Source organism: Methylobacterium sp. ME121, from assembly GCF_000974725.1.
GTDB lineage: Bacteria > Pseudomonadota > Alphaproteobacteria > Rhizobiales > Beijerinckiaceae > Methylobacterium > Methylobacterium radiotolerans.
In genome coordinates, this window is the sequence record NZ_BBUX01000019.1 from 1 (window position 1) to 54,128 (window position 54,128).

A 54,128-nucleotide genomic window follows, 5' to 3' on the forward strand; every position below is an offset into this window, starting at 1 on the left:
AATACCCCATCTACGCTCTGGGCAGATCGCCCGGCCAGCGGGCGGAGGCGCCGGGGCGCTCGCGGCACGGGGCCTGCTAGCCGCGATCGATGCGACCCGTGCGGTCGGCTTGAGGAACGCCATGCCCGAGACATCCCCCCCGTACGAACCCGAGAGCTACGCCGCGGCCGCGGCGGCCCTTCTCGGCCTCACCCTCGATCCGGCGTGGATCGCGCCGGTGACCGCGAACCTGCGCGTCCTGGCCGCCGCGGCCGAGTTGGTGGAGGCCTTCCCGCTCGCCGACGAGATCGACGCGGCGCCGAGGTTCGAAGCGTGAGCGCGAGCAGCCCCGCGACGGCCGCCACGATCGCCGCAGCGGTCGCGGAGGGTCGAACCACCGCGCGCCAGGTCGTCGCGGCGGCGCTCGACCGGATCGGCCGATTGGACGGCCGGGTCGGCGCCTTCACCGACGTGCTGTCCGCCCGCGCCCTGGCCCGGGCCGACGCGCAGGACGCGGCGCTGCGGAACGGGTCGCCGCCGGGCCCGCTGGCCGGCGTGCCCTTCGCGGTGAAGAATCTGATCGACATCGACGGCCTGCCCACCCGCGCCGGATCGAAGATCAACCGGGAGCGGCCGCCGGCCGAGCGGGACGGCGCCCTGGTCCGGCGCCTGGAGGCCGCGGGGGCGATCCTCGTGGGCGCCCTCAACATGGGCGAGTACGCCTACGACTTCACCGGCGAGAACATCCACGACGGCGACGCCCACAACCCGCACGCCCTGGATCACATGACCGGCGGCTCGTCGGGCGGCTCGGGCGCGGCCCTCGCCGCCGGGATGGTGCCCCTGACCCTGGGCTCCGACACGAACGGCTCGATCCGCGTCCCGGCCGCCTTCTGCGGCTGCTTCGGCCTCAAGCCGACCTACGGCCGCCTGTCGCGGGCCGGGAGCTTCCCGTTCGTGGGCAGCCTCGATCATCTCGGGCCGATGGCGCGGAGCGTGACCGACCTCGCGCTCGCCTACGACGCCATGCAGGGTCCCGATCCGGACGATCCGGTGGCGACGCTCCGCCCGGCCGAGCCGGTCCTGCCCGGGCTCGACGCGGGCCTGGACGGGCTGCGCGTCGCGGTGGCCGGCGGCTATTTCGCCCGCGGCGGCGATCCGGAGGCCTTCGCGGCGGTGGCGCGCGCGGCCGAGGCCCTGGGCGCGCGGCGCACGGTCGAGCTGCCGGAGGCGCACCGCGCCCGCGCGGCCGCGTACCTGATCACCGCGGCCGAGGGCGCGACGCTACACCTCGACCGTCTCCGCACCCGGCCGCAGGATTTCGACCCGGCGGTGCGCGACCGGCTGATCGCCGGGGCGATGATCCCGGCGCCCCACGTGGAGCGGGCGCAGCGCTTCCGCCGCTGGTACCGGGCGCGGGTGCTCGCTCTGTTCGAGACCGTCGACGTGATCCTGGCCCCGGCCACGCCCTGCCGCGCCCCGCGGGGCGGCCAGACCCACTTCGTCCTCGACGGCGTGACGCTGCCGGTGCGCGCCAATATCGGGGTCTTCACGCAGCCGATCTCCTTCATCGGCCTCCCGGTCGTGGCGGCGCCGATCCGGCTCGACGCCGGGTTGCCGCTGGGGGTCCAAGTCATCGCCGCTCCCTGGCGCGAGGATCTCGCCTTGCGCGTGGCGCACCACCTCGAACGAATGGGCGTCAGCGCGTCGCCCGTCGCGGAGCTTGCCCGATGATCATCGACGATCCCGCCGTGAAGGCCGAAGTCGAGGCCGCGTTCCGGGCCTACGAGACGGCGCTGACCACCAACGACGTCCCCACCCTGGAGGCGCTGTTCCGGGACGATCCGCTGACCATCCGCTACGGGATCGGCGAGAACCTCTACGGCATGGACGCGATCCGCGCCTTCCGCCGGGCCCGCTCCCCGGTGGGCCTGGAGAGGACCCTGGCGCAGACGCAGATCACCACCTACGGGCGCGACTTCGCCACCGCGATGACGCTGTTCACCCGCGCCAGCGCGCCGGGCAAGATCGGCCGCCAGAGCCAGACCTGGGCGCGCTTCCCGGAGGGCTGGCGGGTGGTCGCCGCCCACGTGAGCCTGATCGACGCCGCGTAGGCGCAACCGGCCCGCGCCCCCGCGGCGGGGCGTGTGGCCGCGGGCTTGCATAAGGTCGAGCGTATTCCGTGCCGTCTGGCGCGGACCAACGCGAGTACCCGACCCAAGATGCTGTCCCGTCTGAGAAAACTCGGCGCCCGTGCGGCGCTGGCCGGCGCCCTGGCGCTCTCCGCGAGCACCGCTGCCCTCGCGCAGGGGACGCTGCGGATCGGCATGACCGCCTCCGACATCCCGCTGACCACCGGCCAGACCGACAACGGCGGCGAGGGCATGCGGTTCATGGGCTACACGGTCTATGACGGGCTCATCAATTGGGACCTGTCGAGCGCCGAGCTGGCCTCCGACCTCGTGCCCGGCCTCGCCACGAGCTGGGGCGTCGACGCCGCCGACAAGACCAAGTGGACCTTCAAGCTCCGGCCGGGCGTGAAATTCCACGACGGCTCGGACTTCACCGCCGACGCGGTGGTCTGGAACCTCGACAAGCTCCTGAAGGCCGACGCGCCGCAATACGACCCGCGCCAGTCCGCGCAGGGCAAGACCCGCATCCCGGCGGTCGCGAGCTACCGCGCGGTCGACCCGCTGACCGTCGAGATCACCACCAAGGCCCCCGACGCGACGCTGCCCTACCAGATCGCCTGGATCATGATGTCGTCGCCGGCCCAGTGGGAGAAGCTCGGCAAGTCCTGGGACGCCTTCGCCAAGCAGCCCTCGGGCACCGGCCCGTGGAAGCTGACCCTGTTCGCCCCGCGCGAGCGCGCCGAGATGGTCCCGTTCAAGGAGTACTGGGACAAGGACCGCGTCCCGAAGCTCGACAAGCTCGTGCTGATCCCGCTGCCGGAGGCCAATGCCCGGACCGCGGCCCTGCGCTCCGGTCAGGTGGACTGGATCGAGGCGCCCGCGCCGGATGCCGTGGCCTCGCTCAAGAGCGCCGGCTTCACCATCGTCACCAACGCCTACCCGCACAACTGGACGTGGCATCTGTCGCGGGTCGAGGGCTCGCCCTGGAACGACATCCGCGTCCGCAAGGCGGCGAACCTCGCCATCGACCGCGAGGGCCTGAAGGAGCTGCTCGGCGGCCTCGCCATCCCCGCCAAGGGCTTCATGCCGCCCGGCCACCAGTGGTTCGGCCACCCGACCTTCGACATCAAGTACGATCCGGAGGCCGCCAAGAAGCTGCTGGCCGAGGCCGGCTACAGCCCGGCCAAGCCCCTGAAGATCAAGGTCGCGATCTCGGCCTCCGGCTCGGGCCAGATGCAGCCGCTTCCGATGAACGAGTTCGTCCAGCAGAACCTCGCGGACGTGGGGATCCAGGTCGACTACGAGGTCGTGGAGTGGAACACCCTCATCAACATCTGGCGGGCCGGCGCCAAGGCCGACATCTCCCGCGGCGTCTCGGCGATCAACTATTCCTACTTCATCCAGGACCCGTTCACCGGCTTCATCCGCCACCTGCAGTGCAATTTCGCTCCGCCGAACGGCACGAACTGGGGCTATTACTGCGACCCGGCGATGGACAAGCTGTTCGATCAGGTCCGCAACACCTTCGACAAGGCCGAGCAGACGAAAGTCCTGGAAAAGGTTCACGAGAAGTACGTCGACGACGCGCTGTTCGTCATGATCACGCACGACGTCAATCCGCGGGCGATGAGCCCCAAGGTGAAGGGCTTCGTCCAGGCGCAGAACTGGTTCCAGGATTTCTCGAAGATCACGATGGCGACCGCGGGGCGGTAGCGAGACGCGGCTCTCCTCCCTCGCGCGGGGAGGAGAGCCCTTACGGTCGGGCGTGACAACAGGGCCTTGAATGCTGCTCTACATCCTCAAACGGCTGGTCTACGTGACGCCCGTGGCGTTCGGGGTCAGCGTCGTCTGCTTCCTCCTCGTCCACCTCGCGCCGGGGGATCCCCTCAGCGCGGTCCTGCCCGCCGACGCCACCCAGGCCACCATCGACGAGATGCGGGCCGCCTACGGCTTCGATAAGCCCCTGCCGGTCCAGTACCTGATCTGGCTCTGGCACGTGCTGCACGGCGATCTCGGCACCTCCATCGCCACCGGCCGGCCGGTGCTCGGCGAGGTCAGCCGCGCCGTGGTGAACTCGCTGATCCTCGCCTCCGTGGCGACCGTGATCGGCTTCACCTTCGGCACCCTGTTCGGCTTCGTGGCGGGCTATCACCGCAACTCGCTGGCCGACCGCGCGGCCTCCGCCGTGTCGGTCTTCGGCGTGAGCGTGCCGCATTACTGGCTCGGCATGGTCCTGGTGATCGTGTTCTCGGCCAATCTCGGCTGGCTGCCGCCCACCGGGGCCGGGCCCGACGGCTCCAGCAACTGGCGCCCCGACTTCGAGCACCTGCGCTACCTGATCCTGCCGGCGATCACGATGTCGGTGATCCCCATGGGCATCATCGCCCGCACGGTCCGGGCGCTCGTGGCCGACATCCTGTCCCAGGACTTCGTCGAGGCCCTGCGCGCCAAGGGCATGGACGAGCGCGGCGTGTTCCGCCACGTCGTGCGCAACGCCGCCCCGACGGCGCTCGCCATCATGGGCCTGCAGCTCGGCTACCTGCTGGGCGGCTCGATCCTGGTCGAGACCGTGTTCGCGTGGCCCGGCACCGGCTTCCTCCTCAACGCCGCGATCTTCCAGCGCGACCTGCCCCTGCTCCAGGGCTCGATCCTCGTGCTGGCGATGTTCTTCGTGGTCCTCAACCTGCTGGTGGACGTGATGCAGACCGCCCTCGACCCGCGCATCGAGCGCGCCTGAGCCGGAGCCCGATGATGACCGCTCCCGTCACCGCGGCCTCCGTCGCCCTCGACGGCGGCGTGCTCGCCGCCGAGGACGTGGCCCACGGGCCCGATGCCGCCTTCGCCCCGTCGCGGGGCTTCTGGGGCCATGTCGGCCACCGGCTCGTGCGCGACCCCGTCGCCATGGGCGCGGGCGCCGTGATCCTGATCGTCGTGCTGATCGCGATCCTGTCGCCCTGGATCACGCCCATGGACCCCTACAAGGGCTCCATGCTGCGCCGCCTCAAGCACGTGGGCGACGCCACCTACTGGCTGGGCTCGGACGAGCTCGGCCGCGACATGATCAGCCGGCTGATGCTGGGCTCGCGGCTGTCGCTGTTCATCGGCGTCACCCCGGTGCTGATCGCCTTCGTGATCGGCTCCGGGATCGGGATCCTCGCCGGCTACGTCGGCGGCTGGACCAACACGATCCTGATGCGCACCATCGACGTGTTCTTCGCCTTCCCGTCGGTGCTGCTGGCGATCGCGCTGTCCGGCGCGCTCGGCGCCGGCATCTTCAACTCGATCGTGTCGCTGACCTGCGTGTTCGTGCCCCAGATCGCCCGCGTCGCCGAGAGCGTCACCACGGGCATCCGCAAGCGCGACTACATCGACGCCGCCAAGCTGTCGGGCGCCTCGGCCCTGACGATCATGCGCGTGCAGGTGCTCGGCAACGTCGTCGGGCCGATCTTCGTCTACGCGACCAGCCTGATCTCGGTGTCGATGATCCTGGCCTCCGGCCTGTCCTTCCTCGGCCTCGGCGTGCGGCCGCCCGAGCCCGAATGGGGCCTGATGCTCAACACCCTGCGCACGGCGATCTACGTCAACCCGGTCGTGGCCGCCCTCCCGGGCGTCTGCATCTTCATCGTCTCGATCGCCTTCAACCTGTTCTCGGACGGCCTCCGGTCCGCCATGGAGATTCGCCAGTGAGCGTCATCCCGGACGCCCCCGACCCGTTCGCCCGCGACCGCGGCGGACCCGCCCAGCCGCTCCTCTCGGTCTCGGGCCTCGTGAAGCACTTCCCGGTCCGCAAGGCCGGCGGCAAGCGCCAGGTGGTCCGCGCGGTCGACGGCGTCGACTTCGACGTCCTGAAGGGCGAGACGCTCGGCATCGTCGGCGAGTCCGGCTGCGGGAAGTCGACCACCGCCAAGCTGCTGATGGGCCTCATCGAGCGCGATTCCGGCACGCTGCTGTACGACGGCCAAGCGGTCGGCGAGCGCGCCATGCCCTGGCGGTCCTACCGCCGCCAGGCCCAGATGGTGTTCCAGGACAGCTACGCGTCGCTCAACCCGCGCATGACCGTCGAGCAGTCGATCGCCTTCGGCCCGAAGGTCAACGGCGTGCCCGCCCGGGAGGCGGTGGAGCGCGCCCGCGGGCTGCTCGCCCGGGTCGGCCTGGAGCCGAAGCGCTTCGCCGGCCGCTACCCGCACGAGATCTCCGGCGGCCAGCGCCAGCGGGTGAACATCGCCCGATCCCTCGCCCTGGAGCCGCGGCTGGTGCTCCTCGACGAGGCGGTCTCGGCGCTGGACAAGTCGGTGGAGGCGCAGGTCCTGAACCTGCTCCTCGACCTCAAGGCCGAGTTCGGCCTGACCTACATCTTCATTAGCCACGACCTCAACGTCGTGCGCTTCATCTCCGACCGGGTCATGGTGATGTATCTCGGCCGGGTCTCCGAGATCGGCCCGTCCGACACGGTGCTGGACGCGCCGGCGCACCCCTACACCGAGGCGCTGCTCGCCTCGATGCCGTCGCTCGATCCCGACAACCGCACCCAGGCGGCGCTGCTCGCGGGCGACCCGCCGAACCCGATCGACCCGCCCGCGGGCTGCCGCTTCCACCCGCGCTGCGCCCTGGCGGAGGACGTCTGCGGCCGGACGGAGCCGCCCCTCGACACGATCCGGCCGCTGCACCGCGTCGCCTGCCTCGCCCGGCAGCCCGGCTCGGGCCACTCCGCGGCCCCCGCGGGCGCGCTGGCAGCATGAGTACCCCGATGTCCGGTTCAGAACCCGCGGTCGCCCTGAAGGACCTGCGCGTCGCCTTCGGCAAGGTCCAGGTCGTCGACGGCGTCGACCTGACCCTGGAGCGCGGCCAGGCGCTGGCGCTCATCGGCGAGTCCGGCTCCGGCAAGAGCGTGACCCTGCGGGCGATCCTGCGGCTGTTCCCGGAGGGGCGCAGCCGGATCGAGGGCGGCATCCGGGCCGCCGGCAAGGACGTGCAGGCGCTGACCCGGCGCCAGCTCGCCGATTTCCGCGGCGGCGACGTCTCGATGATCTTCCAGGAGCCGCTGCTCGCCTTCGACCCGGTCTACACGGTCGGCCGGCAGATCACCGAGGCGATCCTGCGGCACGAGACGATCTCCAGGGACGAGGCCCGCAAGCGGGCGCTCGCCCTGTTCGAGCGGGTGCGGATCCCGAGCCCGGAGCGGCGCCTCGACAACTACCCGCACGAGATGTCGGGCGGGATGCGCCAGCGGGCCATGATCGCGCTCGCGCTGGCCTGCCGGCCGCAGGTGCTGCTCGCCGACGAGCCGACGACGGCGCTCGACGCCACGGTGCAGATCCAGGTGCTGCTGCTCCTGCGCGAGCTGCAGCGCGACCTCGGCCTGTCGATCGTGATCGTCACCCACGACCTCGGCGCGGCCGTGGAGGTCGCCGACCGGATCGCCGTGATGTACGCGGGCAAGATCGTCGAGACCGGCACGGCGCATCAGGTGGTGCTGAACCCGCACCACCCCTACACGATCGGCCTGCTGCGCAGCCGGGCGGAAGGGGCGCTCGCCAAGGGCTCGCGGCTCGAGACCATCCCGGGCAGCCCGCCGGATCTCGCGAACCGCCCGCCGGGCTGCCCGTTCGCGCCGCGCTGCTTCCTGGCCGAGGAGCGCTGCCGCCGCGAGATGCCGCCGGTCGCCGAGATCGCGCCCGGCCACCGGGTCGCCTGCTGGCGGACCGAGGAGGCCTCGGCGGCCTACCGGGCCGGGCCGACCCCGGTGCGCGCCGCCGAGCCGGTCCCGGCCTGACCTCGACGCCCCCGCGCCGAGGCTTTATCCGGCTCGGCGCGGTCCCGCGGCGGCGGACCGCGTCCGAACCGGCCGCGCGGGCGTCACGATGAGCCAAGTCCTATCCGGGCCAGTCCCGTCCGAGATCCTGCTCGTTCCCCGGGGCGAGGCCGGGCACTTCCTGCCGGCGGCCCTCGGCTGGCTGGGCAAGCGGGTCACCGTCACCGCCCAACCCGGCCCGGCGAACCACGTCCTCTGCCTGCCGGTCCTCGATTTCGTGCGCCTCGGCTTCCCGGAGGCGAACGGGCGCCTCGACCTCCTCGAACCGGGGGATGCCGAGAACCTCCGCGCCGGGCGCGCCGCGCTGCTCCTCGACCTCTCGAACGAGGGGCCGGGCCTGCACGCGCCGACCTTCGAGGCACTGCACCGGAACCTCGAAGAACGCGCGATCCCGCGCGAGCGGGTGATCCTGGTCACGCAGAACCGGCTGCTGCGGCTCGACTACGAGCGCCTCTACGGCGAGGGCCTGCGGTTCTGGATCTTCGAGTTCTTCCCGCTCCAGGTCGCCCTCTGGCTGGACGACGCCGCGGGTCCGCGGCTCTTCCCCCAGCATCCCCTCGACCGCACCGGCTACGCGCCCTTCGCCCGCGCCGCCGGCCCGGCCCGGTTCCTCTGCCAGAACGCGGCCCTGCGCTGGCACCGGGTGCTGCTCTACCGCTGGTTCCAGCTCAGCGGGCTGGACCGGGACGGGCTGATCTCCTTCCACGGCATCGGCGAGGACAACCCGAAGGCCGGCGGCATCAACGTCTTCCACGCGCCGCCGGAGATCGAGGCGGCCTTCGGGCCGCTGCTCGCCGATGTCGGCAGCTGGATCCCGCGCCGGGCGCGGCGGATCGATGCCGATCAGGGCACCGACATGGTCATGACCCTGGACACCCGCGCCTACGCGGCGTGCGACCTCACGGTCATCTCGGAGACCGACTTCTTCGAGCCGGGCGTCGAGCGGATCACCGAGAAGTCCCTCAAGGCGGCGGCGACGGGCCTGCCCTTCGTGACGGTGGGCGCGCCGCGCGCCGTGGAGCGGCTGTCCGAGCTGGGCTTCCAGACCTTCGGCGGCCTGATCGACCACCATTACGACCTCGTGCCCGACCCGGCCGAGCGCCTGCCGCTCGTGTTCCGGTCGATCGAGCGCGCCTGGGCCGCGTGCCGGGACGACCGGGCACGCTGGCATCGCCTCGCCCGGGAACAGGCCGAGGCCAACGTGGCCCACGCGCGGCGCGGATTGCTGCCGCAGCTCGAGCGGGTGATGGTCGCGCCGCTGATCGAGCGGCTGAACCGGTTCATGGAGACGGGCGCGATCGTGCACTGAGCGCGTCTCGAGGGTGGCCGTTCGGACGGGGATCCGGCGCACCGCGCAGGGTCTCCGCCAAGCGCCGCACGGCCGGCTCGATCGCCCGCTCCGGCACGGCGGCGTAGCCGAGGAGCAGGCCCGGCTCCGCCGGCCCGGCGTGGTAGGCCGAGAGCGCGACCGCCGAGATCCCCGCGCGCCCGAGCGCCGCCGCGGCGGCCACGTCGCCCAGGGCCGGGCCCCAGGCCGGTCCCGGCCGGGCGATGACGTGCATCCCGCCCTCCATGGCGGCGACCGCCGCGACGTCCCCGGCGTGGCGGCGCGCGGCCTCGATCAGCGCCTCCTGGCGCAGGGCGTAGAGGCGGCGGGTCCGCCGGAGATGACCGGCGAGGTGTCCGTCCTCGATGAAGCGCGCCAGCGCCCACTGGCCGATCCCGGGCGGGGCGGGGCCCGTCTCGGCCAGCGCCTGATTGACGGGTGCCACGAGGCCGCGGGGCAGCACGAGGTAGCTCAGGCCGAGGGCGGGCAGCAGCAGCTTCGAGAAGCTGCCGACGTAGATCACCCGGCCGCCGCGATCGAGGGTGCGCAGGGGTGCGAGCGGGCGCCCGGCATAGCGGTAGGCGCCGTCGTAATCGTCCTCCACGACCCAGCCCGAGACCGCCTCGGCCCAGGCCAGGAGGTCGAGGCGGTTCTCCAGGCTCATGGCGTGCCCGAGGGGGTAATGGTGGGCCGGCGTCACCACCGCGAGCCGCGCGCCGGGCGTCCGCGCGGCGGCCGGGGTCACCGACAGGCCCCCGGGACCGACCGGGACAGGGATCGGGTTCAGGCCCGCGCTGGCGAGGGCCTGCGCGATGCCGGGGAAGCCGGGCTCCTCGACCAGGGCGGCCTCGCCGGGATCCAGGAGCAGCTCGGCGAGCAGGCGCAAGCTCTGGCGGATGCCCGCGGTGACGATGACGTCGTCGGCCTCGCAGGCGACGCCGCGCGCTTGGCCCAGATAGGCGGCGATGGCGCCGCGCAGGGCCGGCGAGCCGCGCGGGTCCGGCCGCTCGGTCGGGCCGTGGCGCCATTCGGCCTGGAGCAGGCGGCCCCAGACCTCGAACGGAAAGGCGTCCTGGGCCGGCCGGCCGAGGGCGAAAGCGTCGGGCACCGCCGGACCCGCCATGTAGCGCCGCGGCGGCGCGGCCACGAGGCGGGTGCCCCGCCGGGACAGCTTCGGGGCCGGCTCGGTGCCCGGCCGCCGGAGCGGACCGGGCGCCGGCAGCGCGTCGTCCGGCAAGGTCGCGGCGACGCGCGTCGCGGAGCCCGGCCGCGCCGTCAGGTAGCCCTCGGCGGTCAGCTGCTCCAGCGCCAGGACGACGGTGCCGCGCGCGCAGCCGAGGTCGGCGGCCAGGACCCGCGAGGCCGGGAGCCGGGCCCCGCGCGGCAGCCGGCGTTCGAGGATCGCCGCGCGCAGAGCCTCCCGGAGCTGGGCGTGCAGTGGCGCCGCGGCCGCGGCGTCGAGGGTCAGCGTCAGGGGCAGGGGAGCCCGGGCCATGCAGCAAATTGGTCCAGTCGCAGTTCGAGAATTGGACCTTTCGCCTGGACCGCCGAACGGTCAAGCACGGGTCCGCACGACCGCCGCAGGACAGGCCCATGTACCAGCCGCCGCATTTCCGGGACGATTCCCGCGCCGCGCAGCACGCGCTGATCCGCGCCAACCCGCTCGGCCTGCTGGTGACCGCCGGGGCGGGTGGCCTGACGGCCAACCCGATCCCGTTCCTGCTGGACGATGCCGGTCCCCACGGGGTGCTGCGGGCGCACCTCGCCCGCGCCAACCCGCAGGGTCAGGATCTCGCCGCGGCGGAAGAGTGCCTGGTCGTGTTCCAGGGGCCTCAGGGCTACGTCACGCCGAGCTGGTACGCGAGCAAGAGCGAGCACGGCCGGGTGGTCCCGACCTGGAACTACGCCACCGTCCACGCCTGGGGCCGGCCGCGGGTGATCGAGGATGCGGACTGGCTCGGGCGCCAGATCGCCGACCTCACCGCTCTGCGTGAGGCGCCCCGGGCCGAGCCGTGGGCGGTCGCGGACGCGCCGGCGCCCTTCGTGGCCGCGCAGGTCCGGGGGATCCTCGGCATCGAGATTCCGATCACGCGGATCGAGGGGAAGTGGAAGATGAGCCAGAACAGGCCCGAGGCCGACCGACACGGGGTCATCGCGGGGCTGCGCGCCGAGGGCGAGGCGGGTCTCGCCGGGCTAGTCGCCGAGCGGAGCGGGCTGTGAGCGCGCGCCTCAACGGCTTCGGCCAGCCCATTGGCCCGGCCTTGCCGGACTGGAGCCCGCGCCCGCGTCCGCCCCGCGCGCTGATGGAGGGCCGGTTCTGCCGGCTGGTACCCCTCGACGCCGCGGCGCACGCGGACGCGCTCTACGCCACCTACAGCGCCGCCCCCGACACGCGCGGCTGGACCTATCTCGGCGACGAGATGCCGGAGAGCGCGGAGGCTTATCGGGCGCGCCTGGCGACGCAGCAGGCGAGCGAGGACCCGCTGTTCCACGCGATCCTGGATCCCGCGAGCGGCGACGCCCTCGGGATCGCCTCGTATCTCCGGATCGATCCCGGCAACGGCGTGATCGAGGTCGGCCACCTCCACTTCGGCCCGCGGCTGCAGCGGGCGCCCGCCGCCACGGAGGCCATGGCGCTGATGATGGCCCGCGCCTTCGACGAGCTCGGCTACCGACGCTACGAGTGGAAATGCGACAGCCTCAACGCCCCGTCCCGGGCGGCGGCGCTGCGGCTCGGCTTCACCTTCGAGGGCATCTTCCGCAACGCCGTGGTGGTGAAGGGCCGCTCCCGCGACACGGCGTGGTTCTCCATCACCGACGCCGAGTGGCCGCGGGTCCGCGCCGGCTTCGCGGCGTGGCTGGACCCGTCGAACTTCGACGGGGCGGGTCGCCAGCGGCGCGGGCTCGCGGACCTGCGCGTCGCCGCGGGCTGAGCCGACTCAGGGGCCGCCGGCCAGGAACGCCTCCGCGCTGCGCAGGCTGAGCGCCATGATGGTCAGGGCCGGGTTCGCCGCGAGCGAACTCGGGAAGGTCGAGCCGTCGCAGATCCACAGGTTGTCGATGTCGAAGCTGCGGCCGTGCGGGTCGACCACGGCGCTCGAGCCGTCGCGGCCCATCCGACAGGTTCCGAGGGTGTGGGCGACGCGCTCCAGCACCCAGATGTCGTCCGCCCCCGCCTCCTCCCAGAGTCCGCGCATGACCTTCGTGGCGTGCGCGTTGAGGCGGTTCTCATTGGTGCTGTAGCCGAAGCTGATCTGGGCCTTGCGCATCCCGTGCGCGTCGGTCTCGTCGGCGAGGGTCAGCACGTTGGCGTCGCAGGGCAGCGTCTCGCCGTTGATGCCGATGCCGGCGAGGTGGTTGTAGCGGTCGAGGTAGTCGAGGAGCGGCTGCCCCCACAGGCCGCGCCCCCGCGCCGCCGAGTTGCCGAAGGTCACCGGCACCACGCCGAGGCTCTGGATCAGGTAGCCGCCCGCGAAGTCGGCGCCGGCGCGGACGAAGTCCTCGGTGATCAGCGAGGACGGGTAGCCCCGGTTCATGCGCACCTCGTGGTCGAAGGTACCCCAGACCTGCGTCGCCACGTGGCCCATGTAGTTGCGCCCGATCTGGCCGCTGGAATTGGCGAGCCCGAGATGGAGCAACAGGCGCGGCGTCTCCACGGCCCCGGCGCAGAGGAAGACCGCGCCGCAGCGCTGCCGCCGCTCCGCGCCGTCCTGCCGGTAGACCACGCCGGTGATCCGGCCGTCGGCGCCGCGCTCCAGGCCGTGGACGAAGGCCTCGGCCCGGATCTCGGCGCCGCGGGCGACCGCGTAGGGCAGGTAGGTCACGTCCATGCTGGCCTTGGCGCCCGTGCGGCAGCCCTGGTGGCAGAAGCCGCAATTGATGCAGGCGTTGCGGCGCGGTCCGTCCTCGGACTGGAAGTCCCGCGAGACCACGGCGGCGGGCGCGTCCGCCCAACGGATGCCGCGGGCCTCGCAGGCCCGGGCCATGATCTGCGCCGGACCGTTGCGCGGGACCGGGGGCAGGGGATAGCGGCGGTCGGCATCCCACGGGTAGCTCTGCGCGCCCGAGACGCCGAGGAACCGCTCGACCCGCTCGTAGAACGGGAGCAGGTCCTCGTAGGTCAGCGGCCAGTCGACACCTTCCCCCGACTCCGTGTGCAGACGCAGGTCGCGGGCGTCGGCCCGGGGCACGAAGGCGCCCCAGTGCAGCGTCGAGCCGCCGACGCCGGTGCCGCTGTTGTTCGCCCCGAAGGCTTCCGGAGTCGAGCCGCCGCTCAGCCGCTCCTCGGTCCAGTAGATCTCGTCCGCGAGCGTCTCGTCGAAGGCGAAGCGCTCCGGCGTGAAGTTCGGTCCGGCCTCCAGGGCCACGACCTTCAGCCCCGAAGCGGCGAGGCGCGCGAGGAGCGGCGCGCCGCCCGCGCCGGTCCCCACCACGACCGCGTCGACGACCTCGTCCGCGCGGTAGGTCCGCATCCCCGCGAGGTTCATCGTCCCGCCTCCGTCCGCAGCGCCCGTGGCTCCCAGGGTTCCGGCGCGTCGAGCCCGACGGCGCGGAAGCCCGGCAGGTCGTCGGCGATCTCGCCCGGCCGGTCGCCGCCGGCACCGATGCCCGAGAAGCCGATCCGCGCCAGCGCTGCCGGGTGGCCGAGCCAGAGACGGACCGCGTCGGCACGGAGATCCTCGAACCAGAACCGCATCCGGTCGGCGTCGAGGCGTCCACCGAGGCTCTCCGGAACCTTCAGCCCCGCGCGCTCGCACAGGGTGAGCAGCCCGTCCTGCTCGGCCGCGTCGAGGGCGACGAAGGGGCGGTCCCGGGCGACGCGGGCGGCGGCGTCGAGGGTGCGCAGGGCGGCGCGGTAGGCCTCCGCGTCCGGCGGCAGCGCCGCGAAGCGCCAGCCATCGCCGTCGCCGGATGCCAGCCGCCGGTCGAGGCGGGCGGCCAGATCGAGGTGCGGAACCGGCATCGCGCGGGCGAGGGCGGCCCGCAGGATCGCGAGCTCCACCGCGTCGAGGGCCGCCGGTTGATAGGCGGGATCGTCCGGCGCGGCGCGCGCCGCCAGGGTGCCGCGCAGGCGGCTGTTCACCCGTTCGGAGGCGATCAGCGCCGCGTAGTCCGGCGGGACCGCCGGGCCGGCCTCCACGGACCGGCGTGGCCGGTCGCCGAGATGGGCGCGCAGGTGGTCGGCCAGGGCGGCGGGTCGCTCTAGCGGCAGGAGGTGGCCGACGCCGTCGACGGTGACGAGGTGATGGTGCGCGAGATGGGGCACCGTGAGGGACCGCTGCGCGTCCGGCCCGAGGTCGGCATCCTCGGAACCGGCCAGGATCAGCGCCGGGGTGCGCAGGATCCCGATGCGGCGGCACCAATCCTCGTTCGCGCCCTCCTCGAGCCACGCCTTCCAGGCGGCGGGCTCGGCCCGCAGGACGTCGGCCACCGCCCGCGCCTCGGTCTCCGGATCCAGGCCGTCGCCCACGTTGGCGCGCACGAAGGCCTCGGCCTCGCGGCGCCGAGTCTCGGGGTCCGCGTCGATCCAGGCGAGCATCTCGGCACGCCGGTCCTCCGGGATCGGCTCCGGGCTCGGCGGCGAGCCGGAGACCAGGATGAGGTCGGTGAGGCCCGTCAGTCCCGCCTCGCCGTCCTCGGCCCGGCGCGCGAGCGCCAGGGCCACCTTGGCCCCCATGCTGTGCCCGGCGATTCCGAACCGCGCCGGTGCCCGCGCGCGGATGGCCTCGGCCACGTGATCGGCCATCGCGGCGACGGAATAGCCCGGCGTGTCCGCGGCGTCGCCGAATCCCGGCAAGTCTACCGGCACGCAAGTCAACGGCATCCCGTCGAGGGCGCGCGCGAGACGCTCCCAACTTCGGGCACTTCCGCCCAGGAAGTGCAGGCAGAACAGGACTTCGGGTTCAGACATCGCCGAGACATCGCGCGGCGCCACAATGCTTCAAGCGTACGCGACGCCGCATGCGCGAAGTCTTGTCCCGGACCCGTTGGCCCAGTCGTGACCGCGTGCGATCAGGAGGGTCGGAGGAGGCGGCGATGGCGGATCTCGAACAGGCCTGGCGCGTGGAGGAGGCCTGCCTCAACGCTTGGCCGAGCCCGCGCGAGCTCCTAGTGCACGGTTATCTGCTGCGCGCCGCCGGAGGCCGCTCGAAGCGGCAGAATTCCGTGAACCCCATGCGCGGCAGCGGCGCGCCCGGACCGGCCGTCGAGGCCGCGCGCGCGATCTACGGACGCCTGGGACAGCGCCCGATCTTCCGCGTGCCGGCGATTGCGCCGCAGATGGAGCCGCTCCTCGCCGGCGGCGATTACACCGTAGTCGACGAGACCTGCACGCTGATCCGCGCCCTCGACGACGTGCCGACCGCGCCCGATCCAACGGTGGCAGTCGCCGCGGCGCCGGGGCCGGACTGGCTGGCCCTGCGCGACGCGGTGAACCGCGCCGATGCCGCGGCCGCGCAGGTGTTCCGCGACACCGTCAACGCCCTGGCCCTGCCGCGGGCCTTCGCGGCCGCCGCGGCCGAGGGCGGCATCGGCGCCATCGCCTTCGGGGTGCTCGATCGCGAGCTGATGGTCATCGAGGCGGTGGCGACGCCCGAACCCCTGCGGGGCCGCGGCCATGCCCGGCGCGCGGTCGGCGCGCTGCTGCGCTGGGGCCGGGCGGAGGGCGCCCGGGCCGCCTGCCTGCAGGTCGTCGCCGCGAACACGCCGGCACGGGCGCTCTACCGCACCCTCGGCTTCGAGCACGAGTTGTACCGCTATCACTATCGGGTCGGCCCGGAGCCTAGCTGAGACGCGGTGGGGGGCTCGGCCCAGTTCCTTCATCCGGCCCCGGCCGTCGTCTCAGGCGTCGAACAGCGATCCCTGCCGCGTCGCGGCAGGGCGCGTGCCGGTCCGCTTGCCCGGCGCCGCCGGTGCGGCCGCGCCGCCGCGACGTCCGGGCTTCGCCGGCCGGGACGGATCGACCGGCAAGGACGGATCGTCCGTCCCGTCGGGCACGGCCGTCACGGTCCCGTCGGCGAATTGCAGGCTGAGACGCTGCGCCGCCGCCGCCGCCGCCGCGCGGCGGACGGGGAGCCCCGCGGCGTCGCGCACCAGCACGTAGCCCCGGTCGAGCACCGCGCGGTAGCTCAGGGAGCCAAGCAGGCCCGCGAGACCGTCGAGCCGGTCGCGGCGCCGCTCGATGCCGCGCGCACCCGCCTGGGCGAGGCGCTCCGACAGCGCGAGCAGCCGGTCGGTTCGGCGCGCCTGCAGCGCCCGGGCCCGTTCCAGGCTGGCCTCGCGCGCGACGACGAGGCGTCGTCCGAGCTGGATCAGGGCCTCGCCCTTGCGCTGGACATCGTTGCGCAGGGCGTGGAGCGGCCGGTGGTCGATCCGCGCCAGCCGCGCGCGTGCGTTGGCGAGGGCCACGTCGGGCGAGCGCCGGGCCATCCGGTCGAGCAGGAGCTGGAGCCGCGCGCGGTGGCGGCTCGCGCCCGCCGCGAGCGCCGGGGCGAGGCGCGCCTCGGCGAGGTCGAGCCGCTGGCGCTTGGCCGCCAGCAGGGCGTCGGCGCTCGGCAAGGCGCGCCCGAGAGCGCGCAGGTCGGAGCGGTCGCGGTCGATCCGGCGCCCGACCGCTCCCCTGCCGCGGGCCGCCAGGTCCGCCACCGTGGCGATCAGGTCGGCGCGGACCGGCACCGCCATCTCGGCGGCGCCCGTCGGGGTCGGCGCGCGGCGATCCGAGACGTAGTCGATCAGCGTGGTGTCGGTCTCGTGCCCCACCGCCGAGATCAGCGGGATCGCGCTCGCGAAGGCGGCGCGGACGACGCACTCCTCGTTGAAGGCCCAGAGATCCTCGATGGAGCCGCCGCCGCGGGCCACGATGAGCACGTCCGGGCGCGGGATCGGGCCCTCGGCCGGGAGGGCGTTGAAGCCGCGGATCGCGGCCGCGACCTCCTCGGCCGCGCCGTCGCCCTGAACCCGCACCGGCCAGACCAGGACCGGCCGGGGGAAGCGGTCCTCCAGCCGGTGGAGGATGTCGCGGATCACCGCGCCGGTCGGCGAGGTGACGACGCCGACCACCCGCGGCAGGTAGGGGATCGGCCGCTTGTGGTCCGGCGCGAAGAGACCCTCGGCGGCGAGCTGCTTCTTGCGCTCCTCCAGGAGCGCCATCCAGGCGCCGAGCCCGGCAGGCTCCAGACTCTCGATGACGATCTGGTACGAGGACTTGCCCGCGAAGGTCGTGATACGGCCGGTGGCGACGACCTCCAGACCCTCCTGAGGTCTCTGGCGAAGTCGTCCGAACACGCCCTTCCAGACCACCGCGTCGATCCGCGCCTGCCCGTCCTTCAGGGAGAAGTAGGCGTGGCCCGAGCCGTGCTGGCCGCGATACCCCGAGATCTCGCCGCGCAGGCGGACGTGCCCGAAGGCGTCCTCGAGGGTGCGCTTCAGGGCGCCCGCGAGCTCGCCCACCGACCATTCCGGCTGGTTCGCGTTGAGCACGCTGGTCGGCGGGATGTCCGCCGCGGGCTGGGCTGCGGGGCGCGGGGGCGGCACGAGGGGCATGGCCGGACGCTAGGGGGCTCCGGCGGGACAGTCAAAGGGCCGCTGTGGAGACGGGCTCGTTCGCGTCCCGAGCCGGGCTGGCCGCGACAGCGGCGCCGTCTGTCCTATCGGAAGGTTCCGCCGCCTACTCCACGGCGAGCTCGCGCGGCCGGTTGGAGATCGCCACCGGCGGGACCAGCAGCGACAGGAGCAGGGTCAGCACCGCCACGGCGAACACCGTCCAGAACGTGCCGTGCAGCGCGTGCTGCAGGCCGCCCCGGATCGCCTCCCCGCCGGCCCCGAGGCTTGCCGGATCGTCGAGCAGGCGGCGGAGCTGATCGGAATTCACCGCCGGGCCGCTCGACGGATTGGCGAGCCGGTAATTCAGCACGGCCCCGAGGACGGTCGCGCCGAGCGTCGAGCCGAGGTTGCGCGAGAAGATGTTCGAGGCCGTCGCCGCCCCGCGCTGCGCCCAGGCGACGCTGTCCTGGATGATCACGATGGCGGCGGTGGACAGGAAGCCCATGCCGAGCCCCATCACGACCGAGCCGCAGGCCGCCACCACCGGGGAGGTGTCCGTTCCGAGCGCCACGAAGGCGACCGCGCCGAGGGGCAGGAGCGTCGCGCCGACCAGCAGGATGGGGCGCAGGCCGAACCGGACGAAGCTGCGCGCCGCCGTGGTGGCGCCGATCGGCCAGCCGAGCACCATCAGGGTCAGGGTCAGGCCGGCGATCAGGGGCGATTGCCGCAGCACGCCCTGCACGTACATCGGCAGGAACGCCGTGAGCCCGATCACCGTCATGCCGGAGAGGAGCGTCGCGGTGTTGGCGGTGGCGATGGGGCGCTGCATCCACAGGCGAATGTCGAGCATCGGGTCCGGCGCGCGCCGCTCCTGGACGACGAACAGGAGCGCGGCCACCACGAAGGCCAGCGCCGGCCACAGGGCGGCCTCGGCCGACTCGCCCGCCTCGGTCAGCGCGATCATCAGCGCCGCGATGGCGGCGGTGAACAGGGCCGCGCCGATCGCGTCGATTTGGCGAGGGCGGCGCTCGACGCCCTCGTGGAGGAAGCGCAGGAACAGGCCGGCCGCGATCACGCCGACCGGCAGGTTGATCCAGAAGATCCAGGGCCAGCTCAGGTGACCGATGATCAGGCCGCCGACCAGCGGGCCGGCCACCGAGGAGATGCCCCAGACGCTGGCGAGATAGCCCTGGACCCGGCCGCGTTCCCGCGCCGCGTACAGGTCGCCGACGACGGTCAGGCTCACCGGCTGGATCGCCCCGGCGCCGACGCCCTGGATGAGGCGGAACAGGATCAGCGAGGGCATCGACCACGCGAGCCCGCACAGGAGTGAGCCCGCCAGGAACACCGCGATGCCGAACAGCAGCACCGGCCGACGCCCGTACAGGTCCGAGAGCTTGCCGAACACCACCGTGGTGGCCGTCTGGGTCAGCAGGAAGGAGGCGAACACCCAGGCGTAGAGGTGGAGGTCGCCGAGCTGGCCGGCGATCTGCGGCATCGCCGTCGAGACGATCGTCGCCTCGATGGCGATCATGAACATCGCCGCCATCACCGCGGCGAGGACCAGCGGGCGGCGCGTCTCTGAGGGCGTGGGCATCGCGCCGGTCTAGGCCCGCCGCGCCTGCCTACCTAGCGTTGAACACGGCATCCGGCTCCTCCGCGGCGAGATCCGTGCGCGAGCGCACATACCCGGGGCGCAGGCTCCGCGTCGGACGCATGGATGGGGCGCCGCGATGCGATTTATGCATACATGATCCGCGATGGCCCGAACCCGCCGATCACGCCTCGGACTCGGCGTCGAGGTCGCGCCCGCGCGTCTCGGGCAGCAGGACAGCCGCGATCGTCCCGACGAGGCTGAACGCGGCGAGGTAGTAGGCCGGCGCGAGCCGGTCGCCGGTCGCGGCGATCAGCCAGTTCACCACGTAGTTGGTGCTGCCGCCGAACACCGAGACGGAGACCGCGTAGACGATCGACAATCCGGCGCTGCGCACCGCCCGAGGCAGGGCCTCGGGGATGCCGACGATCACCGCCGCGGCGTTGATGGACGACAGGGCCGAGAGCAGGAAGGTGACCGCGTAGACGCTGGCGGCGCTCGGCGCCCGCACCACCCAGGCGAAGGCCGGGATCGCCAGGATCAGGATCAGCGCCCGCGGCCAGATCATCACCGGTCGCCGCCCGTACCGGTCGGCCAGCCAGCCGCCGAGCAGCGGGAAGATCACCGAGGCGAGCCCGAGCGCGATCGGCACCGCCGTGGCGGCGGTCTCGCTCAGGCCGAGGGTTGCGCCGGCGAAGACCGGCATGTTGGTGCCGACCGCGTTCGACACGGTCGAGGCCGCGATGACCAGGAAGGTCAGGCCCAGCAGGCGGCCGTGCTCGCGCAGGAGCCGGCCGACCACCGCCGTCGTCGAGGCCGCCGCGTGCGGATCCTCCCCGGCGCCGGCCGTCTCGGGCAGGTGACTGCGGATGACGAGGCCGACTGGCACGACGCACAGGCCGAGGGCGAACATCAGCCGCCAGCCCCACTGCGCCATCGCCTGATCGCCGACCGCGAGCGCCAGGGCGGTCGCGACGATCCCTGCGAACAGGGCCGCGCAGCCCTGGCTCGCGATCTGCCAGCTCGTCACGAAGCCGCGCCGGTCCGAGGGCGCGGCTTCCAGCAGGAAGGCCGTCGAGGGGCCGACCTCGCCGCCGAGGGCGAGACCCTGCACGAGGCGGCCGGCAATGACGATGACCTGCGCCCAGCCGCCGATCGTCGCGTAGGAGGGGCAGGCGGCCAGCAGGACCATGCCGACCGCCATCAGCGCGATGGTGATCAGCATCGCGGGCTTGCGGCCGGCCCGGTCCGCGAAAGCGCCGATCAGCACGCCGCCGATGGGCCGCATGACGTAGCCGATGCCGAACAGGGCGAGCGATGCCAGCAGGCTGTGGGTCGGGTCGTTCGCCGGGAAGAAGGCCTCGCCGATCGGCTTGGCGAAGAAGGCGTAGACGGTGAAATCGTAGAACTCGAGGGCGTTGCCCAGGACGACGGCCCCGACCGACTTGCGGTCGAGGGCGGGATGATGCGCGCCGGGATGCGGTGCGGTCCGGGCGTCCATCAGCGGGACGATCCGTCGACCGGGTGCTTGGCGAGACCGCCGGTGACGGGCGTCTCGCCCTCAGCCAGCGCCTCGTCGTAGCCGGACAACCAGAGCGTGCGCGCCTCCGTCCCCTCCGCGTAGGGGCAGGTTTCCCGGGCCAGCCCCTTGGCGGGCGCGGCCCGGCCGAGGGCGCGGGCATCGAGGTCGTTCGGTGGCGTATCCATGCGGGCGCAGCTCCGTTCCGGTTGGCTGCGGCGCGATGTAGGGCGCGGAACGCGCGCGTCGTCGATCTCAGTGACGCGTCGGGGTCCCGTCCGCGGGCAGCGCCACGGCCTCGCTGAATGGGAATTCCAGCACGACCTCGCCGTCGGCGTCCGTGACCACGAGGCACGCGGTCATCAGCCGGGCTTGATCCTGCGGGTGGCGCAGGGCGGCGCGGATCGTCTCCCGCGCCGCCTCCCAGGCCGCGTCCGGATCCCGCAGCTCGATCCCGGTCGGATCGGAGATGACGTCCTCGCCGATCTGCGTGTGGAAGAAGTAGCGCGGCATGGCCTTCACCGGTTGCAGGGGCGCCACTTGGAGCGGAGCGACCCGCTACAGGTGGTGACGGCCGCGCGCCGGACCAGCCCTCGGCGCAACCCGCCCCGTCGGCCCTCAGCCGTTCGCGGCCCGCGCCTCCGGCGCGGACGGGACCGGGCGGAGCGACCGGACCTGGCCGGTGACGCCGCCCGCGCGATGCTGCTTCTCCATCGCCATCAGCGGCCGCAATTCGGGCTCGGCGAAGTCGAGGAGCTTGGCGTTGCGCCAGCGCGGCTTGCCGGACCCGCGGCCGAACCAGCGAGGGCGCTCCTCCTCGACCAGGAGTACCAGCCGTCCCGTCCAGGTCTTCCGGAACCAGAAACGCCCCGTCAGAGACATCGTCCCATCCTCGCCGTCGAGCCGCCCCCGGTCTGGCCGCCTCAATAGCGAACTTGGCCGTTCACGTACTGATGAAGACGCGGGCGAACCGGCGCACCACCGATATCCACAGCCCCGCGCGAGGGCCACGGCCGTCCTCAGTGCGCGATGTGCCGGACCGACAGCGCCAGCACCACGAGCCAGACGAGGCCCGAGAGACCGAACACGAACCCGCGGAGGATCGCCGTCTCGAGTGCGGCGTGCGCGGAGTGCGTCTCCCGCGCCCGTAGCGCACCGTCTTGCCGCGAAGGCCTCGGACGCGCCCGGACCGGGCGCGGCTTCGGCGCGGCGAGCAGGCGCGTCAGGCTGTCGGGGAGCGGTCTGGGGTCGGGCTGCACGGCAGCCGCGAGCCTAGCGGGTCACGCGCCCGCGCGACAAGCCGCGCGGGGCATGAGCAGGTCCACGACAGCGGACCGATTTCTCGCGTACCGACCCCATGCTACAGCTCGATCCCGGGGCGGCCAGTCAGCCCGTCGGTCCGCGCGCATGTCCCTGCCACCTGTTCTGATCACCGGCGTCGCCGGCTTCATCGGGAACCAGCTCGCCCTGCGCCTCCTCGAGGCCGGGCGGCCGGTGGTCGGCCTGGACAGCGTCAACGCCTACTACGACGTGCGGCTCAAGGAAGCCCGTCTGCAGCGCCTCGCGGGCTTCCCGGGCTACAGCTTCGCGCGCCTCGACCTCGCCGACCGCGACGGGCTCGACGCGCTGTTCCGCCGCCACGCGTTCCGCACGGTGATCCATCTCGCCGCCCAAGCCGGCGTCCGCTACTCGCTCACCGATCCGCACGCCTACGCGGCGAGCAACCTCGTCGGCTTCCTGAACATCCTCGAGGCCTGCCGCCACGGCGGTGTGGGGCACCTGCTCTACGCCTCCTCCAGTTCCGTCTACGGCGGCGTCACGGCGATGCCGTTCTCGGTGCACCAGAACGTCGACCATCCGCTCAGCCTCTACGCCGCGACCAAGAAGGCGAACGAGCTGATGGCGCACAGCTACAGCCACCTCTACGGCCTGCCGACCACGGGTCTGCGCTTCTTCACCGTCTACGGTCCCTGGGGTCGGCCCGACATGGCGCTGTACCTGTTCACCCGCGCCATCCTGGCGGGCGAGCCGATCCGCGTGTTCAACGAGGGGCGGATGCTCCGGGACTTCACCTACATCGACGACATCGTCGCGGGGATCCAGGCGCTGGCGGAACGGCCGGCCGCGCCGGACCCCGCGTGGAGCGGCGCGGCGCCGGATCCCGGGACGAGTTCTGCGCCCTACCGGATCTACAACATCGGCAACAACGAGCCGGTGGCGCTCCTGGAGATGATCACCCTCCTCGAGGACGCGCTGGGCCGCAAAGCAGAGAAGATCCTTCTGCCGATGCAGCCCGGCGACGTTCCAGCGACCTACGCCGACATCGACGATCTCGTGCGGGATGCCGGCTTCCGGCCCGCCACACCGCTGAAGACGGGGATCGGTCACTTCGTCGACTGGTACCGGACCTATCACGGGGCCTGAGAGAGCGGCGCCGCGGCCGTCCCGCGGAGCCAATCCGATCACGCGGTGTTGAGGGAAGCGGCGACCTGGAACGGCCGCAGATCGGCCCGCGGCCGACGGCCATCCCACCTAGGCCGTTGCGCCCGCCGGGCAGATTCATTTAGAGCTGTTCCAGGCAGCCAAGCTCTGCCCGCATCGCTGCCGCAGCGGCGGCCAACAGGAGGAAATCCATGCGTTCACTCGTTTTCGGCGCCGTCCTTGCCGTTGTCATGCCCCTCGCCGCGCAGGCCCAGGAGGCCGGTGACGCCGCCGCCGGCGAGAAGGCGTTCGCCCCCTGCAAGGCGTGCCACAACTTCCAGAAGAACGGCGTGGGTCCCGACCTGAAGGGCGTCGTCGGCCGCAAGGCGGGCACCTACGAGGGCTACAACTACTCGGCCGCCCTGAAGAACTCGGGCATCACCTGGGACGAGGCCAACCTGCACGAGTGGCTGAAGAACCCGAAGGCGAAGGTGCCCGGCACCAAGATGATCTTCCAGGGCTACCCCGACGACAAGAAGATCAACGACGTCATCGCCTACCTCAAGACGCAGTCCTGAGGCGCAGGCCCGCGCGCAGACGGGAGCGGCCACCCGGCCGCTCCCGGCCCAGGCGCGTCGGCCTCAATCAGGCATGAGCCCGGCCTGCAGGCTCAGCCTGAGGGTGACGAGATCGTGAAGCAGATCCTTGCGGCCCTGAATATCGAGGCCGGTCATGCCGCCCGCCTCGTCGGGAAGGCAGGCGAGTTCATCGCGCAAGGCCTCGCCGGCGGCGGTGAGGAAGATACTGACCTGACGCTCGTCGACCCGGTCGCGGGCGCGGCGCACCCGCCCGGAGGCTTCCAGGCGCTTCAGGAGCGGTGTCAGCGTCCCCGAGTCCAGGAATAGGCGGTTCCCGATCTCCTTGACCGACAATCCGTCCTGCTCCCACAAAACCAGCAGGACGAGGTATTGCGGATACGTCAGTTCGTGGCGCCCGAGAAGGTTGCGGTAGGCGCGGCCGAAGGCGTGCGCGGCGGCGTAGACCGCGAAGCACAGCTGGTTGTCGAGGCGCTGCCGCTCCTGCTGGGAAAGCTGGTCGGCACGCGTGTGCCCCGCCCGGTCCGGCTCGATGCCGACCTGCGAGGCCGTGGGGCCTGACATAGGAAAACTCTCTCTGGTAAAGACGGGCTCGCGTACCGGTATGGCGAGGGGCTACTCTTAGGCAGTTCGCTAAACCTATACAATTGGGGCGACCCACCAGGAGTTGCCAGGCGTTCCGCGCAGGACCGCTCAGCGATCCATCAGCGGATGCAGATCGCGGACCATCGCCTTCAGGCGCTCGTCGAGCACGTGCGTGTAGATCTGCGTCGTCGAGATGTCGGCATGGCCGAGAAGCTCTTGGACGATGCGCAGATCGGCGCCGTTCTGCAGGAGGTGACTGGCGAAGGCGTGGCGGAGCACGTGGGGGCTCACGCGGTCCGGGTGGAGACCGGCCGCCGCGGCCAGCACCTTGAGATCGCGGGCGAAGGCCTGCCGGGTGAGGTAGCCGCTGTCGCTGTCGGCGGGAAACAGCCACGGGGAATCCTCCGGCACGGCCGGAAGATGCGCCGCCATGGCGGCGCGGGCCGCCTCGGTCAGGGGCACGAGGCGCTCGCGGCCGCCCTTGCCCCTGACGATCAGGTAGCGCTCGCGACTCGCGCCCGCCGTGCGGGGCAGGGCGACCAGTTCCGAGACGCGCAGGCCCGTGGCGTAGAGCAGCTCGAGCAGGCACACCATCCGGCGCGCCCGGCGGGCCGGGCCCGGGGGCTGGTCGGCGCCGGCGGCGGCCTGCGCCGTGGCGAGCAGCCGGTCGACCTCCGCGATCGACAGCACCTTGGGGAGCGCGCGCCCCCGGCGCGGACCGGACACCGCGACGCTCGGATCGCTCTCGGCACCGCCCTCGGCGTACAGGAACTTGTGGAAACCGCGGACGCAGGACAGGCGCCGCGCCGCCGAGGACGCCTTCAGGCCCCGCGTCTCGAGGTCGATGAGGAAGGCTCGCAGCGTGCCGGCATCCACGTCGCCGAGCGCCGTGCCCGAGCGCGCGAGATAACCGAGGTAGTCGTCGAGGTCCCGCCGGTAGGCGCTCAGGGTGTTGAGGCCGGCCCCGCGCTCGGCGGCCAGCATGTCGAGGTACTCGGCGACCTCGGGACGGGGTGCCCGGGCGGCGTCGCCGCCGCTCTCAGACCCGCTCAACGGTTGCCCGGCTGCAGCTTCGAGGCGGGGATGGTCACGCTCATCTCCCGCGGCGTCGGCTGGACGAAATGCGCGAGCGCGAACATGGCCGCGTAGACCAGACCCGCCAGGATCGCGAGGGTGGCAAAGAAACGGAACAGGGTCGGCACGTCGGTCGAACCTCGGGCAGACGGGCGCTGGCGGCGGAGAGGGGGCGGGCGAAGGCCTTCTGCGAGCCGCCGCCGGTGCCCGGGTTCGACCACGTGAACAAGGCGCTGACAAGGCCCGCGACGACACAGCGATGCGTTTCGCAGGCCGCTTGAATCGCGCTAAGAGCCTGCCGCAGGATGTGAGGCTGCCCGCGCGACAGGCGCGCGGGGGCCGGTGGAGAGGCGGGGACGCCGCACGGATGCGATGCAGGAGCCGATGCAGGAGGCCATGAGCGGGGAGGAGGCGGGGGAACCGATCGAGGCGCGTCTGCGCCGCGCGCTCGGCCTGCGCTCGATCGTGCTCGTCGGCCTCATGGGGGCGGGCAAGAGCACCGTCGGCCGGCGCCTGGCGAGCCGCCTCGGGCTGATCTTCAAGGATGCCGATATCGAGATCGAGGCCGCGGCCGGCCTGACGATCCCCGACATCTTCGCGATCTACGGCGAGCCGAGCTTCCGCGACGGCGAGGAGCGGGTGATCTCGCGCCTGCTGCGGGCCGGCCCGCTGGTCCTGGCGACCGGCGGCGGCGCCTACCTGCGCGAGGCCACCCGCGCGCGCATCGCGGAATCGGCGGTCTCCGTCTGGCTGAAGGCCGATCTGGACGTGCTGATGCGGCGCGTGCGCAAGCGCGGCAACCGTCCGCTGCTGCAGACCGAGGATCCGGAGGCGACGATGCGGGACCTGATGGCCGTGCGGCACCCGGTCTACGCCGCCGCCGACGTGATGGTCATCTCGCGGGAGGTGTCGCACGACCGGGTCGTCCAGGACGTGCTGGAGGCGCTGGACGCCCATCTCAGCGGCGAAGGATCCATCCCCGTAGCCGCCCAGTGAGACCCGAGCGAACCGACCCATGACCGAGCCCCGTCCGGACCTCCTGACCGTCCACGTGCCCCTCGACGCCGGCCGCGCCTACGACATCCAGATCGGGCGGGGGCTGATCGACACGGCCGGCCCCGCCGTCGCCGCGCTCGGGGGCCGCCGGGCGGCGATCGTGACGGACGCGACGGTGGGCGCGCTCTACGCCGCGCGGCTGCGGACGAGCCTGGAGCGCGCCGGCCTTCAGGCGGGCGTGGTGACGGTGGCGCCGGGCGAGGCCTCCAAATCCTACGCGGGCTACGCGGAGGTCTGTGACGGGCTCCTGGCCCTGAAGGTCGAGCGCGGCGACCTCGTCGTGGCGCTGGGCGGCGGCGTGGTCGGCGACCTCGCGGGCTTCGCGGCCGCCACTCTCCGGCGGGGCGTGCGCTTCGTGCAGGTGCCGACGAGCCTGCTCGCACAGGTCGATTCCTCGGTCGGCGGAAAGACCGGGATCAACGCGCCGCTGGGCAAGAACCTGATCGGCGCGTTCCACCAGCCGCGCCTCGTCCTGGCCGACACGGCGGCGCTCGACACGCTGTCCGAGCGCGAGATGCGCGCCGGCTACGCCGAGGTCGCCAAGTACGGGCTGATCGCCGATCCGGGTTTCTTCGACTGGTGCGAGGCGAACTGGCGCGGGATCTTCGCGGGCGGCCCGGAGCGCGAGCAGGCGGTCGCGTCCTGCTGCCGGGCCAAGGCCGCGGTGGTGACCCGGGACGAGCGGGAGGACGGCGAGCGTGCGCTGCTCAATCTCGGGCACACCTTCGGCCACGCCCTGGAGCGCCTGACCGGCTACGATTCTGCCCGATTGGTCCACGGCGAGGGCGTGGCGATCGGGATGGCCCTCGCCTTCCGCTTCTCGGCCCGGCTCGGGCTCTGCGCCGGCCAGGATGCCGGCCGCGTCGCCAATCACCTCGCGCTCGCCGGCCTGCCGACCCGTCTGCAGGCCGTCCCGGGCGGGTGCGGCGACGTCGAGGCGCTCCTCGACGCGATGACCCAGGACAAGAAGGTCCGCGACGGCGCGCTGACCTTCATCCTCGCGCGGGGGATCGGCCAGAGCTTCATCGCCCCCGGCGTGGACCGCGCGGAGGTGGCGGCATTCCTGCGGGACGAATTGGCGGCGGACCGGGCCGTCTGACGCCCGCGAGGGCCGGCTGTGGCCTTGCCTAACGCGGGCCGGGCCGCTATGAGCCTGCCACGTCCGGCGCCGGATACCGCGCGTCGCTGACGGTCCCGTCGGGGCCAGGGCCGCAATAGCTCAGCTGGTAGAGCACCTCATTCGTAATGAGGGGGTCGGGGGTTCGAATCCCTCTTGCGGCACCACTTTCCTCGATAACCGAATCCTCCGCCCTGAAGGTCTGGCGCGGCCGGACCTCCGTTCGACGACCCGCGCCGGCACGAGCCCGCGAAGCCCTGTCGCGGGTCGCCCTCACGCCATGGCCAGCACGGCCGCGATCACCGCCACGCCGACCGCGAGCCACGCCGCGTAGTCGCCGATCAAGCCGCTGTGGAGCACTTCCAGCGCGCGGGTCGGCGCCGATTGCGAGGCGCTGACTGGCCGGATCACCGATGCGGGCAGGTGCCTCCGGAACAGGCCGTAGCCCGCGCCGGCGAGGGCGGCGGCGAGCGAGGCCCAGGGAAGCCAGACCGGCCCCTCCGCCAGCGCGACCACGGCCGGCCGATGCATGAAGGCCGACGCCGCCCGCGGGAGGGCGTGCTCGATAAGGCCAGCCGGCAGACCGATATCGAGGGCGAGGAGGAGGCAGCACGGCGCCAGCATCAGCCAGAGCGGCCGGTTGGCCTTCTCACGCTCGTCCTCGCTCGGGGCCCCGGCCTCGTCACCGGGATCGGGCCCGAGCCCGAGGAAGATCCGGCCCGCGGCCCGCAGCACCGCGGCCCCGGTCAGCGCCGCACCGATGGCGCCGGCCGCGAGGGCGATCCCGTGGCCCTGCTGCGCCAGCGCACCCTGAACGAGGCGCGTGCCCTGGTCGAGCACCCCGAGGGGCAGGCCGCAGAGCAGCAGCCCGGCCAGAGCCATGGCGACCCCGGCGGGCCAGATCCCCCGCCCGAGGCCGCGCAGGGCGATCTCGTCGATGCTGGCCTGGGTGGCGAGCAGGATGCCGGCGATCATGAACAGGGCCCCCTTCACCAGCCCGTGCCCCACCACGTAGACGAGCATCCCGCCGGTCCCGTCCACCGTGAGGGCGCCGAGACCGGTGAGCATGATCCCGGCATGCGAGATCGTCGAGAAGGCGAGCATGCGCTTGAGGTGCCGCTGCAGCAGCGCCATCCAGCCACCCAGGAGGGCAGTGAAGCTGCCGAGGCCGATGAGGAGGGCCGGCAGGGCTTGCTGGACCTGATCGGAGCCGCCGAACACGACGGCGCTCACCTTCGCGAGGCCGAACAGCCCGAGCGAGACCATCGATCCGGAGAAGATCACCGAGACCGGGCTCGGCGCCACCGCGTGGGCGTCGGCGAGCCAGAACTGGAACGGCACGATCGCGCCCTTGATCATCAGGGCGGTCGCCACGAGGCAGAACGCCCCGGCCACCACCGGATCCCGGCCGCCCCGCGCCACCGCGGCCGCGATGCCCTCGAAGTCGAGCGTGCCGGTCTGGGCGTAGATCAGCCCGATGCCGCCGAGCATCAGGAAGCCCGCGAGGCTGTTGACCACCGTGAAGTTGATGGCGCCCGCCAGCGACGATTCCGCCAGATGGTAGGCCGTGAGCGCGAAGGCGGCGACGCTCATCACCTCGAACCACACGAACAGATTGAACATGTCGCGGGTGAAGCAGAACCCGACCATGGCGGCCAGGAACAGCAGCATCAGGATGTGGAAGTGGCCGTGGGTGCGGTCGAAGAAACCCCAGGCGAACACGAAGGTCAGCGCGTAGAGCAGCCCGATGAAGGCCGCGACCCAAGCGCTGGCCTCGTCCACGGAGAAGCCGATGCCGAGATGGACGCCGTCGCGCGGCGCCCAGCCGCCGAACCAGTAGACCAGAGGCTCGCCGGCAGCGTGGGTGCCGATGACACCGCAGAGCGCCGCGACGGTGAGAGCCGACAGCGTCGCCAGGATGTCGGGGAGGCGGCCGGGCAGGAGGTGCGCGGTGGCCAGCATCGCCGCGCAGATCACGAGCGGTATGGCGACGGGCAGGGGCAGGAGGGCGGCCGGGAAGGCGGTCACGGCGCGCTTCGCTCCGCCCCGCGCACCCGGCTCGATTCCGGGTCGCGCCCGGACTTGCCGCCCGCGCGCATCGGCCGGAGCTTCTCCGGGTCCAGGCTGCCGCCGCGCTTGTAGGCCTGGATGGTCAGGACGAGGAGGAGGGCGGTCAGCGTCGCGCCGACCACGATGTCGGTGAGCACCAGCGCCTGCATCACCGGGTCGACGGCGGGCGTTCCCGGCGGGTGATCGTAGAAGATCGGCGCGATGCTGCCCCAGCGATAGCCGAGGCCGAGCAGGAGCACGTAGGTCGCCGACTGGCAGACGCCGAGGCAGCCCACGAGGTGAATGAAGTTGCGGCTCGTGGCGATGCCGTAGAGGCCGATCCCGAACAGCCACGCGGCGACCGCGTAGGGCAGGAAACTGGTGACCGCACTCACGCCGATTCCTCCCCCGGCTCCTCGGGCGCGTCGGCCTCGCGGGTCTCCTCCATGAATTCCAGGAAGAGCTGCGTGAAGCCGCCCGTCACCGCCAGGGCGACGCCGAGGTTCTCGATCAGCATCAGCCCCCCCGAGAACAGGTCGCGGAAGGTGCCGAGCGGCAGGATGTTCTGCATGAAGGCGGCGCCGGTGAGCATCGGCGCCAGCCCGCACAGGGCGAAGAGCAGCGCGCCACCGCCTTCCAGGGCGTCGAGCCAGTGGCTGCGGATGGCGTCGCGCCAGCCGGCATAGCCCTCGCCGAGGTAGATCAGCAGGGTCCCGGAGGCGAGGATGACGCCGCCCTGGAAGCCGCCGCCGGGCGTGACCGTCGCGTGCAGCACGACGTAGAGGCCGAACAGCGCGGTGAGCGGGCCGGCGATGCGGCAAGCGAGCACTACGGCCTCGGAGCGCGGGATCACGGCCCGGCCGGGCCGGCGCATGGCGCGCTCGGTCGTGCCCTCGCCGCGCCGCCCGCGCAGCAGCACCACTGTCCCGGTGATCGCGGCGAGCAGCATGAACTCCTCGCCGAGGGTGTCGAGGCCGCGAAGGTCGAAGTTGATGGCACTGACCATGTTGGCGACGTGCCGGGCTTCCGGCGTGATCGCGTTGATGCGCGCGCCGTACTGGGCGATCGTCGACCCGAAGGGCGGCAGGCCGGCGATCACCTCGGCCGCGCCGGGAAGGAGGACGAGGCCCGCGAGGGCCAGGAGCGCGACGCGGACGCGCGGGTTCACGATTCCTCCTCGGGCGGCTGCGCCCGTACGGCCATCAGAGCCACGAGGAAGAGGAGCGGCACCGCCGCCGAGCCCACCGCCAGCTCCGAGAGCGCGACGTCGGGGGCCTGGAGGGCGTCGAACAGGATCGCCAGGACGAGCCCGTTGACCGCGATGGCGAAGACCTGCCGCGCGGGGTCGCGCACCAGAACCACGGCGGTGCCGGAGATCGCGGTGAACAGGAAGAGCAGCGGCAGGATCACCGTCATGCCGAGCGGCCCTCGCGCATCAGCACGGCCCGGCCGGAGACGTGCGACAGGACCGCCGCCCAGGCGAGGAACACGACCATCATCACCAGGATCTTGAGCGAGCGCCCGGAGACGCCGTCGGCCAGGAAGGCCGCCACCGTCACGAGGATCGAGGCCGCGACGTTCAGGAACGCGAGGGCGTGCATCCGGTCGAGCGCCCGGGGCAGACGCCAGAGGGCGAGGGCCGCGAGCCACGCGGCCGCCACGGCGAGGGCCAGGACGGAGCCGATCACGACGCTCATATCCAGCGCTCCAGGAAGACCGCGAGCAGCATCGTGCCGGGCAGGTTGAGCAGGACCAGGGTGAGGGCCAGATCGGTGATGGACGCTTGATCGGTGGCGAAGGCCATGAGCGTCAGGATCAGCACCGTGACGCTTCCGGCGAGCTGGTAGGCGGCGAAACGCTGGCCGGGCCGGCCCCGCCACGCGAGCGCCGCGGCCACGGCGAGCGGCGGCAGCAGCGCCAGGATGGCGACCGTCCAGACGCTCATCGCGCCTCCTCCAGGCCGTGCGTCACCACTGTTCCGTGCGCGCGGTCGAGGGTGAGCACGTAGCTGTCGGGGGCGAGCGATGCGGCCAGCAGTCCGACGGCCCGCGCGGCCGGCGCCGTTTCACCGTCCGGCGTGGCCCAGGCGATCTCGACGGCGCTCCGCTCCCGTATCGCGCCGCCGCCGGCGCGCCCGACGACGGCGCGGAGGAGGTGAAGCCCGACGCGGGCGGTCCGGCGCGGCACGGCGCGGATGGCCGGACCGAGTGGACGGAGCGACGCAGAGTCGAAACGGAAGCGCAGCCCGCCGCGCCGTGCGACGCCCCACCACCAGAGCGTGCCGAGGCTGGCGCAGCCGACCGCGGCCATCCCTTCGTTCAGGCTCACCGAGCCGGCGAAGACCATGTAGGTGAGGGCGAGCACGATCCAGATCGCGGCGCCGTCGCGCCGTGAGCGCTTCCTGATCCCGCTGATCGGTCCTGCCCGCATCGATCCTGACCGGCGCGCCCCGCGGAAGCGTGACCATGCGCATGTCCGACCAAACGTGGCCGCGGGCTTCGGCGTTCCCGGAACCCGGAGACACGGTTCCGTGTAGGGCGATGAGGGATGGGAGTGCCCATGAAAGCTGAGATCCTCACTGTCCGCTTCGTCCACGAGGGCTGGAGCCGCTTCGGGATCGCGCGGGTGCGCCTCGCCGACGGCGCCGTCGTCGAGCGCGAGATCGAGGACCACGGCAACTCGGTCGGGATCCTGCCCTACGACCCGGAGCGGAAGGTCGCGACCCTCGTGCGCGAGTTGCGGGTGCCGCCGCTGTTCGCGGCCGGCGAGCAGGTCCAGCTGGAGGCCCCGGCCGGACTGATCGACGGCGGCGGTCCGGAGGAGAATGCCCGCCGGGAGGCGATGGAGGAGGTGGGGCTGCGCCTGCAAACGCTCGAGTTCGTCGGCGCCACCTATTCCTGCGCCAGCCTGACGACCGAGAAGATCCACCTCTACCTCGCGCCCTACGGCCGGGCGGATCGCGCGGAGGCGGGCGGCGGGGCCGAGGGCGAGCACGAGAACATCCGGGTGGTCGAGATGCCGCTGGCCGAGCTCGCCGCCCGCGCCGACAGCGCCGAGATCGCCGATCTGAAGACCCTCGCCCTGATCCTGGCGCTTCGCGCGCGCCATCCGGAGCTGTTCGCCCCGTGAGACGCCGCGCGCTCGCCCGCGGGCTGCTGACCGCACTGGTGCTCGTCGGCGTCGCGTGGGTCGCCGTCCACCTGCGCTGAACGGGCGCGGACGCTCCTCGTCCGGACGGGTCCGGCGCGTCGAAGAACCCGCGCATGTCTTGATCGCCGGCCGCGGCGGGCCCATCGTCCGGACCAGACTCGGGAGGTCACCGGATGAAGCGCGCCTGCATCGTGGGCTGGGCCCACACCCCCTTCGGCAAGCTCGAGGAGCCCGACGTCGAGGGGCTGATCGCCCGGGTCTCGGGCGAGGCTCTGGCCCATGCCGGCGTCGAGGAGGCGCAGGTCGACGGCATCTACGTGGGCTCGATGAATACCGGCTTCTCGAAGCAGGGCTTCGAGGGCTCCCTGGTGGCGGTGAGCCGGCCGGGCCTCGCCCACGCTCCGGCGACCCATCTGGAGAACGCCTGCGCCACGGGGTCGGCGGCCCTCTACGCGGCCCTCGACTTCGTCGACAGCGGCCGCGGCCGGATCGCCCTGGTGATCGGGGCCGAGAAGATGACGGCCAAGAGCGTGGCCGAGACCGGCGACATCCTGCTGGGCGCCTCCTACCGCAAGGAGGAGGCCGACATCGAAGGCGGCTTCGCGGGCGTGTTCGGGCGGATCGCGGCGGGCTACTTCCAGCGCTACGGCGACCGCAGCGAGGAGCTGGCCCGCATCGCCGCCAAGAACCACCGCAACGGCGTCGGCAACCCCTACGCGCAGCTGCGCAAGGATCTCGGCTTCGACTTCTGCAACCGGGTCTCAGAGAAGAACCCCTACGTGGCCGCCCCCCTGCGGCGCACGGACTGCTCGCTGATCTCGGACGGGGCGGCGGCCCTGGTCGTGGCCGACGCCGAGACCGCCGAGGGCCTGGAGCGGGCGATCGGCTTCCGCGCCCGGGCCCACGTCAACGACATCCTGCCCCTGTCCCGCCGCGACCCGGCGGAGTTCAAGGGCGCGCGGATGGCCTGGGAGAAGGCGCGGGCCCAGGCCGGAATCGCCAACGAGGACCTCTCCTTCGTGGAGACGCACGACTGCTTCACCATCGCCGAGCTGATCGAGTACGAGGCGATGGGCCTCGCCGCCCCGGGCGAGGGGTTTCGTGTGGTGCGCGAGGGACTCGCCGAGAAGGGGGGCCGGCTGCCGATCAACCCGTCCGGCGGCCTCAAGGCCAAGGGTCACCCCGTGGGGGCGACCGGCGTGTCGATGCACGTCATGGCCTGCCTCCAACTCATGGGCGAGGCCGGCGAGATGCAGGTGCCCGGGGCGGAGCTCGCCGGGATCTTCAACATGGGCGGCGCGGCGGTGGCCAACTACGTGTCGATCCTGGAGCGGCGGCGCTGAGGCCATCCCGGCCGCGACCACTCTCCGCCCGCCGCGGCCGTCCTTGCGAGCGGAGCGGAGCGATTCAGCGGCGCCACAGCGATCGCGATCGCGCGGCTCCGGGTCGCTTCGCCGCGCGCGATGACGGATCAGGGGAGGCGGTCCAGCGCCTGCTTGAGATCCGCGATCAGGTCGGCCTCGTTCTCCAGCCCGATCGACAGCCGCACGGTCTCCGGCCCGACCTGCGCGGCGGCCTTCTCGTGCTCCGGCAGCTGCCGGTGCGTGGTCGAGGACGGGTGGATCGCCAGCGACTTGATCTCGCCGATATTCACCAGATGCGAGATCAGCTCGAGTCCGGCGATGAACCGCAGCGCCGCCGGCTCACCGCCCTTCAGCGCGAAGGTGAAGATCGAGCCCGGCCCGTCCGGGGTATAGCGGCGGGCGAGGTCCTCGCCGGGCTGGCCCGGCAGCATCGGGTAGCTCACCCACGCCACAGCCGGGTGATCCTTCAGGAAGGCCGCCACCGCCCGGGCGTTGGCGCAGTGCCGCTCCATGCGCAGCGGCAGGGTCTCGATCCCCATGAGCGTCAGGAACGCGTTCATCGGCGACAGGCCGGGCCCGAGGTCCCGCAGGCCGAAGAACCGGCACGCCGCCGCGAAGGGGGTCGCCGGGAAGGCCTCGGTGAGCACCAGCCCGTCGTAGTCCGGCCAAGGCTCGGTGATCAGGTTGTAGCCGCCGGCCTTCGCCCAGTCGAAGCGGCCGGCGTCGCAGATCACGCCGCCGATGGTCTGGCCGGAGCCGCTCAGGAACTTGGAGGTGGAGTGCCAGACGATGTCGGCGCCGTGCTCGATCGGCCGGATCAGGGCCGGCGAGGCCAGGGTGTTGTCCACGACGAGCGGCAGATTGTGGCGGCGGGCCACCGCGGCGATCCCGTCGAGGTCCACCACCGACGCGCAGGGATTCACGATCGATTCGCAGAAGATGGCCCGGCAGTCCGGCGTGATGGCCGCCTCGAAGTCCTCGGGGGCCATGCCGCGCGCGAAGCGCGGCTTCAAGTCGTAGCGCCCGTCGAGGCGGCGCATCAGGCCGAGCGAGCCGCCGAACAGACGCGGGGATGCCACATAGGCGTCGCCGCTCTTCATCAGCGTCATGAGGACCAGCTGCATGGCGGACTGCCCGGAGGACACCGCCACCCCCGCCTTCGCGCCCTCCAGGTCGGCGATCCGGCGCTCCAGCGCGGCGACCGTCGGGTTGGAACCGCGCGAGTAGGAGAAGCCGGTCCGGCGGCCGGCGAAGATGTCGGCGGCCTGCTCGGTCGAGTCGAAGACGAAGCCGTTGGTGAAGTAGATCGGCTGGACCCGCGCGCCCGTGGCGGGATCCGGCGCCGCGCCGGCGTGGATCGCCCGGGTCGCGAAGCGGTGCGGTCGGTTCTGGTCCGTCATGGCTCTCGGTCGGGTGTTCGGGGCCCGGACCGGGTGTCAGCCCGGGCGGATCCCCGCGTCAAGCCGCGCGGCGGATGAAGGCCTGCAGGGTCCGGACCAGGGTGGTCGGCTCGTAGGGCTTCGGGATGAACCGGGCGCCCTCCGGCATGTCGTTGGGTCCGGGCGTGCCCATGCCCGATACGACCAGCACGGGAATCGACGGCCAGCGATGCGCGACGAGGCGCGCCAGTGCGAAGCCGTCCATAGACCCCTGCGGCATGTCGACGTCGGTCATCAGGACACCGACGTCGTCGCGGTTCTCCAGGACCTTCAGCGCCTTGTCGGCGTGTGTCGCCTCGACGACGGTGAAGCCCGCATCCGCGAGGGTGTCCGAGGCCTCCATCAGCAGGAGGCCGTCATCTTCCACCAGGAGAACGACGGGTTGGTCGGACGGGCTATCTGACATCAGACCTGCGAAGGTGAGTCTTAATTCCGAAGCCCGCGCCCTATTCCTCCGGGGCTCCCCCCGTCAAGGCGCGGGGCCGGATCCGTCAGGCCGCCTCCTCGCGCTTGCCGAGGCGCTTGTCGAGGTAGGTGTCGACCGTCTGGGTCAGTTCCTCGACCTTCCCGTCGAAGAAATGGTTCGCGCCCTCGACCATCTGGTGCTCGATGATGACGCCCTTCTGGGTCTTCACCTTCTCGATCACCGGCATGACCTCGCGGGCGGGCGCCACCCGGTCCTCGGAGCCGTGCACGAACAGGCCGGAGGAGGGGCAGGGAGCCAGGAAGGTGAAGTCGTAGCGGTTCGCCATGGCGGCGATGGAGATGAAGCCCTCGATCTCGGGGCGGCGCATCAGGAGCTGCATGCCGATCCACGAGCCGAAGGACACGCCCGCGATCCAGCAGGACTTCGCCTCCGGATTGACCGACTGCACCCAGTCGAGGGCGGCCGCGGCGTCCGACAGCTCGCCCGAACCGTGGTCGAACGAGCCCTGGCTGCGCCCGACCCCGCGGAAATTGAAGCGCAGGGCTGCGAAACCGCGGTTGGCGAAGGTGTAGAAAAGGTTGTACACAATTTGATTGTTCATCGTACCCCCGAACTGGGGGTGCGGGTGCAGGATGATGGCGATCGGCGCGCCGCGCTTCTTGGGGGCTTGGTAACGGCCTTCCAGGCGGCCGGCCGGGCCGGTGAAGATCACTTCGGGCATCGCTCGTCTCTCGCTCCGGAGATCGCCCGCCGGGCGATCGACGCGGCGGCGCAGCAGCCTTGACTCGTCGCGCGCGCACCATAAAAGCAGTCTTAGAACAGTTCTAGTCGATTAGAACCGTTCTAAACAAGCCGTCCGAAGCACCGCGTTGGCTACCGCGCCGACCGTGCTGGGTCGGCGGGATCTCATTTTCTCGGCGCGCCTTAGCACGGCGAGCCGGTGCGCGGGCAAGGAATTGTGACGCGCCGCAGCAGAGGGCTTAACGGAACGCGGATGAGCCGGGCACGCGCCTATCTCGACTACAACGCCACCGCCCCGGTCCGGCCGGCCGTCGCGGAGTCGGTCGCGCGCGCGCTCACGCTTCCCGGGAACCCGTCCTCGATCCACGCGGAGGGAAGGGCCGCGCGGGCAGCCCTGGAAGCGGCGCGGACCGAGGTCGCGTCTCTCGTGAACGCCCGACCCGAGCAGGTCGTGTTCACCAGCGGCGGGACGGAGGCGGCGAACGCGGTCCTGTCGGGTGCCCTCCGTCGCCGCGGCGATGCGGCACCGACGCGGCTGCTCCACTCGGCCACGGAGCATCCCTGCGTGGCGGCCGGTCACCGGTTCCCGGACGCGGCCGTGGAGGAAGTGCCGGTCACCGCCGAGGGCGTGGTCGATCTCGCCGCGCTGGAGGCGCGCCTCGCCGCTCTGGCGGACGAGACCCTGCTCCTCTCGGTCCATGCCGCCAACAACGAGACGGGCGCGGTGCAGCCGCTGGCCGAGATCGTCGAGCTGGCGCGGGCGCACGGCCGGACCCTGATCCACAGCGACGCGGTGCAGGCAGCCGGCAAGATCCCCCTCGACATCGCGGCGCTCGGCCTCGACGCGCTGACCCTGTCGGGCCACAAGTTCGCGGCGCCCAAGGGCGTCGGCGCGCTCGTTCTGGCCGAGGGCGTCACCCTGGAGACCGCCTTCCTGCGCGGCGGTGGCCAGGAGCGGCGGCAACGCTGCGGCACCGAGTGCCTGCCGGCCCTCGTCGGCATGGGCGAGGCCGCGCGGATCGCCCGCGAGACGCTCGACGGCGAGGCCGCGCGCCTGGCGGCCCTGCGCGACCGGATCGAGGCCGGCGTGCTGGCCATGGCGCCCGACGCGGTGGTGTTCGCCGCCGGAGCGCGGCGCCTGCCCAACACCCTGAGTTTCTCGGTCCCGGGCCTCGACGCGCCCTCGGCCCTGATCGCCCTCGACCTCGCCGGCGTGGCGGTGTCGTCGGGCTCGGCCTGCTCCTCGGGCAAGGTCGCGCGCTCGGCGACGCTCGCCGCGATGGGCGTCGGTCCTGACCTCGCCGGGGGGGCGCTGCGCGTCAGCCTCGGCTGGAACACGGTGGACGAGGAGGTGGCATGCTTCCTCGACGCCTTCGAACGGGCCTTGCAGCCCCTATATAAGCGGAGAGGACAGGCGGCCTGAGGGCCGCATCCCCCGCTTTCCGACAGACGCTTCCCGGTCCTTGACGCCGGAGATGCCTAGGAGACGCTGATGCCTGCCGTGCAGGAAACCATTGACCGGGTCCGCTCGATCGACCTCGACCAGTACAAGTACGGGTTCGAGACCACCATCGAGATGGAGAAGTCCGAGAAGGGCATCTCCGAGGACGTCGTCCGCTTCATCTCGGCCAAGAAGAACGAGCCCGCGTGGCTGCTGGAGTGGCGCCTCGACGCCTACCGGCGCTGGCTGACCATGAAGGAGCCGGAGTGGGCCCGCGTCTCCTACGACAAGGTCGACTACAACGACATCTACTATTACGCCGCCCCCAAGCGGCAGGGGCCGGAATCGCTCGACGAGATCGATCCCGAGATCCTGAAGACCTACGAGAAGCTCGGCATCCCGCTGCGCGAGGTCGAGGTGCTTGAGGGCATCGCGCCGGAGCGCCGCGTCGCGGTCGACGCCGTGTTCGACTCGGTCTCGGTGGCCACCACCTTCAAGAAGGAGCTCGAGAAGGCCGGCGTGATCTTCATGCCGATCTCCGAGGCCGTGCGCGAGCATCCCGAGCTGGTGAAGAAGTACCTCGGCTCGGTCGTCCCGGTGACCGACAACTTCTTCGCGACGCTGAACTCGGCCGTCTTCTCCGACGGGTCCTTCGTCTACATCCCGCCGGGCGTGCGCTGCCCGATGGAGCTGTCGACCTATTTCCGCATCAACGAGCGCGACACCGGCCAGTTCGAGCGCACGCTGATCATCGCCGACAAGGGCTCTTACGTCTCGTATCTGGAGGGCTGCACCGCTCCGAAGCGCGACGACAACCAGCTCCACGCCGCCGTGGTCGAGCTCGTCGCCCTGGACGATGCTGAGATCAAGTACTCGACGGTCCAGAACTGGTACCCGGGCGACAACGACGGGAAGGGCGGCATCTACAACTTCGTGACGAAGCGCGGCGATTGCCGCGGCGCCCGCTCGAAGATCTCGTGGACGCAGGTCGAGACCGGCTCGGCGATCACTTGGAAATACCCGTCCTGCATCCTGCGCGGCGACGATTCCCGCGGTGAGTTCTACTCGATCGCGGTGTCGAACGGCATGCAGCAGGTCGATTCCGGCACCAAGATGATCCATCTCGGCAAGAACACGACGAGCCGGATCATCTCGAAGGGCATCTCGGCCGGCCGGTCGCAGAACACCTACCGGGGCCTCGTCTCGGCGCACCGGAAGGCCAAGGGCGCGCGCAACTTCACGAACTGCGACTCCCTGCTGATCGGCGACCAGTGCGGCGCGCACACCGTGCCCTACATCGAGTCGAAGAACGCCTCGGCCGTGTTCGAGCACGAGGCGACTACCTCGAAGATCTCCGAGGAGCAGAAGTTCTACTGCCAGCAGCGCGGCCTCTCCGAGGAGGAGGCGACCGCGCTCATCGTCAACGGCTTCGTCCGGGACGTGCTGCAGCAGCTGCCCATGGAGTTCGCCGTGGAGGCCCAAAAGCTGATCTCGATCAGCCTGGAAGGCTCGGTGGGCTGACCGCCTGGGCGGATACGACGAGGTGCTGCGGGCGGCCCATCGGCACAGCGCGCGGCACGCCGACGAGGTGAGGAGCAGCGTCCTGTGCGGATGCTTCTTCTGCCTCGAAGTTTTCGCGCCGGACGAGATCGCGGGCTGGATCGCCGATGACGGCACCGCCCTCTGTCCCCGGTGCGGCATCGACGCGGTGATCGGCGACCTCTCCGGCTACCCGGCTGGGAACGCCGCGTTCCTGCGGGCGATGCGGGACGAATGGTTTTGAAGGACTTGGACTGACATGCTGGAAATCAAGAACCTCGTCGTGCAGATCGAGGACAACCGCATCCTGAACGGCCTCAATCTGACCGTGAACGACGGCGAGGTCGCGGCGATCATGGGCCCGAACGGCTCGGGCAAGTCGACCCTCTCCTACGTCATCGCCGGCAAGGAGGATTACGAGGTCCTCGACGGCGAGATCCTGCTCGACGGGCAGAACGTGCTGGAGATGGCCGCCGACGAGCGCGCCGCGGCCGGCGTGTTCCTGGCCTTCCAGTACCCGCTGGAGATCCCCGGCGTCGGCACCATGACCTTCCTGAAGGCCTGCCTGAACGCGCAGCGCAAGGCGCGCGGCGAGGCCGAGCTGTCGACCCCGGACTTCATCCGCGCGGTGAACGGCGCGGCCGACAAGCTCGAGATCAACAAGGAGATGCTCAAGCGCGCCCTCAACGTCGGCTTCTCCGGCGGCGAGAAGAAGCGGATGGAGATCCTCCAGATGGCGCTGCTGCAGCCGAAGTTCTGCGTGCTCGACGAGACCGATTCCGGCCTCGACATCGACGCCCTGCGCATCGTCTCCGAGGGCGTGAACGCGCTCCGCGACCAGGGCCGCTCGTTCCTGGTGATCACCCACTACCAGCGGCTGCTCAACCACATCGTGCCCGACACCGTGCACGTCATGTCGAAGGGTCAGATCGTGAAGACCGGCGGCAAGGAGCTCGCCCTCGAGCTCGAGGCCTCCGGCTACGCCGAGTACCGCACCAGCGAGGCCGCCTGAGCCATGGCCGACGTGACCAACCTCCGCTCCCCCGCCGAGGCCGGCCTGTCGAAGCTGTTCGAGTCGGCCCGCCAGAGCTTCGCCAGCGAGAAGGCGATCGCCCGCGAGGAGGCCTTCCGCTTCTTCGAGGCGACCGGCCTGCCGAGCCGGCGGGTCGAGGCGTTCAAGTACACGGACCTGCGCGCCGCCATCACGGAGGCCGCGCCCCCGGCCGAGGCGCCGAGCCTCGACGTCGCCGAGGCGGCCGTCGCCCGGGCGAAGGGGTTCTCCGGGATCGAGGCCGCGCGCCTGACCTTCGTGAACGGCCATCTCGTCCGCGAGCTGTCGGACCTCGACGGGATCCCCGAGGGCGTCACGGTCGTGCCGATGTCGGACGCGCTGACGCGGGCGCATGTCGACCTGAAGCAGCTCGCCCCGGTGCCGCAGGCCCGGGAGAACCCGGTCTACCAGCTCAACACCGCCTTCCTGGCCGACGGCGCCCTGATCACGGTGGCGCCCGGCGCGAAGCCGGCGCGGCCGCTGCACCTGCGCTTCGTCGGCGCCGGCGATGCCCCGTTCTCGACGGCGACGCGCGTGCTCGTCCAGCTGGGCGAAGGCGCGGAGTTCAGCCTCCTGGAGAGCCACGAGGGACCGGACGGCCTCACCTGCCAGCCGAACGACGCCCTCGACGTGGTGGTCGGCCCCAGGGCCGCCTTCCGTCACACGCGCCTGAACACGGAAGGTGATGCCACCATCGCGCTCTCGACCCTGTCGCTGAAGGTCGAGGCCGAGGGTCAGGTCGAGACCGTCAACCTCGTGACCGGGGCGGTGCTGTCGCGTCACCAGATCTTCGTCCACGTCGCGGGCGAGGACACGAACCTGGTCGTCAACGGCGCCGCCATGCTGCGCAAGGGCCAGCTCGCCGACTCGACCCTGCTCGCGGACCATGCCGCGGTCGGCGGCGTCGGCCGCGAGCAGTTCAAGTGGATCATCGACGGCGACGCCACCGGCGTGTTCCAGGGCAAGATCATCGTCCGTCAGGCCGCGCAGCAGACCGACGGCAAGATGAAGTCCGACTGTCTCCTCCTCACCGACGAGGGGCAGATGATGAACAAGCCGGAGCTGGAGATCTTCGCCGACGACGTGGCCTGCGGCCACGGGGCCACCTGCGGCGCGCCGGACGAGGATCTGCTGTTCTACCTGATGGCCCGCGGCCTTCCGCGCGCGACTGCCGAGAGCCTGCTCGTGCAGGCCTTCGTGGGCGAGGCCGTGGAAGCGGTGACGCACGAGGGCGCGCGCGCGGCTCTGATCGGCGCGATCGAGGCTTGGCTCGAGGCGCGGGGCTGACCATCCCGGCCGGCCCCCTCACGGGACCGGCCGCTTCTCCGAACCTGGATCTCTGCCCGAGATGTCCGCGTCGGCGGGCCCCGAGCGAGGGATCCAGGGCTCGCAATGCCAGCCGGAGGCCTCCGCCGAGGCCTCCGCTTCGCTCCGGCACCTCAGGATGAGGGCTGTTCCCGGGATCGGCGAAGTCTTCGGAAGGTCGCGACCATGAACGCACCCGTCCTCACCCCCGCCTACGACGTCGAGGCGATCCGGAAGGATTTCCCGATCCTGGCGCAGCAGGTCTACGGCAAGCCGCTCGTCTACCTCGACAACGCCGCCTCGGCGCAGAAGCCCCGGCAGGTGATCGACGCGATGGTCTCCTGCATGGAGACCGGCTACGCCAACGTCCACCGCGGCCTCCACTACATGGCGAACGCCGCCACGGAGGGCTTCGAGGGCGCGCGCGAGACCACGCGCCAGTTCCTCAACGCCGCCTCCACGGACGAGATCATCTTCACCCGCAACGCCACCGAGGCCTACAACCTCGTGGCCTCGTCGATGGGCTGGGCCGGCCTGATCGGGGAGGGCGACGAGATCATCCTCTCGATCATGGAGCACCACTCCAACATCGTGCCCTGGCACTTCCTGCGCGAGCGCCGGGGCGCCGTGATCAAGTGGGCGCCGGTGGACGACCAGGGCAACTTCCTGGTCGAGGAGTACGAGAAGCTGTTCTCGCCCCGGACCAAGATGGTGGCGATTACCCACATGTCGAACGTGCTCGGCACCGTGACGCCGGCCGCCGAGATCGTCCGCATCGCCCACGCCCACGGCGTCCCGGTCCTGCTCGACGGTGCGCAGAGCGCGGTGCATCAGCCCGTCGACGTGCAGGCGCTCGATTGCGACTTCTTCGTCTTCACCGGCCACAAGGTCTACGGACCGACCGGGATCGGCGTGCTCTACGGCAAGAAGGCGTGGCTGGAGCGCCTGCCGCCCTATCAGGGCGGGGGCGAGATGATCCGGACGGTGAGCGAGGACGCGATCACCTACAACGATCCGCCTCACCGGTTCGAGGCCGGCACCCCGGCCATCATCGAGGCGGTCGGTCTCGGCGCCGCGCTCGAGTACATGATGACGCTCGGGCGCGACGCGATCGCCGCCCACGAGGCGAAGCTCACCGCCTACGCGCAGGAGCGGCTCGGCGCGATGAATTCCCTGCGCCTGATCGGGACCGCACCGGGCAAGGGCGGCGTGATCGCCTTCGAGATGAAGGGTGCGCACGCCCACGACATCGCCACGGTGATCGACCGGCAGGGCGTCGCCGTGCGCGCCGGGACCCACTGCGCGATGCCGCTGCTCAAGCGGTTCGGCGTCACCTCGACCTGCCGCGCCTCGTTCGGGCTTTACAACACCACCGCCGAGATCGATGCCCTTGCCGAGGCGCTCGGCAGGGCAGAAATGCTGTTCACCTGATACTGGGATGAGGCTGGTCCCGCCCGCGGGCCCGGGGAGAGTGAAGCGATGAGCACCGACGCCACCATCACGGGCGGCATGAACGCCCCCGCCGTCGCCGGCGACTCGACGATCCCGCAGGCGGAGCTGGACCGCCTGACCGACGACATCGTCGCGGCGCTGAAGACGGTCTACGATCCCGAGATCCCGGCCGACATCTACGAGCTCGGCCTGATCTACAAGGTCGATATCGGCGACGATCGGAACGTCGCGATCGACATGACCCTCACCGCGCCCGGCTGCCCGGTGGCGGGCGAGATGCCCGGCTGGGTCGAGAACGCGGTGTCCGCCGTGCCGGGCGTCCAGTCCTGCGCGGTGACCATGGTGTTCGATCCGCCGTGGGACCAGAGCCGCATGTCGGACGAGGCCCGCGTCGCCCTCGACATGTGGTAGGCCGTCACGGCACCTCACGGCTTCCTGAAGACGCGTCCCGGGCGCGGCGCGGCGCCCGATCTCCGTTATACCGGAAGCGCTTGCGCCGCGTGCTCGACGTGGGCGTGGCGCTTCGATCGCGGCGCGATCCGGGCCATCTACGTAGCCGTTAAGGTCCCGCTAACCATGACCCCGCAGATCGGGGGCCGGCCGCCGCGAGAGCGGCCACTCCCTCGATACGGTTGGTGGAAGCGGATGGCTGCGGGCTACGTGGTCGCGGCGTTCTTGGAGGCGGCCGGGCTGGTCGGCCTCGTGATCGCCGTGCTCAAGATGCGGACGGAGCGGCAGGCGCGGGCCGCGGAACTGCGGAGCTTTCTCCGCTCCGGACAAATCCCGACCGTCGACACCGCCGGGATGCGCCGTCTCGCGGGCTCCGCCTCGCGCGCGACCGCCGTCCCGTACACGTCCGGCCGGGGCGACGGTGCGACCGCCCGTCCGTCGGCCGCCCGCGCGGCGCTCGGGCGCGCCTTCACGTCCGGCGGCCCGGCGCCGCGGGCCGGGATGACCGGCGCGATCAGCGCAGGATGATGTCGAGACCGCTGCCGAACAGGACCACGGCGCTGAGCGTCAGCATGAATTTCAGGTCTTCGAGACGGGCGCTCATGATCGATCCTCGATGTTCGGCCGACTGGCCGCCGTTCCGATGATCGATGATCACCAGATTAACGAATCTTTCGCGAGTCCTTTCAGGATCCGTTAGGGATTTACCGACGGTTTCCCTTTGCTAACGTTACCGATGTGTTAAGGCGCGGTCAGGAGCCGTCGGCCCAGTCTGGTCCGGCGACGCGGCCCGGGACGGGCCGGCCGGAGCGCACGAAGGTTCGAGCCATGTCTCCACGTCCGCGCACAACCATCGGGCGGGCCGTCGACTGGATGTTTCGCGACCGGACCACCGGCGCGATCACCGTCGCGCAGTGGCCGAACCTGCCGCTCTGGCTGTTCGCGGGCCTCAGCCTCGCGGTCTGGCTGGCCCAGGACAGGGGACAGCTGGCCTCGTGGCTGCCGACCTCCTCGCTGTCCTTCGGGGCCGACATCGCACTGACATGGTGGGCGATCGACGAGCTCGTGCGCGGCGTGAACCCCTGGCGCCGGATCCTCGGTGCCGCGACCCTTCTCGGTCTGGCCGCGCTGATCACCTTCCGGCGCGCGGCCTAGTGCCGGAACTCTGCGACCGGCAATTGTATTTCTTCGAGGCAATTCAGCACGGAATCTGCTCCGCCTTCGCCGATTGCGGGAGATCGGCACGACATCTCGCATCGAAATCGCCGGCCGCGTGTGCCGCGCCGAACGGCCCTGCCGAGGCGAAACTATAACGGTAGGTTGCACCCACCGAGAAAGTGTGAATGGTCGTGCCGCGCGCCGGGTGATCGGCGTCTGCCGGGCATACCGTGCATCCGAGCTCGACTGAAGGATTGGCCTCGAAGAGATCATGACGGACGCGGGCGGATTCGATCTCGACGGCGCGGCGAAATCTGCTCACGAGCGGGACGTGCTGCTTCGCCAGATCGCCGACGCGCTGAACATCCCGGTCTCGATCTTCCGGAGACCGCCGGGCGCTTCCGCGCCCCGCGGCCCGAGCGCCGCGGAATGCACCGCCCTGCTGAACGCCTTCTCGCGCATCGAGGACCCGGAGCTCCGAAAGGAATGCCTCGCGCTGGCGGAGCGCTTCAGCCGCACGTGAGCGGCGGGCGTCCTCGCGGTGCGGTGGCACACACGGGCTCGGTCAGCGCCGGAAAGTCCGCGTGCTATAGGGGCGCCCGCCGCCGGTGGCGTCCCGCTCGGTCGGCCAACCGCGTGTCCGGTGCCGGAATCCTGGTCGCCGGTCGCGTGCATGCCCCCCCTCGCGCCAGGCCCTGATGCCGATCATCTCCATCTCGAAGCTGTCGAAGACCTACACGTCCGGCTTCACCGCCCTGCGCGACATCGACCTCGCCATCGAGCGCGGGGAGATCTTCGCGCTGCTCGGTCCGAACGGGGCGGGCAAGTCGACGCTCATCAACATTGTCTGCGGCATCGTCACCGCGAGTTCGGGGACCGTTCTGGTCGACGGCCACGATATCGTGGCCGATTACCGCGCCGCGCGCCGGGCCATCGGGCTCGTCCCGCAGGAACTCACCACCGACGCCTTCGAGACGGTGCTGAACACCGTGAGCTTCTCCCGCGGCCTGTTCGGGCTGCGGCCGGATCCCGGTCACATCGAGCGGATCCTGCGGGCGCTCTCCCTCTGGGACAAGCGCGACAGCCGGCTGATGACCCTGTCGGGCGGCATGAAGCGGCGGGTGCTCATCGCCAAGGCGCTGTCGCACGAGCCCCGCGTGCTGTTCCTCGACGAGCCCACGGCGGGCGTCGACGTCGAGCTGCGTCAGGACATGTGGCGCCTCGTGCGCGACCTGCGCCAGCAGGGCGTCACCGTCATCCTCACCACGCACTACATCGAGGAGGCCGAGGAGATGGCCGACCGCATCGGCGTGATCCGCCGGGGCGCGATCATCCTGGTGGAGGAGAAGGCCGCGCTGATGCGCAAGCTCGGGCGCAAGCAGCTCACCCTGCATCTCCAGCAGCCGATCGCCGCGGTGCCGCCGGAGCTGGCCGATTACGGCCTGGCGCTCGGCGGTGAGGGGACCGAGCTGGTCTACACCTACGACACCCGCGCCGAGCGCACCGGCATCACCGGGCTCCTGACCGGCCTGGCGGCCGCGGGCATCCGCTTCAAGGACCTCCACACCGAACAGAGTTCGCTGGAGGACATCTTCGTGGGCCTCGTGCGCGACGAGAGGGCACAGGCATGAGCGCGGCGTTCAGCATGAACTGGCCGGCGGTCCGGGCCATCTACCTGTTCGAGATGGGGCGCTTCTGGCGCACCGCCGGGCAGAGCATCCTGGCCCCCGTCATCTCGACAACCCTGTACTTCGTGGTCTTCGGCGCAGCGATCGGCTCCCGGGTCTCGGCGGTCGACGATGTGCCCTACGGGCTGTTCATCGTGCCCGGCCTGATCATGCTCTCGCTGCTGACGCAGAGCATCTCGAACGCCTCGTTCGGCATCTATTTCCCGCGCTTCGCCGGCACGATCTACGAGATCCTGTCGGCGCCGATCTCGCCGCTGGAGGTGGTGCTGGGCTTCGTCGGCGCAGCGGCCTCGAAGTCGATCCTGATCGGGCTGATCATCCTGGCGACCTCGGCCCTGTTCGTGCCGCTGCGGATCGACCATCCGCTCTGGATGATCGGCTTCCTGCTGCTCACCGCGGTGACGTTCAGCCTGTTCGGCTTCGTCATCGGCCTGTGGGCGGACGGGTTCGAGAAGCTGCAGCTGGTGCCGCTCCTCGTCGTGACCCCGCTCACCTTCCTGGGCGGCAGCTTCTACGCGATCGGCATGCTGCCGCCGTTCTGGCACGCGGTGAGCCTGCTGAACCCGGTCGTGTACCTGATCAGCGGGTTCCGCTGGGCCTTCTTCGGCAAGGCGGACGTGAACATCGCGATCAGCCTCGGCATGACCGCGCTGTTCCTCGTGATCTGCCTCGGCCTCGTGACCTACATCTTCCGCACGGGCTACCGGCTGAAGAGCTGAGGCCTCACGGCTGCGCGGCCAGGAAGGCCAGCACCCCGTCCCGGTGCGGCTTGGCGCCGACCGCCGTGGAGTGGTCCTTGCCCTCGATCTCGAGGGCCCGGGCGTCCGGGATCAGGGCGGCGAGCCCCGGGCCCGAGCCCGCGACCGTGTCGAGGGTCCCGACCGAGACCAGGACCGGCACCTCGATCTGCGCGAGCTCCCCCCGGCTGAGCGTCTGGCGCGAGCCGCGCATGCAGGCGGCGAGCGCCCGCAGGTCGCTCCGGGTCTGCTCGGCGAACATGCGGAAGGCCGCGGCCGTCGGGTTCGGCGCGGGCGTGCCGGCCGGCGCCTCCAGCGCCTCGGCGATGCCGGACGGCAGGCCCTTGCCCTCGATCAGGTGCATCCCGAGGCCGCCGATCAGGGCCGAGCGCACCCGGTCCGCGTGGTCCAGCGCGATATGGGCGGTGATCCGCCCGCCCATCGAGTAGCCCATGACGTGGGCGCGCGCGATGCCGAGATGGTCGAGGAGCCGGATCGCGTCGCCGGCCATCGCCTCGGAGCTGTAGGCGGCCGGGTCGTAGAGCTTCTCGCTCTCGCCGTGGCCGCGGTTGTCCAGCGCGATCGCGCGGTAGCCCGCCTGGGTCAGGGCCTTCACCCACTGGGTGTTGACCCAGTTGACCGCGTGGTTCGACGCGAAGCCGTGGATCAGCAGGATCGGCTTGCCGGCCCCGTCCGCCGGCGGCACGTCGATATAGGCGATCCGCACGCCGTCGGAATTGAAGGACTCCATGCCGCGCAACCTGTGTTCATCAAGCTCGGCCACGGCTTAGACCACCCGGGCGCGCGGGAGCAACGCGGATCGATCCGCTTGCGGGTCGCGGCGCCGGCTGGCAAACCGCCCCGGTCATGACGGACACGCAGCCCTACGGCACCTACGAACCGTCCGGTCTCGTAGCGGCGATCACCCGCCGCACGAACCGGATCCCGGCCGAGTCCTGGTACGGGCGGCGCCTCGCGCTGTTCCTGCGCCGGATCGCCATCGCGCGGCTCGGCGGCAAGCCCCTCGACGTGACCCGCTACGGCGCGCGGATGCGGCTGCACCCCTACAACAACAACTGCGAGAAGAAGGTGCTCTTCACCCCGCAGTTCTTCGATCCGGAGGAGCGGGCGCTGCTCCGGGAGCGCCTGCCGCAGGACTGCGTGTTCCTCGACATCGGCGCCAATGTCGGCGCCTACGCCCTCTGCGTCGCCGCCTTCTCGGGCCCGGGCGCGCGGATCGTGGCGGTCGAGCCGCAGCCCGACGTGTTCGATCGCCTGACCTACAACATCGCCCAGAACCCGTTCCACACCGTCAAGGCGGTCGCCTGCGCGGTGGCCGACAAGGCCGGCGAGCTCACCCTGTTCATCGATCCGCGCAACCGCGGCGAGTCGAGCCTGCGCATCGTCGGCACCAACGAGGGCGCGCGGATCACCGTGCCGGCGGTGACGCTGCTCGACCTGCTGCACAGCGAGGGCCTGACCCGGGTCGACGCCATCAAGCTCGACGTCGAGGGCGCCGAGGACCTGATCCTGGAGCCGTTCCTCCGCGAGGCGCCGGACGCGCTCCTGCCGCGGATCCTGCTGGTCGAGAACGGCACCGGCCAGTGGCAGCTCGACCTGCTGCAGCACTTGGCGAGCTACGGCTACCACGAGATCGCGCGCTCGCGGCTCAACCTGATGTTCGAGCGCGGCGCCGTCAGGGCGGCGTGATCACCGGGATCTCCTCGGCGATGGCGACGCCCTCCGGCCCGACGGCGCAGCGGTAGGCCCTGACCGCGACGCCCGCCGCGCGCGCCTCCCGGAACGCCCGGTCGAAGGCCGGATCGATGTCCCGGGCGACGTCGAAGGCCTCGGCCCGCATCTGCACGACGATGACCACGAGCGCCCGGCCGCCGTCGGCCACGACCTGGGCCAGGTCGCGCATGTGCCGGGCGCTGCGGGCGGCCTTGCAGTCCGGGAACTCGGCCAGACCCGCCCGCCGCATCAGGTGGCAGTTCTTGACCTCGACGTGGCAGGGCCCGGCCTCCGCGCCGCTCGCGAGGAAATCGACCCGGCTGGCCTCGGCGTAGCGCACCTCGGGCCTCAGCGCGTCGTGGCCGGCGAGCGCCGCGATCGCGCCGGCCCGGAAGGCCTCGGCGACGAGCGCGTTCGGCCGCTGCGTGTTGATGCCGACCCACTGCGCCCCGCCGGGGAGCTCGGCCTCGACCAGTTCCCACGTGAGCGGGAGCTTGCGCGCCGGGTTGGACGAGCGCGACAGCAGCACGCGGGCACCCGGCGCGTTCAGCCCGAGCATGGCTCCGGGATTGGGGCAGTGGACGGTGACGCGGCCGTCGTCGGTGTCGATGTCGGCCAGGAAGCGCTTGTAGCGCTGCACGAGCCGTCCCGGCACGAGCGGCGCGGCGAACTGCATGGGGTCCTCGGGGTTCACGTAGTCGGGGGCGGCGGTTGCGCTATGTGCCTGCCGGATCCGCCCGACACCAGAGACCCATGAGCCAGCCTTCCGAATCCGTCACCGCCGCTATCCTCGTCATCGGCGATGAGATCCTCTCGGGTCGAACCAAGGACAAGAACATCGGCACGATCGCCGACTTCCTCACCGCCGCCGGGATCGACCTGCGCGAGGTGCGGATCGTGCCCGACGAGGCCGCCATGATCGTCGAGGCGGTCAATGCCCTGCGCAGCCGCTACACCTACCTGTTCACCACCGGCGGGATCGGCCCGACCCACGACGACATCACCGCCGATTGCGTGGCCGAGGCCTTCGGGGTCGGCATCGACGTCGACGAGCGCGCCCGGGCGATGCTGCTGGAGCGGCACAGGCCCGAGGATCTCAACGAGGCGCGCCTGCGCATGGCGCGGATCCCGTTCGGGGCCGACCTCATCGCCAATCCCGTCTCGAAGGCGCCGGGCTTCCGCATCGGGAACGTCCACGTGATGGCCGGCGTGCCCAGCATCATGCAGGCCATGCTGGACTCGATCGCCCCCACGCTGACGGGCGGCGCCGCGATCATCTCCGAGACGATCGAGGCGGCCGGTCTCCCGGAGGGCACCTACGCGGGCGGGCTCGGGGAGATCGCGAGAGCGCGGCCCGCCGTCTCGATCGGCTCGTATCCGGCGATCACGCCGGAGGGCTTCCGCAACCGGATCGTCGTGCGCAGCCGGGATCGCGAAGCCCTGGCCGAGGCGCGGAGCGCCGTCGAGGCGCTGCTGGCGCGGCTCTCGGCCTGACTTGTCCCATCCGATCGATCGGGTTGCGTAGCGGAGCTGTCGGATGGTGCGGGACAAGGACAAGCGGGCCAATCCCGAGGCGCGGCGGGACGAACTGCTGAAGGAAGTCTCCGAGATCGGCAGGCCCGACGCCTACGTGCTGCACGAGGTCATACGTCTCGAGGGCGACGAGGAGTTGCGGCGCCACGGCCTCGCGCTGTTCCTCTCGGCGTTCTCCGCCGGCCTCAGCATCGCCCTGTCGCTGATCGTACCCGGCGTCCTGCGCAGCCACCTGCCGGAAACCGACTGGGCCAAGATCGTCAGCTCGATGGGCTACGCGGTCGGCTTCCTGGTCGTCGTTCTCGGGCGCCAGCAGCTCTTCACCGAGAACACCATCACGCCGATCCTGCCGCTGCTGCACGACCGCTCCGTGAAGACGGCTGTCCGTGTCATCCGGCTCTGGATGATCGTGCTGTCGGGCAACATCCTGGGAACGCTCGCGATCGCGGCGCTGCTGGCCTATTCGGGCGCCTTCGAGCCGCCGGTCCTCAGGGCCTTCGCGGAGATCAGCCACGACGCCATCGCGCACGGCTTCTGGGTGACCTTCATCAAGGCCGTCTTCGCCGGGTGGATGATCGCCCTGATGGTCTGGTTCCTGCCGGCCACCGCCAGCGCGGCGCCGTTCGTGATCCTCCTGATGACGTGGCTGGTCGCGCTCTGCAGCCTCGCCCACATCGTGGCCGGCTCCGTCGAGGCCTTCTACCTCGTGGTCACGGACGCCGCGTCGCTGCACGACTACGCGGTGAAGTTCTTCCTGCCGACCCTCCTCGGCAACACCTTCGGCGGCGTGACGCTGGTGGCGGTGCTGAACTACGGGCAGGTCGCCCCCGAGGTCGAGGAGACCAAGGCGGTGGAGGGCGAACGGCCGGATTGAGGCCGCGGGACGCGGATCGCCGGCGCGAGCCGCTGCCGGCACGGCGCGGCCCCCGGGACTCCGGATCCGCGCCGGCCGCCTCAGTCGAGCCGCACCGGCGGGCTGATCAGGTGGTCAAGATCGTCGAGGACCCACGTCATCGTCCCGCGCAGCGGCCCGTAGAGCCCGATCTGGTGCTGCCGGTACAGGAGGTCGTGCGTCAGCCGCGCCGAGAGCCCGTTGAGGTGCCCGCCGCCGAAGGTGTAGCGGCCGAGGGTTCCCCAGCCGTTGAAGTCGGCCAGCGAGACGATCGCGCCCTTCTCGACGTAGTGGAACGGCGGTAGGTCCGAGGCCGTCCCGTCCCCGCGCGCCAGCGCGCGGCCGAGATGCCGCGCGAGGTGCTGCGCCTCCTGGCGGGCGGCCTGCGCGGTCGCCGGTACGGGTCGGCCGGTCCGGGGATCGGTGAGGCTTGAACAGTCGCCGAGGGCGACGATGGCCGGATCCCGGGTCGTGCGCAGGTCCGGGCGGACGACGAGCTGCCCGGTCCGGGAGCGCTCCAGGCCGTCGAGGCCGGCGAGCACGTCCGGCGCCTTCACGCCGGCGGCCCAGACCTTCAGCCCGGCCGGGATGCGGCTGCCGTCCTTCAGGACGAATCCCTGCGCGTCCGCCGCCGTCACCGTCGCGTTGGTCCGGACCTCCACGTCGAGATCCGACAGCGTGCGGGCGGCGGCGCGGGAGACCTTGTCGGGGAAGGCCGGCAGCAGGCGCGGCCCGCTCTCGATCAGCGTCAGGCGCAGGCGCCCCGGCAGGTCGGGCGAGCCGTAGTCGGCGAGGAGGTTGATGGCGTGCTTGAGCTCGGCGGCCAGCTCGACACCGGTCGCACCGCCGCCGACGATGGCGATCTGCAGCAGACCGCCGCCGTCGAGCCGGGCCAGGAGATGGCACCGCAGCTGTTGGTGGAAGTGCTCGGCCTCGGTCAGGTCGTCGATCGTCAGGCAATGCTCGGACACGCCCGGCGTGCCGAAATCGTTGGCGCGGCTGCCGATGGCGAGCACCAGCAGGTCGTAGGCGCGCTCCACCTCCGGGAGCCCCTCCGCGGCCTCGACCGCGAGCCGGACGCGCCTGGCTTGCCGGTCGATGCCGACGAGGGCGCCGGGCTGGAAACGGAAGCCGTTGCGGCGCGCCTGGGCGAAGAAGTCCACCTTCTGCCGGTCGGCCCGGGCGGTGCCGGCCGCGAAGGTGTGCAGCATCGGCTTCCAGACATGCGAGAGGCTGCGATCGGCGAGGGTGACGTCGGCCCGCCCGCCGCGTCCGAGGCTCGTGGCCACCTCGATACCGGCGACGCCGCCGCCGACGATCACGATCCGTGGTCTCTCCGCCATGACGTCTCCGCATCCTCACCGATCGGGAACGCCGGTCACGGCCTCGGTGTTCGCCGCGGGCCGCGCCGATCCCGCCCGTCGTCGGCAGCACCTCTTGCGCGGCGCGTCCCCCGACCCGGCGCCGGCGGAGACCGCATCGGCGCGCGCCGGGAGGGCCGTCGCCCATGAAAAAAGCCGCCCGGAGGCGGCTTTCTCGAACGTCGCGGCGCTGCGTCCGGTTCAGGAGCGCATGCGGGTCCGCACCTCGCCGAGGCTCGCGCGGATCAGGTTCTGGGCGGCGTCGCCCTGCATCCGCTCGCGCAGGATCGTCTCGGAGACCTTCACGGCAGCCTCCGCGGCGGCGGCGCGGACCTGAGCCTCGGCCTGGGCCTCGGCCTGAGCGATCTTGGTCTCGGCGGCCTTGGTGCGGCGGGCGAGGAAATCGTCCAGCTTGCGGTGACCCTCCTCGGCGGCGCGCTCGGCCTCCTCCCGGGCACCGGCGACGATCGCCTCGGCCTCCTTCTCGGCCTCGGCGCGGCGGCGCTTGTAGTCGGCCAGCACGGCGGCGGCCTCCTCGCGCAGGCGCTTGGCCTCGTCGAGCTCGTGGCGGACGCGGTTGGCGCGGCCGTCCAGGCCCTTGGTCATCGCCGAGAAGGCGCCGACCTTCCAGGCGATGCCCATGAAGATGAAGAACGCGACGGCGACCCAGAATTCGGCTTCGAGCAGCATCGTGGGATCCCGTCAGTGTGCGGTGGCGTCGAGGGCGCGGTCGAGGCTCGTCCGGTCCGGGGCCTGCCCGGTCAGACGCTCGACGATCGCCGACGCGGCTTCGCCCGCGATGGTGCGGACGTTGCCCATGGCGGCCTCGGTCCGCGTGCGGATCGTCGCCTCGGAGGCGGAGAG

At 71.7% G+C, this 54,128-nt stretch carries 61 protein-coding genes and 1 tRNA gene (1 of these 62 running past the window's edge); 34 read left to right on the forward strand and 28 right to left on the reverse strand.

All coding sequences use genetic code 11. From position 1 onward, the window contains the following. The first annotated feature begins 121 nt into the window (after positions 1–121). From ME121_RS14300 to ME121_RS14340, 9 genes are all read left to right on the forward strand, one after another. Positions 122–316 carry an AtzG-like protein gene (locus ME121_RS14300; RefSeq protein WP_012317659.1) on the forward strand — a complete coding sequence of 65 codons (195 nt, stop codon included), beginning with the start codon at positions 122–124 and terminating at the stop codon, positions 314–316. Continuing rightward, positions 313–1,713 carry an AtzE family amidohydrolase gene (locus ME121_RS14305; protein ID WP_024831029.1) on the forward strand — a complete coding sequence of 467 codons (1,401 nt, stop codon included), beginning with the start codon at positions 313–315 and terminating at the stop codon, positions 1,711–1,713. The genes ME121_RS14300 and ME121_RS14305 overlap by 4 nt, the downstream gene beginning before the upstream one ends. Then, positions 1,710–2,093, forward strand: a complete 384-nt coding sequence (hpxZ, locus tag ME121_RS14310) for an oxalurate catabolism protein HpxZ (protein ID WP_053622030.1) — start codon at positions 1,710–1,712, stop codon at positions 2,091–2,093. The genes ME121_RS14305 and hpxZ overlap by 4 nt, the downstream gene beginning before the upstream one ends. A gap of 108 nt (positions 2,094–2,201) precedes the next feature. After that, a complete protein-coding gene (locus ME121_RS14315; protein ID WP_012317662.1) occupies positions 2,202–3,824 on the forward strand; it encodes an ABC transporter substrate-binding protein in 1,623 nt (540 codons plus the stop codon). 70 nt (positions 3,825–3,894) lie between these two features. Next, entirely contained in the window at positions 3,895–4,848 is a 954-nt protein-coding gene (locus tag ME121_RS14320; RefSeq protein ID WP_059409042.1) for an ABC transporter permease, read from the forward strand. A gap of 14 nt (positions 4,849–4,862) precedes the next feature. Continuing rightward, complete coding sequence (locus ME121_RS14325; protein WP_059409063.1) at positions 4,863–5,798, forward strand: ABC transporter permease; 936 nt, start codon at positions 4,863–4,865, stop codon at positions 5,796–5,798. After that, positions 5,795–6,850: an ABC transporter ATP-binding protein gene (locus ME121_RS14330; RefSeq protein WP_012317665.1), complete on the forward strand. Its 1,056-nt coding sequence runs from the start codon at positions 5,795–5,797 to the stop codon at positions 6,848–6,850. The genes ME121_RS14325 and ME121_RS14330 overlap by 4 nt, the downstream gene beginning before the upstream one ends. Positions 6,851–6,858: 8 nt before the next feature. Continuing rightward, on the forward strand, positions 6,859–7,884 hold the full coding sequence (locus ME121_RS14335) for an ABC transporter ATP-binding protein (RefSeq protein WP_043073152.1): 1,026 nt from the start codon (positions 6,859–6,861) through the stop codon (positions 7,882–7,884). 88 nt (positions 7,885–7,972) lie between these two features. Next, positions 7,973–9,232, forward strand: a complete 1,260-nt coding sequence (locus tag ME121_RS14340; protein WP_012317667.1) for a hypothetical protein — start codon at positions 7,973–7,975, stop codon at positions 9,230–9,232. Here the strand turns inward: ME121_RS14340 and pdxR are convergent. Then, a complete protein-coding gene (gene pdxR, locus ME121_RS14345; protein ID WP_059409044.1) occupies positions 9,204–10,745 on the reverse strand; it encodes a MocR-like pyridoxine biosynthesis transcription factor PdxR in 1,542 nt (513 codons plus the stop codon). The two genes, ME121_RS14340 and pdxR, sit on opposite strands and share 29 nt — an antisense overlap. 98 nt (positions 10,746–10,843) lie before the next feature. Here pdxR and ME121_RS14350 point away from each other — a divergent pair, with 98 nt between their 5' ends. Continuing rightward, positions 10,844–11,470 carry an FMN-binding negative transcriptional regulator gene (locus tag ME121_RS14350; RefSeq protein WP_012317669.1) on the forward strand — a complete coding sequence of 209 codons (627 nt, stop codon included), beginning with the start codon at positions 10,844–10,846 and terminating at the stop codon, positions 11,468–11,470. After that, positions 11,467–12,183 carry a GNAT family N-acetyltransferase gene (locus tag ME121_RS14355; protein ID WP_059409045.1) on the forward strand — a complete coding sequence of 239 codons (717 nt, stop codon included), beginning with the start codon at positions 11,467–11,469 and terminating at the stop codon, positions 12,181–12,183. The genes ME121_RS14350 and ME121_RS14355 overlap by 4 nt, the downstream gene beginning before the upstream one ends. A gap of 6 nt (positions 12,184–12,189) precedes the next feature. On the opposite strand, the gene ME121_RS14360 is transcribed toward ME121_RS14355, so the two are convergent. Together ME121_RS14360 and ME121_RS14365 are read right to left on the reverse strand one after the other, a co-directional pair. Then, on the reverse strand, positions 12,190–13,737 hold the full coding sequence (locus tag ME121_RS14360; RefSeq protein WP_012317671.1) for a GMC family oxidoreductase: 1,548 nt from the start codon (positions 13,735–13,737) through the stop codon (positions 12,190–12,192). Continuing rightward, entirely contained in the window at positions 13,734–15,161 is a 1,428-nt protein-coding gene (locus tag ME121_RS14365) for an alpha/beta hydrolase (protein WP_059409046.1), read from the reverse strand. Before ME121_RS14365 ends, ME121_RS14360 begins: the two co-directional genes overlap by 4 nt. A gap of 125 nt (positions 15,162–15,286) precedes the next feature. On the opposite strand from ME121_RS14365, the gene ME121_RS14370 reads away from it, so the two are divergent. Next, a complete protein-coding gene (locus ME121_RS14370) occupies positions 15,287–16,039 on the forward strand; it encodes a GNAT family N-acetyltransferase (protein WP_012317673.1) in 753 nt (250 codons plus the stop codon). 51 nt (positions 16,040–16,090) lie between these two features. On the opposite strand, the gene xseA is transcribed toward ME121_RS14370, so the two are convergent. The 7 genes from xseA to ME121_RS14405 form a co-directional block, all read right to left on the reverse strand. Then, the gene (xseA, locus tag ME121_RS14375) at positions 16,091–17,791 is read right to left on the reverse strand and encodes an exodeoxyribonuclease VII large subunit (RefSeq protein ID WP_059409047.1); all 1,701 of its coding nucleotides are present in this window, start codon (positions 17,789–17,791) and stop codon (positions 16,091–16,093) included. Positions 17,792–17,915: 124 nt separating this feature from the next. Then, complete coding sequence (locus ME121_RS14380) at positions 17,916–19,388, reverse strand: MDR family MFS transporter (protein WP_059409048.1); 1,473 nt, start codon at positions 19,386–19,388, stop codon at positions 17,916–17,918. Between the two features lie 181 nt (positions 19,389–19,569). Beyond that, the gene (locus ME121_RS14385) at positions 19,570–20,886 is read right to left on the reverse strand and encodes an MFS transporter (protein WP_059409049.1); all 1,317 of its coding nucleotides are present in this window, start codon (positions 20,884–20,886) and stop codon (positions 19,570–19,572) included. Continuing rightward, positions 20,886–21,092, reverse strand: coding sequence for a ribosome modulation factor (locus ME121_RS14390; RefSeq protein WP_059409050.1), 207 nt, complete (start codon positions 21,090–21,092; stop codon positions 20,886–20,888). Before ME121_RS14390 ends, ME121_RS14385 begins: the two co-directional genes overlap by 1 nt. A 67-nt stretch (positions 21,093–21,159) precedes the next feature. Beyond that, a complete protein-coding gene (locus ME121_RS14395; protein WP_024831017.1) occupies positions 21,160–21,417 on the reverse strand; it encodes a DUF6894 family protein in 258 nt (85 codons plus the stop codon). Between the two features lie 105 nt (positions 21,418–21,522). Continuing rightward, complete coding sequence (locus ME121_RS14400) at positions 21,523–21,786, reverse strand: hypothetical protein (protein WP_012317679.1); 264 nt, start codon at positions 21,784–21,786, stop codon at positions 21,523–21,525. Between the two features lie 137 nt (positions 21,787–21,923). Further along, complete coding sequence (locus tag ME121_RS14405; RefSeq protein WP_059409051.1) at positions 21,924–22,163, reverse strand: hypothetical protein; 240 nt, start codon at positions 22,161–22,163, stop codon at positions 21,924–21,926. Positions 22,164–22,311: 148 nt separating this feature from the next. Between ME121_RS14405 and ME121_RS14410 the strand changes: the two genes are divergently transcribed. Together ME121_RS14410 and ME121_RS14415 are read left to right on the forward strand one after the other, a co-directional pair. Continuing rightward, positions 22,312–23,328 (forward strand): NAD-dependent epimerase, encoded by a 1,017-nt coding sequence (locus ME121_RS14410; RefSeq protein ID WP_024831014.1) that lies wholly within the window; start codon positions 22,312–22,314, stop codon positions 23,326–23,328. A 209-nt stretch (positions 23,329–23,537) separates the two neighbouring features. Beyond that, complete coding sequence (locus ME121_RS14415) at positions 23,538–23,903, forward strand: c-type cytochrome (RefSeq protein WP_024831013.1); 366 nt, start codon at positions 23,538–23,540, stop codon at positions 23,901–23,903. A 63-nt stretch (positions 23,904–23,966) separates the two neighbouring features. On the opposite strand, the gene ME121_RS14420 is transcribed toward ME121_RS14415, so the two are convergent. The 3 genes from ME121_RS14420 to ME121_RS14430 form a co-directional block, all read right to left on the reverse strand. Continuing rightward, entirely contained in the window at positions 23,967–24,485 is a 519-nt protein-coding gene (locus tag ME121_RS14420) for a MarR family winged helix-turn-helix transcriptional regulator (protein WP_012317683.1), read from the reverse strand. Positions 24,486–24,614: 129 nt separating this feature from the next. Further along, positions 24,615–25,559: a site-specific tyrosine recombinase XerD gene (locus ME121_RS14425; RefSeq protein ID WP_041372255.1), complete on the reverse strand. Its 945-nt coding sequence runs from the start codon at positions 25,557–25,559 to the stop codon at positions 24,615–24,617. Continuing rightward, entirely contained in the window at positions 25,556–25,708 is a 153-nt protein-coding gene (locus ME121_RS14430; RefSeq protein WP_012317685.1) for a hypothetical protein, read from the reverse strand. The genes ME121_RS14425 and ME121_RS14430 overlap by 4 nt, the downstream gene beginning before the upstream one ends. Positions 25,709–25,952: 244 nt before the next feature. Here ME121_RS14430 and ME121_RS14435 point away from each other — a divergent pair, with 244 nt between their 5' ends. From ME121_RS14435 to ME121_RS14445, 3 genes are all read left to right on the forward strand, one after another. After that, on the forward strand, positions 25,953–26,576 hold the full coding sequence (locus ME121_RS14435) for a shikimate kinase (RefSeq protein ID WP_076729417.1): 624 nt from the start codon (positions 25,953–25,955) through the stop codon (positions 26,574–26,576). A 19-nt stretch (positions 26,577–26,595) separates the two neighbouring features. Continuing rightward, the gene (gene aroB / locus ME121_RS14440; RefSeq protein ID WP_043073160.1) at positions 26,596–27,735 is read left to right on the forward strand and encodes a 3-dehydroquinate synthase; all 1,140 of its coding nucleotides are present in this window, start codon (positions 26,596–26,598) and stop codon (positions 27,733–27,735) included. A gap of 109 nt (positions 27,736–27,844) precedes the next feature. Beyond that, a tRNA-Thr gene (locus ME121_RS14445) sits at positions 27,845–27,920 on the forward strand. Positions 27,921–28,026: 106 nt separating this feature from the next. Here ME121_RS14445 and ME121_RS14450 read toward each other — a convergent pair. The 7 genes from ME121_RS14450 to ME121_RS14480 are packed head-to-tail and all read right to left on the reverse strand — an operon-like array spanning position 28,027 to position 32,232. Continuing rightward, complete coding sequence (locus tag ME121_RS14450) at positions 28,027–29,781, reverse strand: complex I subunit 5 family protein (RefSeq protein WP_059409052.1); 1,755 nt, start codon at positions 29,779–29,781, stop codon at positions 28,027–28,029. Continuing rightward, a complete protein-coding gene (locus tag ME121_RS14455; protein ID WP_012317689.1) occupies positions 29,778–30,197 on the reverse strand; it encodes a sodium:proton antiporter in 420 nt (139 codons plus the stop codon). The genes ME121_RS14450 and ME121_RS14455 overlap by 4 nt, the downstream gene beginning before the upstream one ends. Further along, complete coding sequence (locus ME121_RS14460) at positions 30,194–30,970, reverse strand: MnhB domain-containing protein (RefSeq protein ID WP_012317690.1); 777 nt, start codon at positions 30,968–30,970, stop codon at positions 30,194–30,196. Before ME121_RS14460 ends, ME121_RS14455 begins: the two co-directional genes overlap by 4 nt. Beyond that, a complete protein-coding gene (locus ME121_RS14465; protein ID WP_012317691.1) occupies positions 30,967–31,218 on the reverse strand; it encodes a Na(+)/H(+) antiporter subunit B in 252 nt (83 codons plus the stop codon). The genes ME121_RS14460 and ME121_RS14465 overlap by 4 nt, the downstream gene beginning before the upstream one ends. Next, positions 31,215–31,499: a monovalent cation/H(+) antiporter subunit G gene (locus tag ME121_RS14470; RefSeq protein WP_012317692.1), complete on the reverse strand. Its 285-nt coding sequence runs from the start codon at positions 31,497–31,499 to the stop codon at positions 31,215–31,217. Before ME121_RS14470 ends, ME121_RS14465 begins: the two co-directional genes overlap by 4 nt. Next, positions 31,496–31,747 (reverse strand): monovalent cation/H+ antiporter complex subunit F, encoded by a 252-nt coding sequence (locus tag ME121_RS14475; protein WP_012317693.1) that lies wholly within the window; start codon positions 31,745–31,747, stop codon positions 31,496–31,498. The genes ME121_RS14470 and ME121_RS14475 overlap by 4 nt, the downstream gene beginning before the upstream one ends. After that, positions 31,744–32,232 (reverse strand): hypothetical protein, encoded by a 489-nt coding sequence (locus tag ME121_RS14480; protein WP_012317694.1) that lies wholly within the window; start codon positions 32,230–32,232, stop codon positions 31,744–31,746. The genes ME121_RS14475 and ME121_RS14480 overlap by 4 nt, the downstream gene beginning before the upstream one ends. 129 nt (positions 32,233–32,361) lie before the next feature. On the opposite strand from ME121_RS14480, the gene ME121_RS14485 reads away from it, so the two are divergent. Next, a complete protein-coding gene (locus ME121_RS14485) occupies positions 32,362–32,931 on the forward strand; it encodes an NUDIX domain-containing protein (RefSeq protein WP_012317695.1) in 570 nt (189 codons plus the stop codon). Positions 32,932–33,125: 194 nt separating this feature from the next. Continuing rightward, a complete protein-coding gene (locus ME121_RS14490) occupies positions 33,126–34,295 on the forward strand; it encodes an acetyl-CoA acetyltransferase (RefSeq protein ID WP_059409053.1) in 1,170 nt (389 codons plus the stop codon). A gap of 128 nt (positions 34,296–34,423) precedes the next feature. Here ME121_RS14490 and ME121_RS14495 read toward each other — a convergent pair whose 3' ends face one another. The 3 genes from ME121_RS14495 to ME121_RS14505 form a co-directional block, all read right to left on the reverse strand. Beyond that, positions 34,424–35,716 carry an O-acetylhomoserine aminocarboxypropyltransferase/cysteine synthase family protein gene (locus tag ME121_RS14495; protein ID WP_012317697.1) on the reverse strand — a complete coding sequence of 431 codons (1,293 nt, stop codon included), beginning with the start codon at positions 35,714–35,716 and terminating at the stop codon, positions 34,424–34,426. 58 nt (positions 35,717–35,774) lie between these two features. After that, positions 35,775–36,161, reverse strand: coding sequence for a response regulator (locus tag ME121_RS14500; RefSeq protein ID WP_012317698.1), 387 nt, complete (start codon positions 36,159–36,161; stop codon positions 35,775–35,777). Positions 36,162–36,246: 85 nt separating this feature from the next. Then, positions 36,247–36,903: an alpha/beta hydrolase gene (locus ME121_RS14505; RefSeq protein WP_010686946.1), complete on the reverse strand. Its 657-nt coding sequence runs from the start codon at positions 36,901–36,903 to the stop codon at positions 36,247–36,249. 273 nt (positions 36,904–37,176) lie between these two features. Between ME121_RS14505 and ME121_RS14510 the strand changes: the two genes are divergently transcribed. The 12 genes from ME121_RS14510 to ME121_RS14565 all read left to right on the forward strand — a co-directional run bounded on the left by ME121_RS14510 (position 37,177) and on the right by ME121_RS14565 (position 47,726). Then, positions 37,177–38,346 (forward strand): cysteine desulfurase family protein, encoded by a 1,170-nt coding sequence (locus ME121_RS14510; RefSeq protein ID WP_059409054.1) that lies wholly within the window; start codon positions 37,177–37,179, stop codon positions 38,344–38,346. A gap of 69 nt (positions 38,347–38,415) precedes the next feature. Further along, positions 38,416–39,885, forward strand: a complete 1,470-nt coding sequence (gene sufB / locus ME121_RS14515) for a Fe-S cluster assembly protein SufB (RefSeq protein ID WP_012317700.1) — start codon at positions 38,416–38,418, stop codon at positions 39,883–39,885. A gap of 22 nt (positions 39,886–39,907) precedes the next feature. Further along, positions 39,908–40,147 carry a hypothetical protein gene (locus ME121_RS14520; protein ID WP_043073162.1) on the forward strand — a complete coding sequence of 80 codons (240 nt, stop codon included), beginning with the start codon at positions 39,908–39,910 and terminating at the stop codon, positions 40,145–40,147. A gap of 15 nt (positions 40,148–40,162) precedes the next feature. Next, complete coding sequence (gene sufC, locus ME121_RS14525; protein WP_012317702.1) at positions 40,163–40,915, forward strand: Fe-S cluster assembly ATPase SufC; 753 nt, start codon at positions 40,163–40,165, stop codon at positions 40,913–40,915. Between the two features lie 3 nt (positions 40,916–40,918). Next, positions 40,919–42,241, forward strand: a complete 1,323-nt coding sequence (locus ME121_RS14530; protein ID WP_012317703.1) for a SufB/SufD family protein — start codon at positions 40,919–40,921, stop codon at positions 42,239–42,241. Between the two features lie 204 nt (positions 42,242–42,445). Further along, positions 42,446–43,690 carry a cysteine desulfurase gene (locus ME121_RS14535; RefSeq protein ID WP_012317704.1) on the forward strand — a complete coding sequence of 415 codons (1,245 nt, stop codon included), beginning with the start codon at positions 42,446–42,448 and terminating at the stop codon, positions 43,688–43,690. Positions 43,691–43,738: 48 nt separating this feature from the next. Further along, positions 43,739–44,122, forward strand: coding sequence for an SUF system Fe-S cluster assembly protein (locus tag ME121_RS14540; protein ID WP_010685953.1), 384 nt, complete (start codon positions 43,739–43,741; stop codon positions 44,120–44,122). 234 nt (positions 44,123–44,356) lie between these two features. Next, positions 44,357–44,689, forward strand: a complete 333-nt coding sequence (locus ME121_RS14545; protein WP_058607343.1) for a hypothetical protein — start codon at positions 44,357–44,359, stop codon at positions 44,687–44,689. 300 nt (positions 44,690–44,989) lie between these two features. After that, positions 44,990–45,316, forward strand: a complete 327-nt coding sequence (locus tag ME121_RS14550) for a hypothetical protein (RefSeq protein ID WP_012317706.1) — start codon at positions 44,990–44,992, stop codon at positions 45,314–45,316. A gap of 274 nt (positions 45,317–45,590) precedes the next feature. Then, positions 45,591–45,842 carry a hypothetical protein gene (locus ME121_RS14555; RefSeq protein WP_012317707.1) on the forward strand — a complete coding sequence of 84 codons (252 nt, stop codon included), beginning with the start codon at positions 45,591–45,593 and terminating at the stop codon, positions 45,840–45,842. 172 nt (positions 45,843–46,014) lie between these two features. Further along, positions 46,015–46,950 (forward strand): ABC transporter ATP-binding protein, encoded by a 936-nt coding sequence (locus tag ME121_RS14560; protein WP_059409064.1) that lies wholly within the window; start codon positions 46,015–46,017, stop codon positions 46,948–46,950. A 14-nt stretch (positions 46,951–46,964) separates the two neighbouring features. Continuing rightward, a complete protein-coding gene (locus tag ME121_RS14565; RefSeq protein WP_041372495.1) occupies positions 46,965–47,726 on the forward strand; it encodes an ABC transporter permease in 762 nt (253 codons plus the stop codon). Positions 47,727–47,730: 4 nt separating this feature from the next. Here the strand turns inward: ME121_RS14565 and ME121_RS14570 are convergent, their stop codons facing one another. Beyond that, a complete protein-coding gene (locus ME121_RS14570; RefSeq protein ID WP_059409055.1) occupies positions 47,731–48,495 on the reverse strand; it encodes an alpha/beta fold hydrolase in 765 nt (254 codons plus the stop codon). Positions 48,496–48,611: 116 nt separating this feature from the next. On the opposite strand from ME121_RS14570, the gene ME121_RS14575 reads away from it, so the two are divergent. Beyond that, positions 48,612–49,454, forward strand: a complete 843-nt coding sequence (locus ME121_RS14575) for an FkbM family methyltransferase (RefSeq protein ID WP_012317711.1) — start codon at positions 48,612–48,614, stop codon at positions 49,452–49,454. Here the strand turns inward: ME121_RS14575 and sfsA are convergent. Next, complete coding sequence (sfsA, locus tag ME121_RS14580; protein WP_012317712.1) at positions 49,441–50,154, reverse strand: DNA/RNA nuclease SfsA; 714 nt, start codon at positions 50,152–50,154, stop codon at positions 49,441–49,443. The two genes, ME121_RS14575 and sfsA, sit on opposite strands and share 14 nt — an antisense overlap. Before the next feature lie 77 nt (positions 50,155–50,231). Between sfsA and ME121_RS14585 the strand changes: the two genes are divergently transcribed. Both ME121_RS14585 and ME121_RS14590 read left to right on the forward strand, forming a co-directional pair. Then, positions 50,232–50,972, forward strand: a complete 741-nt coding sequence (locus ME121_RS14585) for a competence/damage-inducible protein A (protein ID WP_012317713.1) — start codon at positions 50,232–50,234, stop codon at positions 50,970–50,972. A gap of 43 nt (positions 50,973–51,015) precedes the next feature. Further along, a complete protein-coding gene (locus ME121_RS14590; RefSeq protein ID WP_012317714.1) occupies positions 51,016–51,885 on the forward strand; it encodes a formate/nitrite transporter family protein in 870 nt (289 codons plus the stop codon). Positions 51,886–51,965: 80 nt separating this feature from the next. Here ME121_RS14590 and ME121_RS14595 read toward each other — a convergent pair whose 3' ends face one another. From ME121_RS14595 to ME121_RS14605, 3 genes are all read right to left on the reverse strand, one after another. Further along, positions 51,966–53,246 (reverse strand): NAD(P)/FAD-dependent oxidoreductase, encoded by a 1,281-nt coding sequence (locus tag ME121_RS14595; RefSeq protein WP_012317715.1) that lies wholly within the window; start codon positions 53,244–53,246, stop codon positions 51,966–51,968. A 219-nt stretch (positions 53,247–53,465) separates the two neighbouring features. Next, positions 53,466–53,951 (reverse strand): F0F1 ATP synthase subunit B family protein, encoded by a 486-nt coding sequence (locus tag ME121_RS14600; RefSeq protein WP_174805088.1) that lies wholly within the window; start codon positions 53,949–53,951, stop codon positions 53,466–53,468. Positions 53,952–53,966: 15 nt separating this feature from the next. Then, a protein-coding gene (locus ME121_RS14605) for a F0F1 ATP synthase subunit B family protein (RefSeq protein WP_012317717.1) crosses the window boundary here: on the reverse strand, positions 53,967–54,128 show its 3' end. 417 nt of this gene lie beyond the right edge of the window; only the last 162 of its 579 coding nucleotides appear in the window; its start codon lies off the right edge, out of view; it ends in the stop codon at positions 53,967–53,969.

Coding starts and splice junctions, on each gene's coding strand:
- ME121_RS14315 (WP_012317662.1), top strand. CDS start 2,202: ATGCTGTCCCGTCTGAGAAAACTCGGCGCCCGTGCGGCGCTGGCCGGC.
- ME121_RS14435 (WP_076729417.1), top strand. CDS start 25,953: ATGCAGGAGCCGATGCAGGAGGCCATGAGCGGGGAGGAGGCGGGGGAA.
- ME121_RS14500 (WP_012317698.1), bottom strand. CDS start 36,161: ATGTCAGATAGCCCGTCCGACCAACCCGTCGTTCTCCTGGTGGAAGAT.
- ME121_RS14495 (WP_012317697.1), bottom strand. CDS start 35,716: ATGACGGACCAGAACCGACCGCACCGCTTCGCGACCCGGGCGATCCAC.
- ME121_RS14380 (WP_059409048.1), bottom strand. CDS start 19,388: ATGCCCACGCCCTCAGAGACGCGCCGCCCGCTGGTCCTCGCCGCGGTG.
- ME121_RS14480 (WP_012317694.1), bottom strand. CDS start 32,232: ATGCGGGCAGGACCGATCAGCGGGATCAGGAAGCGCTCACGGCGCGAC.
- ME121_RS14535 (WP_012317704.1), top strand. CDS start 42,446: ATGAACGCACCCGTCCTCACCCCCGCCTACGACGTCGAGGCGATCCGG.
- ME121_RS14575 (WP_012317711.1), top strand. CDS start 48,612: ATGACGGACACGCAGCCCTACGGCACCTACGAACCGTCCGGTCTCGTA.
- ME121_RS14340 (WP_012317667.1), top strand. CDS start 7,973: ATGAGCCAAGTCCTATCCGGGCCAGTCCCGTCCGAGATCCTGCTCGTT.
- ME121_RS14335 (WP_043073152.1), top strand. CDS start 6,859: ATGTCCGGTTCAGAACCCGCGGTCGCCCTGAAGGACCTGCGCGTCGCC.
- ME121_RS14360 (WP_012317671.1), bottom strand. CDS start 13,737: ATGAACCTCGCGGGGATGCGGACCTACCGCGCGGACGAGGTCGTCGAC.
- ME121_RS14510 (WP_059409054.1), top strand. CDS start 37,177: ATGAGCCGGGCACGCGCCTATCTCGACTACAACGCCACCGCCCCGGTC.
- ME121_RS14540 (WP_010685953.1), top strand. CDS start 43,739: ATGAGCACCGACGCCACCATCACGGGCGGCATGAACGCCCCCGCCGTC.
- ME121_RS14565 (WP_041372495.1), top strand. CDS start 46,965: ATGAACTGGCCGGCGGTCCGGGCCATCTACCTGTTCGAGATGGGGCGC.
- sufB (WP_012317700.1), top strand. CDS start 38,416: ATGCCTGCCGTGCAGGAAACCATTGACCGGGTCCGCTCGATCGACCTC.
- ME121_RS14530 (WP_012317703.1), top strand. CDS start 40,919: ATGGCCGACGTGACCAACCTCCGCTCCCCCGCCGAGGCCGGCCTGTCG.
- xseA (WP_059409047.1), bottom strand. CDS start 17,791: ATGCCCCTCGTGCCGCCCCCGCGCCCCGCAGCCCAGCCCGCGGCGGAC.
- ME121_RS14465 (WP_012317691.1), bottom strand. CDS start 31,218: ATGACGGTGATCCTGCCGCTGCTCTTCCTGTTCACCGCGATCTCCGGC.
- ME121_RS14585 (WP_012317713.1), top strand. CDS start 50,232: ATGAGCCAGCCTTCCGAATCCGTCACCGCCGCTATCCTCGTCATCGGC.
- ME121_RS14485 (WP_012317695.1), top strand. CDS start 32,362: ATGAAAGCTGAGATCCTCACTGTCCGCTTCGTCCACGAGGGCTGGAGC.
- ME121_RS14570 (WP_059409055.1), bottom strand. CDS start 48,495: ATGGAGTCCTTCAATTCCGACGGCGTGCGGATCGCCTATATCGACGTG.
- ME121_RS14475 (WP_012317693.1), bottom strand. CDS start 31,747: ATGAGCGTCTGGACGGTCGCCATCCTGGCGCTGCTGCCGCCGCTCGCC.
- sfsA (WP_012317712.1), bottom strand. CDS start 50,154: ATGCAGTTCGCCGCGCCGCTCGTGCCGGGACGGCTCGTGCAGCGCTAC.
- ME121_RS14320 (WP_059409042.1), top strand. CDS start 3,895: ATGCTGCTCTACATCCTCAAACGGCTGGTCTACGTGACGCCCGTGGCG.
- ME121_RS14490 (WP_059409053.1), top strand. CDS start 33,126: ATGAAGCGCGCCTGCATCGTGGGCTGGGCCCACACCCCCTTCGGCAAG.
- sufC (WP_012317702.1), top strand. CDS start 40,163: ATGCTGGAAATCAAGAACCTCGTCGTGCAGATCGAGGACAACCGCATC.
- ME121_RS14350 (WP_012317669.1), top strand. CDS start 10,844: ATGTACCAGCCGCCGCATTTCCGGGACGATTCCCGCGCCGCGCAGCAC.
- ME121_RS14385 (WP_059409049.1), bottom strand. CDS start 20,886: ATGGACGCCCGGACCGCACCGCATCCCGGCGCGCATCATCCCGCCCTC.
- ME121_RS14545 (WP_058607343.1), top strand. CDS start 44,357: ATGGCTGCGGGCTACGTGGTCGCGGCGTTCTTGGAGGCGGCCGGGCTG.
- ME121_RS14555 (WP_012317707.1), top strand. CDS start 45,591: ATGACGGACGCGGGCGGATTCGATCTCGACGGCGCGGCGAAATCTGCT.
- ME121_RS14370 (WP_012317673.1), top strand. CDS start 15,287: ATGGCGGATCTCGAACAGGCCTGGCGCGTGGAGGAGGCCTGCCTCAAC.
- ME121_RS14470 (WP_012317692.1), bottom strand. CDS start 31,499: ATGAGCGTCGTGATCGGCTCCGTCCTGGCCCTCGCCGTGGCGGCCGCG.
- ME121_RS14595 (WP_012317715.1), bottom strand. CDS start 53,246: ATGGCGGAGAGACCACGGATCGTGATCGTCGGCGGCGGCGTCGCCGGT.
- hpxZ (WP_053622030.1), top strand. CDS start 1,710: ATGATCATCGACGATCCCGCCGTGAAGGCCGAAGTCGAGGCCGCGTTC.
- ME121_RS14590 (WP_012317714.1), top strand. CDS start 51,016: ATGGTGCGGGACAAGGACAAGCGGGCCAATCCCGAGGCGCGGCGGGAC.
- ME121_RS14505 (WP_010686946.1), bottom strand. CDS start 36,903: ATGCCCGAAGTGATCTTCACCGGCCCGGCCGGCCGCCTGGAAGGCCGT.
- ME121_RS14400 (WP_012317679.1), bottom strand. CDS start 21,786: ATGTCTCTGACGGGGCGTTTCTGGTTCCGGAAGACCTGGACGGGACGG.
- ME121_RS14300 (WP_012317659.1), top strand. CDS start 122: ATGCCCGAGACATCCCCCCCGTACGAACCCGAGAGCTACGCCGCGGCC.
- aroB (WP_043073160.1), top strand. CDS start 26,596: ATGACCGAGCCCCGTCCGGACCTCCTGACCGTCCACGTGCCCCTCGAC.
- pdxR (WP_059409044.1), bottom strand. CDS start 10,745: ATGGCCCGGGCTCCCCTGCCCCTGACGCTGACCCTCGACGCCGCGGCC.
- ME121_RS14420 (WP_012317683.1), bottom strand. CDS start 24,485: ATGTCAGGCCCCACGGCCTCGCAGGTCGGCATCGAGCCGGACCGGGCG.
- ME121_RS14415 (WP_024831013.1), top strand. CDS start 23,538: ATGCGTTCACTCGTTTTCGGCGCCGTCCTTGCCGTTGTCATGCCCCTC.
- ME121_RS14325 (WP_059409063.1), top strand. CDS start 4,863: ATGACCGCTCCCGTCACCGCGGCCTCCGTCGCCCTCGACGGCGGCGTG.
- ME121_RS14390 (WP_059409050.1), bottom strand. CDS start 21,092: ATGGATACGCCACCGAACGACCTCGATGCCCGCGCCCTCGGCCGGGCC.
- ME121_RS14365 (WP_059409046.1), bottom strand. CDS start 15,161: ATGTCTGAACCCGAAGTCCTGTTCTGCCTGCACTTCCTGGGCGGAAGT.
- ME121_RS14395 (WP_024831017.1), bottom strand. CDS start 21,417: ATGCCGCGCTACTTCTTCCACACGCAGATCGGCGAGGACGTCATCTCC.
- ME121_RS14550 (WP_012317706.1), top strand. CDS start 44,990: ATGTCTCCACGTCCGCGCACAACCATCGGGCGGGCCGTCGACTGGATG.
- ME121_RS14410 (WP_024831014.1), top strand. CDS start 22,312: ATGTCCCTGCCACCTGTTCTGATCACCGGCGTCGCCGGCTTCATCGGG.